We start from the raw sequence: 51936 nt of genomic DNA, 5'->3' as shown, positions 1-51936 counted from the left end.
TCTTCCATTGGACACCTCCGTCCCTGAGACGGTTCCTATATTAGCACCATCTCTTCTTTGTGTCCACTGCTTTGGGGGAATTGTACCTCGTAATACTTTTTTACAAAACTCTATTATTATATTCTTATCAATCTTTTTGAGATTTTCTAATATTTTTCTCTGGACAGTTTTATCATCAGTTATCAAATCCTGCAGCAGTTTTGCAATTTCTTTTTCAGATACCTTTTTGTCGTTTCTTGTTTCCTGCTGCGCCCATACATCAGAATTGAAATCTATTACAGCAAACAAAAAGAACGGTAACGCTATTAAAAACAATCTCGTTTTCTTCATTCTCACCTCAAGTATATAATTACTTTACAGTTTCAAAGCATTCTTTTTCTTTATTGTATTTTACTTTTGTTTTTGCTAAACCGCCGCCTCTTCCGCGATAATCTACTTCAAATTCCCATTCGCCTGGTCTTTTCTGTTTCTCTCTAAATAAGTAGTCCGCCCAGTCTTTGTCGTCTACTTTATAAAAGATAACGTTGTCCTGCTTTTCGGAATAGCCGATACAGCAGGTATATATCCCCATACAAGCTATTTGATCAAACAAACCGAATTCTAATAATTTTCCATCGCCATTATAGTCCTTAAGCCACATGATAGGCGGATTATCCCATTCCTCTTCCGTAAAGGGTTTTTTACTAATTTTGTACCATGCAGACAAATCAGGATTATGATAATTTTCCCAATTATTACCTTTTATTCTATAAGGTAAATCAAATTTATCCTTTCCCCGTCCATTTATTACGTCTAAAGTGTTTATTATTTTCAGTGTTGTAAGATCCAACAAAGATATCCTTAATGGACCGCTGTAGTGATTCCCTCTGGAATACTCCGGACAAGTATATGCATTTTCTGTCATTAATGGTACTTTTTCAGGGTCAATCATCCAGGCAACAAGAGCTCTTGCCTTTGGGGTTTGAGTAAGAATATTTGTCTCAACAATAAAAGCGCTTTTATTCAACTGTTTTAGTATTTCATTTTCCAGCTCTTTTTTTATTGGCGTAACATTGCCATACTTTTTCCCTTCAGGTATTGATTCTTCACTCTTGCTTTTTATGTCATCCTTTTTCTCTAACACTTGGATACCTGAATCATCGCAAATAATTTTAATAGCTTTTCCAGTTTGTTTATCAAATATCACATGGGGAGCTGTTGATGCTGCATGCGGCCCCTCAAAATACCATGTTTCCGTTATATTTTCTTCGGCATGCATACTCATCGGAGTGGCTTTCATTATGCCTCTAACTTGGCTTCTTGTCATACCAACTTTTAACAACCTGCATCTTTCAACATTTTTCCTACCTTCAACCTCACGAGCTAAATCAGAAGCAAAATATATTACAAATAAAAGGCCAAGCAAAACAACAGATACCAGCACAGCAACAATCTTTAGCTTGCTTATATTTTGCTTCTTCATTTGTTCCCTCTTTTCAGGAAGCATTCCTTTTTCATTTCACGCAATAGTATTTTAAAACTGCTTCCGCCGATGGGCTTTCGCTTGGAAACGTCTAAAAATATCTGTTTTGTTATTATTTTCTTTGAGTTCTCAGTTAAATATATTGAATTTCTCAAGGCTCCTTTCAGTATTGTATCAAAGTCTGTAATAACTTTATCAAAATATTTCCGTCCTCGAGTTTTTGCATCTATAAAATCATGAATACTTACTGCCTTTGGACCGCCAGTAGTTATCCAACAGGGCTTTTTACTTAAATAGTAGTTTAGATTTTCATCTAAGCCATCAATATTCACGCTTTTAGTCGCAATTACACATAAAACCCAGGACGCATTCTTCAAAACAACCTTTAAATTCTTATCATTACAATATTGATAATACAATTTTCTTTTATTCAGCATTCCCAGATACATATTACACTCCTGCGCTGTCTATTTACCTTTTTTGCAGCTCTACCGATTTATTGGGCTGTTTGTCTCACTCTCTCTTACATATTTTTAACTGTCACTTACATAAACTATCAATTTACCGCTCACCATATCAATTAGCACTATAGTATATCGTAAAGGATCACTAGATTTAGACTTTTCATACCAATAATACACTTTTGATAAATCTTTTGGCAGTACATATTTACCTGAAAGATACCAATTCAAATTCTCTATCTTGTCTCCAAGTAAATACTCTTTTTTTGTTTTAGCTTCATCAACTATTTTATTCAACTGCTCTTTTTCTAATTGAATTTCAAGGTAAAGGTATCCATTTGAAATCCACCAAAATTCATCGTGTTTAACGACTTTAACATTGTCCGGAACAGATAACTCACTTATCAAGGCTGCTCTTTCGGTTAAAGTTTTTTCTTTCAACAATATTCTTCCAATAATGCAAAAGATTATTATTGCAGCCACAAAAGACGTGATTATTATCTTTCTTTTCTTTTTCATTTTCCTCGTTCCTTCTCCATAAGAAGGTATATTCTTCTTTATTTCCACGATATTTTAGTCTAATTTTTCACAAATGTGCTGCCATTCCAGGTATACTTGGCTTTTTTTAATATTATTTCTTTTTTATCACCCAGCTGTAAATATTTTATACCTTTATCTTCTAAATCTGTTCTTTCGCTGGAAAAAAGCACTTTTATTTCTCCCGTTTCCATACCCAACAATGTTGCATCGTACTTATTTTCACCCCAGCCCACTGTTTCAATCAATAATAATTTATTCTTTCCTGTTTCTATTATACCCAATTCCTTCTCCATGTGTCGTCCGGGCATAAATTCATTCACTTTAAGGCCGATATTTGTATAGGTTACTCCAAAATTCCTGCCACTTTTTATTAGGATTGCTTCTTCCTTGCCATCTAAGCCAAAATCAAAAGGTTTTATAATACAGAACTCACCTTCTTTAAGCTTTAACTTACGGAGCATATCTGCGGCTTTTAAATTGTGAAACTTCTTTGCATAAAGATAAATCAATTCAACAGTACACTCCTCTTCGGGAGTATTTGTTGACCAGCTCATTGTCTCCGCCATCTTTCTGGCCTTTTCAAATAGTTCTATTTTCTCATCAACTTCCTTACTTTCTTTTGCTTTTTTAATTATTGAGTTCAGATCATTTTTAAATTCGGCTTTTATCTTTATATAAAGTAAATCCTCTGGTTTTAAACTAGGCCGGTACTGTTCAAGCCAGTCACCATGCCACTTGTCAAGACACACAATTATCAAAGCTTTGTCATCTTTATTAAAATCTTTTACAATTTTCCCGTTAAAAGCAGTATTCCATTTATATACACTTTTCTTGCCGCTTATTCTTTGCTCTACTGGACAACTAAAGAGACCTTCTATATCCTGATCTTTATTATGCCAGGGGTTCATTTTTTTATCATAGTATTTAGCCAATTTGCTTTTGAGTTCGTCAATATCCTTGGCCGTCGGGATTTTGCCATCGTGTTCAAGGCTATATTTATATAATAATTCTCCAATAACTTTTAAATTGTCCCTGCACCAATCATTGGCATATCCTCCAACAAAATAATTAAACGGAGAGTAAACTATCACAACAAGGATAATAGCGGGGATGTAGATGAATGTATTAATCTTTAAGGAAAATTTAAATGATTCTTTAAACGTCTTTATGATACGTCTTAATAATAATCCGTCAAATATTGAAATAAGCATACATATTATTACATTTACTATAATAAAAGCGGGGTATTTAATTACAGGTTCATATCCTGTTCCGAAACCTGAAGTTAAAGTTATATAAATTCCTGCATATATTAAAACTGTAGAAATTGTAGTAACTAACATTAATACTGTCGAACTAATTAGACTTTTCCTTAAACTGAGTTTTTGATAATGTTTTAAAAATAACGTTTTTGCAATAAACGAAAGGGCTATGAATAATATTCCGACAAAATAATTACCATCTGCGAAAAGAGGCGTGTTAGCATTTACAATAAGCCCGTGTGCAAATAGTACATTTGAAAAAACCATAACAAATAGAATCCCGAATAGAAATCTTTTCATTTGGCCTCGTTTATTTTCTTATCAACTATATCTTTTAACTTTTTCAAATAATTCTTAAAATCCTTATCCGTCGGGCTTTTCATTAAGCCTTTTCTCATTATATATCTTGCTTTCTTAATATCTCCTAATTTATGATAAGATTCTCCAAGTCTATAGTATGCATCTAAATTCTCCGGTTCAAACTTGAGTACTCTAACATAATCGGGTATTGCCTTTCTGAACTGTCCTGCAGCAAAGTAATTAAATGCTCTATTCCAATAATTACCTATATTTTTAGGTTCGAGCGAGATTACTTTATTACAATCGAGTGTTGCTTTTTTGAATTGCTTTATTCTTGTATAGCATACCCCTCTATTATTGTAAGCATTAATTCTGTCCGTATTTCTTTTGCCGGTTTTTATAAGTTTGCTATAATCCTTTATTGCCTTTTCGTATTGTTTCATTGCCAAGTAAACATTTCCTCTATTGTAATATACTCCTGCGTCTTTTTTGTCAAGTTTCGTGACCTCAGTATAATCTTTTATTGCTTTTTTGAAGTTTCGACCCTTTTCATAAGTAACTCCTCGGCAAAGATAGGCATAAGCATATTTTGAATATATATAAATTGACTTATTTAAGGCCGAAATCGCTTTTCTATGATGTCCTGATTTCCCATAGTTCATCCCAAGATAAGAATACGCCTTGTAATCTTTCGGATTAAATCTGACTGCCTGTTCAAAATCACTAATAGCTTTTTTTGTTTGCCCAATGTCTGAGTAGGCCATCCCTCTCAAAACATATGCATCTTTGTTTTTCAGGCTTATTGCTTTATTAAAGAAAGAAACAGCTTTAGCATAATTCCCCTTCTGGACGTACTCTATACCTCTTATAGCATACAGCGACCCCTTATATTTTTGCCTTTTTTTCATTTTTCCTTCGCTTTTTCAATATTAAACAAAAAACCCACGTCTAAAATGAGTGGGTTCGGATGTGTTTTATTTAGTTCCTATCCTGTTAAATCTGTTTAAATTCTTATTCCTTTCCGGGAATCTTCCCATTCGTCCCCCTACATTCGAATGTATTATATTATATATTGTATAATTAAACAGTAAGAAATACAAGCAGTTTAGGAAAGTTGCAGAAATTCCTCGTGAAGGGAAAAGTGCGTGATTTTTCTTGTAGTTGCTCAATTTATTGAGCGTTTTTAAGGCGCCCGATGAATCTGGCAACTACAAAATCAAGAAAATAACCGTCATGAGGAATTTCATTTCCCAATAAACACGAAATTTGAGAAAAGCACTTATTATGTTGAGTTTTTTTATTTTGGAAGGGGAATGACGAAATTGCTTTTAGTTTTCAGTCTAAGACAGTGCATCTGCAAGTTTTGCGAACTCTTCGATGGATACATCTTCAGGCCTTGAATTTTCATTTATCCCGCACGAGTTAAGAATACTTTTTACTTTTTCTTTTTCGGCTCCAAACCTTACAAGAGCGTTTCTTATATTTTTTCTCCGCTGTTGAAAAGCCGTTTTGACAAGTTTTTCAAAGCTGGCCGGATTTTTAACTGAAGCCCGCATAAACTCCCTTGGTTTAACACTTATCACAGCAGAATCAACCTGCGGGGCGGGATAAAAGGCGGCAGCAGGAATAATTTTTAATATTTCTACTTCTGCATACATGCCTACCATTATTGTTAAAACCCCATAATCTTTGCTTCCCGGTGAGGCTCCTAACCGTTCTGCTACTTCTTTTTGTATCGTAAGTACGGCTATTTCTACTTTTTCCTTATTTTCAAGCAGCTTAAAAATAATAGGAGTTGTAATATAATACGGAACATTTCCTATTACTTTTATCTTTTTAACCGGCAGGGCCTTAAAATCAAATGAGAGTATATCCCCCTCTATTATTTCAACATTTTTATTTGTTTCAAACCTTGATCTCAAAAGTTTTACCAGATCACGGTCTATTTCCACGGCAATAACGGGAGCTCTTACTGCGATTATTCCCGTAAGCTCACCCCTTCCCGGCCCGATCTCAAGGACCGTATCGGATTTTACAATAAAAGCGGAGTTAACAATGAACTCCCGCAGTTTCAAATCAGTTAAAAAATTCTGACCAAAACGCTTACGCGGTCTGTGTTTCCCTGTCGAGACCATATCTTTATTTTTCAATTATTATCTCCACTCTTCGGTTTTTCGAACGCCCTTCCTCAGTTTCATTGGGAGCTATGGGCTTGTCTTTGCCTAAGCCCGCAACCGTAAAACTTCCTTCATGCAAATGCCCGTGTTTGACAAAATAATCAACTACAGCTTCAGCTCTTTTCCTGGAAAGTATCTTGTTATAATCCGCTGAACCGACATAGCAGGTGTGTCCTTCTACTCTTATTTTACTGTCAGGATTTAATGCTATATATTTGACTATCTTATTAAGGAGTTTAAAATACAGGGTTTTCACTTCCGCTTTATTATAATCAAAATTTATAGCCCCCTCGGAAAGCCGGATAGCGACTTCGGTTGCTTTATCATCAACTCCGACATTTTTTTCTTTCTTTATATCCGTAATGGAGAGGTCTTTCGCCATTTTTGTAGTTTCATCAATTGCACCTTTTTTCTCCGTTAATATCTTATTCAGATCTGAACCGATGCTGTCAAGATGTTCCCGGGTACTCACGGTTTCACCGCTTTTCACAGAGAGCTCAGGCAAGGCAGGGATATCCCCCTGCATATCATTTTTTGCCGGCTCATTTACTGTTTTGGCCTCAGCTGTTCCTTCCTGCAGTGTATCCTTTGCCGGAGTTTCAACCTGTAATGTTTTCTTTTCGGCAACTTCTGCAGCAACTTCTTTACGCTTTATCGCTTCCATAATCCTGCCCGCAATTTCTCTCCCTACCAGATCCAGTTTTTCTACCAGTTTATCTATCCTATTAATTGCATCCCTGATATCTTCGCCTTTTGAACCGGTCACTTCCTTTTCATTTTTAAAACCCTTCGACACAAAAGCAGCACCGGAAGAACTCCCTGCATTCCCCCTCCCCTCCATGTTTTTTTCTTTAGTCATTTCGGGAATACTTTCAAAATCCGAAGGACCTTGTAAGCCTATCTGAATAACACTTTCCTCTTCCTCCGCAGTTTTAACCGTCATACCTTTTTCCTCAGGTTTTTTAACCTGAGTTTCCGCTTTTACAGTTCTATTTTCCCGAGCTGCATCTTTTTCCGCTAAGTTTTCTTCTGCCTTTGCAACTCCGGACTTACCGGCGATGACATCAGCCCCTGTTTCCGGCTGAACACCCGGAACTTTATTATCTTCAGGTTCCTTCAGGGAATTTGTACTTTCATCAACTCCGGCAATACCGGCGGGAGATTTCGCCTCTTTTTTCGGAAACATAGCAGTTGTAACCGGGATCCTTTTAGCATCATCAACTGCCGCGGAAGTTCCAGAAGCCGGAGGTAAATTTATTTTATCCGCCGTTTTAATATTTTCTTTGTCTTTTTCAGCCTTTTCAACGGAAGACTTTATACTTTCTTCCAGCGCCACCAAACTATTCCTTTTCCTTGTTATTTCCGACCTTTTTATCTCAACATCCTTAAGCTCTTTTTGAAGTTGACCCAAACTGATAACGGCCTCACTTTTCTTGTCAGACGCCGGTTTTTCTTCAAAAGCACTCTTCTTGGCGGCAGCCTCCCGGTATTGCATGGCAACCTGCTTTTCTATTTCTTTTAATTTTTCAGATAATCCGATAATATTACCAGAACTTTTCAGAACCTCTTCAGGATTCAAATATTTATTACCCTGTTTTTCCCGGCTATTCAAAACGTAAATAACGCTTTTTTCTTCAAGTATTTTCTTTCTAACTTCCTCCAGTTTGTTTAACTGTCCTTCCGAAGTATTCACATATATTTCTTTAAGCTCCTTAACTTCTTCCGGGAAGAGTTCCTTTTCTTTTACAACATTTAAAACGGCCGCTCCGGTCTCCGTTATCTTCTTTCTGACTTCCTCGACCTTTTCTACCAGAAGTTCCGCAGTGTCCGAGGCATCCTGTAATTTTGCTTTTGCGCCCTTGACATCAAGGACTTTTCCGGTTTTTTTCGTCAAAGTACTTTCAGACATATCCTTCGAAAAAATAACCTCCTCAAATTCCGGGTACATCTTTGCAACTTTATTTTTCAGTTTTTCAAGATTTTCCTTTTCTTCCTTAATGTCTTTAACTACCGCTTGCACCTGCGTAATCCTTGATTTTGCTTCCTTTAGAAGCTCTTTGGCGTCGGAAACAATCTCTTTCGACTCCGACCGGCTTTTAATATTCATAAGCTCAGCAATCATTTTGGTAACTTCTCTTTCTTTATCAGCAAGTTTCTCGAAATGCTCCGCCAGATTCCCGGCAGATTTCTTTCTTTCATTCTTATTTGCATTTTCCTTATCCGGAGACAAGAGCATCTCCCGGTCCAAAGACAGCTCATCACGGATACTATCAATATCTTTCCGGTCATTTAAAAGTTTACCGTTAATCTCTTTCATTTCTTTTTTCATTTCTTCAATCTTTTTCTTTTTATCTTTTAGTCTTAAAGAAATATCATCAATATTTTCCTTCTCCTTTACGACCCGCCGTTCCTCCATATCCCCGATAATCACATCCGCAATAATAGACACTTCTGCTTCTCCTGTAACCTCTCTTAGCCTTTGTATATTCTCGGAGCCGGTAGTAACTTTTGATATATTTTCGGAAGCAGAAGCTGAGGCTATTATTGAACTATTTTTTTCTTCTATATCGGAGGTGCTCACAGCTCTGACGCCAAATCTGTAACTGATTCCGCTCTTTAAGGGCGGGGTCACAAAAAGATTTGTCTTGTGATCAACGGTAGCAATCGGAATATTATAATCAATAGCCCCGCCGCCGTTATCCGTATATATATTGTAAACACCGACATCGGAAGATGTAGAAAGTGTCCAGGTAAGTCTAATCTTACTGTCTTCCATAGATGAAGCAAGAAGTTCCGTAGGAGATGAAGGCGGTTTAGTCGACCTGAAAGCAGGTAATGCCACTCCCGGCATGGATTGCTGACAAAAAATAAATACAGCTAAAAGCATCAATATCAGCGTTTTAGAAAATATTTTAACCATTTTTTCCGGCATATTTAGATTATATTCCTAAAATTCTGCCCTGTCAACAATTACCAGGAACCCGAAATCCGAAGTAGAAAGTATACCATTATTGGCATTAAGAATATTGATATTTTAGTAGGATTTCGGGTTCGATTCCGCTGATTACAAAGCTTTTGGATTCCACTGATTAAAAAACAACCATATACGCTTTTCTTTACTTTAACTTGAATATTCCTACTTCTTTTTTAGGGAGAAATACCATGCCTGCGATTTCTTCTTATGCGTAATGATTTTTATACTTACATCTTCAGGGCTGATGGCACAGATAAACGAAACGAGATATCACAGATAGAGCAGTATATGAAAACATCTTCCCCGTCGTATTTCTCATTTATATTTTTAATTTTACAAGCAGGATAACGGCAAAAACAGGCAGTATAGATATTATTTTAAAGGCATAGCTTATTGAGCCGCCGTAGTCGGAAAGTAAACCGGTTATAAAAATCAGAACACTTGCAAGGCCCCAGGTAAGTCCGATTATAGAAGCCGCAGCAACTCCTTTATTCTTTGGAAGAAAGACATATGATTGGCTGACAAGCATGGGAAATGAAGAAAGCTGGCATGCCCCGGCAAAGGGAATAAATAAAAGAAAATAAGGCGCGGGAAAAAAAAGCATCAAATATAAAAAAAGTACAGAAAATAACTGGGTTAAGATAATTATAAGCTTTGCATTGTATTTTACAAAATACCTGCCAACTACTATCCCTCCAAGGGATCCCGGAAGGATATAACACATAAAAGACAGACCGGCAACAGTAATATCCATCCCTCTTTGTTTAAGATAAGCAGGCAGGTACATACCGACCGCAGAGGATAGAGATACAATTATAGTGACTATGGAAAAAAGAAGCAGGAATTGCCGGAAATTGTTAACTTCTTTAATATCGCCCGCGGTCGCGAAGTGCACCACCTTTTTTTTCTGCTCCGCCAGTATGTTTTTATTTGTCCATAACACATAGGAAGAAACGAATCCCAGGATCACAGAAAGACCCAGACCCGGCAAACCGAAGAGTTTTATTAAAATTGCCGCAAAAAAACCGCCAACAGCATAGCCGCCCGTGCCTCCGGCAAGAAATATCGACATAGCCAGGCTTCCCTTTTCCTTCTGTGATCTCTTTGCTATGTGCGTAGCCTCGGGATGGAACATTGCAATACCAATTCCGCCTATTATCAGGAATAGAACCATTAAACCATAGGTGGGCATCAAAACGGCGGTACCTACGAACAAAGCAGAAAGCAGAGGTGCCAGAAAAATTAAATATTTGCCAGTTCTATCGTAAATATACCCGAAAAATATCTGTGGAAAATTTGTAGAAAGAGAAAGGATAACTCCTAAAGAACCCGCGAGGGCAACCGAAAAATTGTATTTTTCTATCAGAACGGGAACGGCAAGAGGAATAAAAGCAGCATAAGAATCCGTAACTATATGGGAAAAAGTAATTATTGAAAGCTTGCGTTTATCTAAACTCATTTATGAAGACGTTTCTTTTTCCAAACCTTAACATGTTCTTCCACTTCTAAAAGCTCGGCTTGAATTTTTTTAAGACGGTTCGCCAGTGGATCCGGAAGGTCCGCGTGATTAAAGCTGATATTGGGAACATATTGTCCCTTGATCTTAACCACCCTTCCCGGAACTCCTACCACGGTGGAATGCGGGGGCACATTTTGGAGTACAACTGAGTTCGCCCCGACATAACTTCCATCCCCTATATTAATATTTCCCAATACTTTTGCTCCGGAGCCGACGACTATATTATCGCCAAGAGTAGGATGCCTTTTCCCTTTTTGTTTTCCGGTCCCGCCCAAAGTCACCCCCTGAAAAAGCGTTACATTATCACCAATAATTGTGGTTTCACCGATTACCACGCCCATGCCATGATCAATAAAAAAACCCTTGCCGATCTTTGCCCCCGGGTGTATCTCTATGCCCGTAAGGAATCTGGATATCTGGGAGATAAGCCTCGGGAAAAACGGGATATGAACTCTCCATAGAAAGCCGGCTATCCTGTGAAAAAATATTGAATACAAGCACGGATACAGCACAACATCAAATATGTTGGCCGCCGGATCCTTTTCAAGTATGGCTTTAATATGACTTATCATAGTAGGTATATTCTACTATAAATAGGAGTGTATTTCATCCAAAATCCGTATTGTTAGAAGTTCTTTTTACTACCGCTTTTTCTCTCTTTGTATCTTGACCTTTATAAACAGTTGTTTATTTCCCTTGAGGTCGAAACTTCGGCTTATGCCTCCCCGGTCAAAAGCGTGAGGCAGCATACTTTCCAGTTCGGGATATTTGCCAAAATCTGCTATGCGTTTTTTGCAATTTTTCAGAGCCTCTCTGCATTTTCTTTTAGTAAGGTGGGGAATTCCGTGACCGGGAAGCATTATATCAGGATCAAGTTTTTCAAGAAATTTTACACTTTTCAGCAACTTCTTTTTATCCGAGCCCCATTTTGTATTATACCAGCCCACTACACCTTTCCCGTTTTCCCCTTGATCTCCAATAGCAGTATCTCCGGAAAATAAGACTTTTTTTTCGTTAATTTCCGTTTCCAGACAAAGGGAATCAGGAGTGTGTCCGGGAGTATTATATACTTTTAAGGATATATCCCCGACTTTGATCGTATCACCGGATTTGACATACATATCCGGCTTAAGAAAGAAAAAACTCCCCCGACCGGAATAAACTTTAGCCTTTAATATTTTTTTTAATAACCAGGTATTGGCCGTATGATCCAGATGATCATGCGTAATTATCAGTTTTTTTATTTTTTTAAAATCCAACCCGGCAGCCAGAATATTCCTTTTAAGTTTTACAATATTCAAAGCTTCACCGTTATCAACAAGGGCCAGCTCGCCCCCTCCGTCAATAAGATATATATTGCAGTCAAATTTTGCCGTCATAGGGGAAAGCCCGCCCCAGATACCGCGGCCGACGAGGTAGATTTTATCGCAGATCTTCAGATAGTTCATTTACTCCTTTTAAGTCTTAACTGAACCTATTATTTCAGATTGATAGATTCTTCACAATAATACGGTAAATCCGTCTAAAAGTCCATAATGACTTACACAAATGTATTATTATCTTTTTTTATTAATCTTTCACTTTTACGGACTTTTATAGACTTTTACAGACCTTTATGGACGTTTGCTCTACCGCTCAGCTATTAGCAGTTGACTAAAACCCCTGCTTTGCTATAGAATACTTACATCTTAACTCTTGGAGGAGATATGGCTGACAATAAGATATTTCTAAGTGAAAAGGATATACCGCAGAAGTGGTACAACGTGCAGGCAGATATGAAGAACAAACTTCTGCCGCCACTTAAACCGGACGGAAAACCCGCAGGACCTGAGGATTTTGCCCCAGTATTTCCCATGGAAATAATTAAGCAGGAAATGAGCCAGGAAAGATGGATAGAGATCCCTGATGAAGTAAGAGAGGCTTTTAAAGTATGGCGCCCTTCTCCTTTGCAAAGAGCCGTCAATCTTGAGAAAGCACTTAAAACCCCTGCCAGGATTTATTTTAAAAATGAGAGTGTTTCCCCTGCAGGTTCACACAAGTTAAATACTGCTCTGCCTCAAGCCTACTATAATATGAAGCAAGGTATAAAAAGATTAGTTACAGAGACCGGCGCAGGTCAGTGGGGCAGCGCCATCGCCTTTGCCTCCCAGAAATTTGGTCTGGAATGCGTCGTTTACATGGTTAAGATCTCTTATGAACAGAAACCGTACAGAAGAATACTGATGCAAACCTGGGGAGCGACTATATATGCATCCCCAACCAACCGTACCAATGCCGGAAGAAATGTACTGGCCAAAGACCCGAAATCTCTGGGTTCTCTCGGAATAGCTATTTCTGAAGCAGTTGAAGAAGCAGTCACCGGTAAAGACTCCAGATATTGCCTGGGCAGCGTGCTTAATCACGTTTGCATGCACCAATCTATAATCGGACTGGAAACAGAAATGCAGTTGAAGATTGCAGGAGAAAAGAAACCGGACATCGTCATAGGCTGCGTAGGCGGCGGCAGTAATTTTGCAGGAATTGCCTTCCCTTTTCTTCCCAGAAAAATGAAAGGCGAGGACATTACCCTTCTCGGGGTCGAACCATCAGCCTGTCCTACGCTTACAAGAGGGCCTTACAGGTATGATTTCGGCGACGAAGCAAAATCAATGCCTTTAGTAAAAATGTACACGCTGGGCCATAGTTTCGTACCGTCAGGCATTCACGCAGGAGGATTGCGTTATCACGGTGATTCCCCCCTGCTCAGCCAGTTCGTTAACGAGGGACTTATCCAGGCAGTAGCCTACCCTCAAACTCCGGTCTTTGATTCCGCGGTACTTTTTGCCAGAACCGAAGGAATACTTCCGGCTCCGGAAAGCGCGCACGCCATTAAAGCCGCAATAGATGAAGCAATTAAATGCAGGGAAACCAAAAAAGAAAAATGTATAGTCTTCTGTCTATCCGGTCACGGCCATTTCGATCTGGGCGCTTATGAAGCTTATCTTTCAGGAAAACTGAATGATGTAGAGCTCGAAGAGTGCAAGATAAAAGAAGCACTGAAGGACGTTCCGGTAATAGATTTCAAAGGATAAGTAAAAAGGCCTCCGGAAACGGAGGCCTTTTTAAGTTTATAAGGTCCATAAGGTTTGTAAGGTTTATAAAGTCTTTTTCAAATGTGATATTATTTTATTTTAACAACTCCTATATGTAAATCTTTCTTCACTTTACCCACTTTTTTCACTGTACTTGCTTTCCTTGCTTGTTTTCACTTCCGACAGTACCATTCCCGCAACCATAACCAGTCCCCCCAGCATCGCAATTGGTACAACTTTCTCTCCGCCTAAAGTCCAGGCGAAAACGGCGGCGAATACAGGTTCTGTAGTTATTATGAGTGCTGCTCTTACGGTTGAGAGAAATTTCTGGGTATTAAGTTGAATTAGAAATGATCCCACTGTGGGAAATAATATTATATATCCGAGTCTGACAATATTCCCGTTACTCCCGAGATTAAAGGGAAGTCCGAAACACAAGGACACTATAAATGCGACGACAGAAGTAACGAATAACTGATGAAAACATAATACCAAAAGGTCAATCCCTTCTTCCTTTGTAACTTCAGAGATATAAACAATATGTAAACCGGAAGCTATGGCGGTAATAATAGTAAGGATATCCCCGTTATTAAGACGGCTTAAGCCTCCTGTAAGCATCCATAAGCCGGAAATATTTACAACCACCGCAATTATCTTAATAAAGGAGAATTTTCTTTTATAAAACAGATAAGAAAATACAGGAATAAATACTATGAACATTCCGGTTATAAATCCGGAATTGGAGGCCGTGGTGTATTTTAAACCGGCCGTTTGCGAGATCATTACAATTGATAAAATGGAGCCAAGAATAAGTCCGGCTTTTAAATTCTTTAAGAGGTTCTTCTTAAAATACAAAGCAATAATTGCCAGCAAGAGCGCTGCGGCGCCCATCCTTACGGCTACAAAAGGAAGCGGGCTGATAAAAGCCATCGCATCTTTCATCTGGTAAAATGAGGCACCCCACATCAAAGAAGAAAGGAGCAGCCCGAGAGTCGCAAGCAATGTTATTCTCGAACTCTTCATGACAAGACCTCCGTATTTTTCTTAAAACTGATTTCCGAGATAAATATTCCCAGAATGATAAGAACCCCTCCGGCTCCCGCTATAATATTAAACTTTTCCCCGCCGTAACTCCACGCAAAAAGCGCGGAAAATACTGGTTCTAATGCAATTATAAGCGCGGCCTTCACCGCAGTCATGTATTTCTGAGTAACTACCTGCCCGACCGTCGTAAAGGCATTTCCGATGAGGGCAATTAATATTAAAAATATTATATTATTTGCGCTGCCTATGTTAAAACTATACCCGTTAAAAAGAATAATGAAAAAAACAAGCAACGCTCCGGCAGCAAACTGATAAAATGTCAGCCCGAATGGTTCCATGCCTTTTTCTTTGGACATTTTTGAAACAAAAATTATATGAAGCGCTCCGGCAGCAGCGGCAATTATTATAAATACAGCCCCTTTACTGACAGTGAAAAAACCGCCGGTTAAGAGCCAAAGACCGGCAAAACTAACGCTGACCGCCCACAATTTTTTCTTTGTAAATTTTTCTTTAAACAGCAGCCGGGAAAAAATAGGAACAAAGATCACAAAAGCCCCGACTAAAAAGCCCGCATTTGAAGCAAGAGTGGTTTTAAGACCTACGGTAAGGAATGCAAAATGGCAGGCCAGAAGGATCCCAAGAACTGTACCGTTCTTGGCAGTTTGAAAAGGGATTTTACCCTTTCTCCTGGCAATCACTCCGAGTACGGCAGCGCTCACAGCCATGCGGAAACAAACATTTGCAAGAGGTTCTGAATCTAACAGCGACCATTTTACAACACTGTAAGAAACACCCCAGATAAGAGCAATGAGTACAAGGCTAAAATCAGCGGACTTGCTGCTCTTAATTTCGCCATCCGTGACTATTTTAGAATCAGAGGTTTCTATTCAAACCCCATTTTCTTTAAATTATTAAAACTTGTAGTCACGCATTCAAATGGATCTATGCCGTTGCAGTTATCCTGTTCAACAAAGTAATTTTTAGTTCCCGCTTCTTTTAACGCGCCGAAAATTCTTTTCCAGTTTAAATTGCCTTCACCCACCGGGAGCATCATGTGTGTTTTATTCCCTACCGCACCCATATCCTTCAAGTGTACTACAGAAGTCCGATCTTTAAATCTTAAAATCCATTCTGCAGGATCACCTCCGCCGGATTGTATCCAATAAGTATCAAATTCTGTTCGAAGATACCCGGGATCGCTTTCACTGTAAATAATATCAAGACCCAGTCTGCCGTTAAATTTCTCAAATTCAAAATCATGATTGTGATACGCAAGTGAAATTCCATTTTGCAGCAATTTTTCTCCGGCTTTCGTCAGTTCTTTAGCTACTTTTTTATAACTCTCTTCATTGTTCCTCACTTCAAGATCAAGCCAGGGACAGACCAAAGTCTCATATCCCATAATCTTACATTCTTCAATCGCCTTATCTGTTTCGTTGATAATTCTCCCATAATTCATATGTCCGGAATTTGAAAGAAGCCCGGCCTCATTTATCATTTTTTTAAGTTCTGCGGGTTCTATAGGTCCAATTCCCGAAAACACCTCTACACCCTTGTACCCGATTTCCTTGACTCTTTTCAAGGAAACCGAAATATCTTCCGGAGTCTTAAGAAAATTGCGAAGTGTATAAAGCTGTAATCCTATCATTATTATTCTCCTTTTTAAAATAGATTCCACCTCCGCCAGTTATATTAGGCGGATCCCTCGTCGAGATTACAAAACTTCCGGATTCTCCGTCTTTAGCCCGCCTATTGGCGAGGTCTCGCACAGCATTGTAGCGGACGAGATCTCACTGTAGGTGGACACTAATACAGGCAATTTTTCCAGCTTAATTCAAATTGTCCGGAAACCTTATAACCAACTTAACGTAGTATATCAAAAACAACGACAAATATCAAAAGAACTTCTTTTTCAAATCAAATCGTTTATCTGTGTCATCTTTTTTTTATCGGAGTCATCAGTCCCGAAATCAGCTTCAAACTTCGGGACCAAAAATGCTTTGACTTTTTCCCAGTTTTCCTATAAAATACTAATGTTTAAATCATACCCAAACAGCAGCAAAAGGAGCATTTTAAATGAACCAGGCAACTTTGGTACTTGTAAAACCGGACGGTCTAACAAAGTCCTTAACCGGGAACATCCTTACCCGTCTCTCCGAAACAAAACTTGAGATAGTTGCCGCTAAAATGGCCAGGGTCAGCAGGGAACTGGCGGCAGACCATTACAGACACCTGAAAGACAAACCCTTTTTTGATGATGTGGTAAAATATCTTCAGGGAGAGTTCCATGACAGGCGAAAAGTCATGGCTATGGTTTATTGGGGTAACGATGCAATTAAAAAAGTAAGAGATATAGCGGGGGCAACCAATCCGGAAGAAGCCGATCCCGTCTCCATCCGGGGTTCTTACGGTAGAATTACTACGCATGGTGTTTTTGAGAATGTAATTCATGCTTCCAGCGATGAAAAAGACGCAGAAAGAGAGATTAAACTCTGGTTCAAACCTGAAGATATAATAGTAGATCTTTATCCGACAAAAGAAGAAGTAATAAAAGACCTGAAAACAAAAAGCTGGGCTTAAAACCCTGCTCCAAATCAAAAAACAAATTTCTTAACAGGAGGAACGAAAATGCCTTTAGTATCAAGTAAAGAATGGATGTTGAAAGCACAAAAAGAAAAGTTCGGAATCGGCGCCTTTAACGCAAACAACATGGAGTTTGTTGAAGCGATAATTGAGGTTGCGGAAGAAGAGAAATCCCCGGTAATTATTCAAGTAAGCCAGGGAGCTATAAAATACGCAGGCCTTGAAATGGCGACAGAAATGGTAAAAGCAGCAGCTGCTCTTGCCTCAGTACCGGTAGTACTTCATCTTGACCACGGTACAGATTATCTTCAGAACGTAAGATGCTTAAGAGCAGGATTCACTTCTTTGATGTTTGACGGTTCAGCCCTTAGCTTTGAAGACAATGTTAAAATGACTGCGAAGATAACTGAAATGTCCCATGCCTGCAATATACCGGTGGAAGCAGAACTCGGGAAAGTGCTTCAGATAGGCGATAACAACTCTGCAGAAACAATAGAGAAAGCAATGACCCAATCTGAAGAAGCGGTAAAATTCGTAGCAGCAACAAAAATCGACTCTCTCGCAGTCGCTATCGGTTCCGTCCACGCAATGAAAGACAGAACTGCAAAGCTTGACATCCCGAGATTGAAAAAGATTCGTTCCGTAATTGATATACCTTTAGTTCTTCATGGATCTTCCGGTGTAGATCCGGAGTCCATCAAGGAAGGTATAGCAAACGGACTCTGCAAGATCAACGTAGCCACCCAGCTCTCCGTATCCTTTGTAAAAGCAATAGGCGAAGCATACAACAAGAACCCGAATGAAAAAGACATGAGAAAGATCCTTCTCCCCGGCAAAAATGCCGTAAAAGACAGAGTAAGGGAATACATGGGCTACTTCGGCTGCAAAGGTAAAGGAATAATTACCGGAGCAAAGTCAGGAATACAGTCGTCAGAGATAAAGCATCACGAGTAAGCGAAGCTTATTCGTTAGTTTGTAAGGTTCATAAGGTTTGTAAAGTTTATAAAGTAAAAGCAAAGGGCGGGATAATCTCCCGCCCTTTTTATTTTGTCATACCGGACTGAGATCCGGTATCCAGTGTCTTTAAAACAACAAAATAACTTCATAACAAAAAAGACTCTGGATCCTGCCCTCCTTAAAGATTGGCGGGTGAAAAGAAACCCAGTTCAGGATGACAGAGATTACTTAATAATATCGTCGAAGAGGTCTCGCCAGTATGGGTTTTTTATTTCAATCAGGTCCTTTTTCCACTTTCTATGCCAATTCTTCAGTTGTTTTTCTCTGATTATTGCAGCTTCGACACTGTCCGTTTCTTCATAATATACTAAATCTTTCACTTTATAATCCTTAGTGAATCCTTTTACAAAGCCTTTTTTATGTTCATCCACTCTTCGAATTAAATCATTAGTAATCCCAATGTAGATAGTGCCATTTCTATGACTAGCCATGATGTATACAAAGAATGTATATTCCCGCATTAGATTTCCCCTTAAGTACCAAGAACACCGACACTGGATTCTGAATCCAGTTCAGAATGACAAGAAAAATATTTCAGGCTGATAATATTTTCAACCCTTAAACTTTTATATTGTACGAAATTAGTATTTCCCGTACTTATTGGCCATTTTTAGGTAATGTATCAGGTTTTCTGCGGTTTTTTCGGGGATCGGGGATTCGTATGGCGAGGCGCAGGGAGAAATTATAAATCCTCCCCCCTCTTTTGCGGCGTCCATGCAATCTTTTACCAGTTTTTCAACCTGAGCCAGAGATGCCCGCGCTAAATCATCATACTGGATATTGCCTATCATACAAATCTTCTTGCCAATCTTCTTTTTTGCATCAGCCAAGATAATATCTCCGCTTGGAGGCGGCTCTAAAACATTCAAACCGGAAGGTCCTATCTTTAGAAAACTGTCCAAAAATTTATTTACTTTACCGTGACTGTGAATTATCGTATATTTACCTGCTTTGTTTATCTTTTGTATTATCTCAGTATCATAATCCACTACAAAATCGTTAAAATCCAGAGGAGACATTAAGGGAGGCAACACATATTCCGGCCCGTTAAAATAATAAACAGGTCCCACGTCATTTTTGATCAGATAATCGATTTCATCAAGTATCCGTTTTTTAAATTCATCAAGCATTTTTATTATTAAATCCCTGTTCTCAATTGAGAAGGTGCAAAACATCTCGGGTTTAAACAGATCTCCTACTATACATATAGGATCCGGCAAAGTAACTTGAGCAACCGCCTTATCCTTTAACTCTTTTTTTGTTTTAAAAAACTCATTAAGATCCGGTCTGCAGGGAACATAAGGGATAGACAATACTTTTTCCGCATCTTCAAGCGATTCTATCCAGTGTTTTTCAGTTCCCCCTCCAAATTTATCCTGAATGATCCGGCAAAGCTCTCCTTTAGGTGCATTTATCGACTGCTTGATTTTACCCGAGCCGATATCTTCTGTTTTATAATCTTTAACAACAGCAGTATTAAAATGTCCAAACGGAAAATGCCAGTCATAAACAACATCGGAATACTCTTTTACCGCATCCATCAATTTGGTATAACTTTTATCCTCTGTCGCCCAATTTTTTGTATAAGGATTCAAGAAAAGTGTTACAGGAACTCTATCCGGCTGTTTGCATTTTAAAGCAGTTAAAAAACGCTCTTCTGTATTCATTCTTCCTCCAAAATCCCAAAATTTCGATGTGACAACAATATCCTATCATCTTTATTTGAATAATGCAAATACTTGATATTTGACAATCATGTTCTAAAAATATGTTGGCATTCGGTCATGCATAGTTTCTTTTGAAACCTTATCATTATACTGCCCCAAACATCTACAATCTTTTTGTCTATAGCTCCCAAAAAGCGCTTTATTCCCTGCTTTACAGCCGCCACCACAGAGTTTTTTATAGCTGCAAGGGATACAAGCATCAGGAAGTTTTGTAAACTCGGTAAAAGATTTTGATTTGTTTCTCTTTGCAAACACATCCCAGAAGTTTTCTTTGTACACATTTCCCATTACAATATCGTTTATAAACGGACATGGTGTCATATCTCCGTTCACTTTAACCGAAACGGAGTAGTAGCCTCCAAGGCATTCAGTCCCGCAGAAGGTTATTACTTTTTCAATATATTTGCCATGACTCGGGCTGTCTTCGTACAGCACTTTATGCTTAACCAATGCCCATTTTTCTTTATCTACGGAGAGCTTGTCGTTTATCATCTGCGGTATATATTGAAAGAAAACGGGCTTTATTTTAAGTTTTTCTACTGCAAAATCACGGATCTTTTCATACTCTCCTATATTTTTATTATGAAGCACAACAAAGGCGAAAGTTTCTATTTCCGCTGCTTTAAAGTTTTTAATCCCCGCTAAAGTTTTATCAAAGAAACCGGGGTTTCGAGTAAACGCATCATGTGTTTTTTTATCAGAAGAGGAGAGATTCACCATAATCTTATCAACTCCCGCCATTTTCAGTTCTTCGGCCAGCATTTTATCTGCCACAGTGCCATTTGTGTATATTATGACTTCTTTGAATCCTGCAGTTTTTTTCGCATAGGCGACAATACTTACAATATTTTTATGGAGTAACGGCTCTCCCCCCATGATGTCAAGCCGCATACGCATGCCCTTTACCTGATCCAGCAGTTTTTTTATCTTCTCAAAAGGGACTTCAATATCTTCTTTACTTGAATAGCACATCTTACAATTAATATTGCATTCGGTATTGATATCAAGCTTAATGACATAGGGGACAGGGCCTACAAAGGTTTGAGCGAAGATTCTAATAGTACTTTGGAGCAAAGAACCCGGCTTGGCCTTGCCAATGGTATGCAGAAATATATCCTTACTTTTTATAAACAACCGGGCTTTAATTTTTAGAAACCCTCCTGACATGCTCACTCTTTTACTCCCACATAATATAGATACCTGAATGTAATTTTAAGACCGCCGCATTTATCCGCTTCCTTTGAAATTAGGGAAAATATCTTCTCCCTTTGTTTTTCCTTTAACGCACCTCTGAAACCAGAGGACGGGCCGCCGTTTTTCATCCAGTCAACCAGAGCATCCCCACAGAGAAAGGTATACTCAGCAAATTCTTCATTTAAAACTTTAGTTTTAAGGCCAACTTTTTCCGCACTCTTCTTGAACCAAACCGCACTTTTAGGAACAACAAGCGGCGGAATATTTTTCAGACAAAATACGTTTCTTAAAACTATCGGGGTAACCAGCTTTTGAAGCTCGGAAAGGGTATCTGCAGTATTAACAAGAACAGCTATGCTTCCACCTTTTTTTAGAGTTCGAAAAGCCTCCTTTAAGATTACTTTTGGATCTGAATACTCCAAAGACCAGCAAGAAGCAATAAGATCAAAGCTATCAGCAGGCGTTGCCTTTAAAACCTCTGCCATATCCCCTTTTACAAAGTTAACCCTCGTCAAATAGTTTGCGCACCTCTTTTTAGCAAGAAGCAGCATGTTGTCAGAGACATCACACGCTGTCAGAACCACTCTATTTTCCTTAAACCGGTTAAGAAAAAGTTCCGTAACCTGCCCCGTCCCGCACCCAAGCTCTAATATTTTTGCATTAGAAGGTAATTCCAAGTTTTTAATTTTTTCTTCGCTAATCTTAGCAAGAAGCGGTCTTGTTGCGACTGAATCATATGTCTTCGCACAATCATCAAAGTCATCTTTATAAATATCTTTCCCGGAAAAAGCACCGGATATAAAAGACATTATACTTCTTAGTATTTTAAGCATTTTCCTTTGGTTTTTCCTCTTGCTCTACCTGTTTTGACTCTTCTTCTGATTCCATCCTGACTCCATAAAGGATACTTCCCAAAATAATTCCTAGAATTAAACCGGAAATAGCTCCAACAAGCGGACCTGCCCAAAGGAATATACCTAACATAGAGTTATTGCCTTTCAGAGGGTACAGGAGATTAGGAATATGAACAAGAAATCCAGAGATTGCCCCATAGATCCCGCCAAGATTTGTGGCTTTTGTTATCCGCTCTTTCCAAATTCTTTTAGTTTTATAATAACCATCCAAAAACAGATATCCCGCTATTACTCCGGTAACAACGCCGGTTATTGATCCTGCGACACCTCCTGCTTGGCCAAAAAAAGCACCATTCAATCCAGTACAGGCACATACAAAAAGAACTGCAAAAAAATGATATACGTTTTTAATTTTCATGTTTTTCTCCCTAAGCCGCCGGATTAGATTTAACTTCTTTCTCCATTCTGACTCTAAAAAGAAGACGGCCAAAAATATTTCCAAGAATTGATCCGGTAATCCAACCAATAAATATCCCAGCCATTATAAACATTCCGAGTAATGAGCTGTGAACTAAATCATTTGGTACAAAGAAACTTGGGACATAGACAAGAAAACCTGATATTGCCCCGTAGATTCCACCAAGTTTGGTTGCTTTTGCCAGTCTAACTTTCCAAATTCTATTAGTTTTATAATACCCGTATAAAAATAGATACCCTGCTATCACTCCCGAAATACCACCGGTTATTGCACTTGCATTACCTCCAGCCTGTCCAAAAAACCACCCATTTAAGCCCGTACAGGCACAGACAAAAAGAACCGAAAGAAAATGATATATATTTTTTATCTTCATTTTGCCATTTCCTCCAACATCCAATCTGGTTACCTTAACAAGTTTAGCATACATCAAAGGCATCCTGCCATAATCTAAAGAATTAAGCAAGGTTTTGTTTTTTTCATAATCTTTCAAAGGCAATCCTTTTGAAGGATTCCAATTAGCTTTCTCAGCCACTCCTTTCGAAATGCAATATTCTGAAGGCCTTGGGATGAACTCTCTCATCCTTTTCATAATGTCAGCAAAACTTTCCTTAAGGAGATTTCCCGCAGCAACTTGTACCAGATCACAGGGGGTGACTTCACCTTTTGCGGTAACATGCATATGGTATATTCCTGCACCACATCCGAATATCCCATCAGAAGTAGCATGAGCATAGGCCATAACCTTGGGTAGATTTGGATCCTTGTTAACCTCATACTGAAACTCTCTTATTTTCATTCTGTCTTCCTCGGTAAACTTTTCATACTCCCCGGAAAACAACTTTCCACATGGAGACGGCTCCAAAATCCTAAGTTCATGAACTCCTATCTCTCCTGCAAATTTAAGATATTCATTTTTCTTGTCCGAATAGAGCATATCCTTGGAGATAACCATATTTAATGCCGTGTATATACCCGCTTCTACGGAACATTTTACTGCATTAACGGCATTTTCATAAGCTTTATCATTGCTTTTACTTATGTTTTGCTCTTCTTTAATATGACTGTCCAGACTTACGACTAAAGCTTGCAAACCTGCATTTCTAAGTTCAAATGCTTTCTCCTGTGTAAGACCATAGCCAGTGGTAAAAAGAATCGAGTAAGACCTTGCATCAACGGATTTAATCAGTTCGTTTATATCCTCCCTCTCAAGAGGTTCACCCCCTGAAAAGCCGATGCAGGATACGCCCACAGCTTGAAGTATTTTAATTATTTTTTTCGTTTCTTCTGTGCTAAGGTCTTTCTTATCTGTTTTTCCTCCGTTACTGCAATACCAGCAGTCATAGGGGCATCTGTCGGTAACTGCAAAATACGCCGAAAAAGGAATGAACTCGCCTTTTGACATCTGAACAAAGCGTCTTAGCGCAGAGTTGTAGGATTTTGACGGGAGCGGAGAAAAATTCGTGCTGACTATCGTCTTTCCGTTAAGATGGGTGAGTTTCTCATGTCGCATCTGCCTGAACATAAACCAGACAAAACCGACCGGCAGCTTAAAGATATCAATATTTAAAAGCCCTCTTGCCAGATAAAAGTATTTTCTTAGCCCTGTTATATGTTTCATTTAACCGCCATAAGATCTAAGAGTGAAAAGAGCATAATGATAATAATATTAATCTTTACTCCGCGCATAAAAGCTTTATCGCTCCCGATTATTATACCTGCAAGCAGAGAGGTAACCGCAAGAATAATTCCGGAAAGATAAACTGATCCGCACATACCGAGTATATATGGAAGAGTACAAAACGGAATCCCGAGAATTGCAGATACTACGGCTATAGTCCTAACTTTTTTTCTTCCCATTATGTCAACATAGCTTTTGCTGCCTCCTTCTATATCTCCCTTTACATCTCTCACATCCTGCAGGATGGCGTAAGGCACGCACGTTAAAAACAACCAGATAGGATAGAGAAAAAGAGAGTCACGTCTGGGTGAAGCAATACCTCCCTCTGTCAAAGCAAAGGAAAGAGGATACACAGACACCATGAGCGCCGAGGCAAGAAGAGGTTTTAAAAGGAGCATTTTCTTATTGTAGAAGTTATAGACCACCAAAACAACAACATCCATAAGGATTACCAGAAAATAATAGATATTCACGAAAACACTGATTATTAGCCCAATTATAAAAAGCCCGAGGGCAAGCAGCAATGCCGATTTTTTGCTGATAAGCTTATCTACATATACTCTTTCCGGTCTGTTTACCAGGTCATATTTTATATCCAAAACGTCATTCATGACATACCCCGCGCAAATGACAAGAAAAAGTGAGACTATCCCGAGCAGCAGATCCAAAAGAAAATATGTTTCCTTAAAATAACTGACAGACCCCAGCGCAAAAATAGAAATAGTAATAAGCCCCGCCTGCACCGGCATGGATTTGTCCAACCTAAGTTCTTTTAATATAGAAAAGTACCTGATACACCCCTCCGAAACACCTTTAATTATTTTTACTTTAATATTATTATCTCGTAAAAATATTCTGCTTTTTAAAGATCATTAACAAGTTTCCTTCTCTATTCATTAACATTTTTTGTAGTTGTCTCATTTATGAGGCCAAAGCGCTTGATGCTTCTTTGCCCGCCAATCTTTTTGGAGCGAATCAAGCAACTACAAGTTCAGAAATTTAATTGTGTCTCTTACTTGTCCTCAAGAGGCAGACGGAAGGCTGCCATTTCTTTGGTGTTGCGGAGTAAGAGGACACTGCCGGCAATGGCCGGGTGGTTCCAGGTTTTGCCGGTGATGGCGGAGAAACGCGCGAGTTCTTTGAACCCTTTGGGGTCCGCGGGAACCAGTGCCAACTCTCCTTTTTCCGAGAGAACCAAAAGAAGATCCTGATCGGCCAACAGAATTAGCTCGCCGGAATAGCGTCCGTCTTTCCACTTGCGCTCGCCTTTTTCTATATCTATACACGTGAGGCTCGGGATGTCAAAACCGTAGACATAACCTTTGTGAATAATAATGTCGTTTGAGTTGGGTTTTAACTTGGTTGATGTCCATTTCTCTTCAATAGACCATTTACCGGCCGTGTGCTTAAGTGAAATACGCCGCAGTCCTTTTATCTCACCCATATCTATTAAAATGTCAGTATCGTTAATAAGTGCCGGTTGAATGGTCCGGATACCTTCTTTCACTATCTTCCATAATTCCTTTCCATCGTCAACTGCGTAGCCGGCCACGCCTGCTTTATTCATAAATACTATTTGTCTAACACCGTCTAAAGTCAATAAATGTGCTGAGCTGTAACTTTCTCCGGTATCAGAACCATTCCAGCGCGGCTTTCCGGTAGCAATGTCATAAGCAAGGATTCTACTTGAAATCGCTACTACTACAACGCTGTCAACTACCAAAGGCGAACTCGTATAACCCCAGACCGGGATCTTTACGTCGGTATCTTTTGCCGCATCACGCATCCACACAAGATTGCCGGTACGTTCATCAAGCACGTTCAGTAATCCTGTCGCGCCTAAAGTATAAACACGGCCTTTACTTATGGTAGGTGTCGAACGGGGGCCGGCTCCCGCATGTGAATCCCAGAAACGGACTTTATCGCCATGCTTCCATACAGGTTTGCCGGTATTTAAATTATAACAAGTAACCATCTCGTATTCCCCGCGCTGTTCCTGCGTGAAGATGAAAGAACCGTGTACCGCAAAAGATGAGCAGCCCGGACCAATAGGACTGCGCCACATTTCAACCGGAGGATTTTTAGCCCAATCAGTCCCTATCTTTATACCTTTAGCAATGCTGTCTCTGTCTTTTCCACGAAATCCCGGCCATTCGGCTTCTTTTGCTATGTCTGCCTGAGTCAAAGATGTTGTTGTCAGATTATCACCGATTTCTGAAAGCAACTTCTCTTCGTTTGTCTTTGCCCAACGCCAGTTAAGATACTGCCCGTTTTGTACGGTCATTCCATCCGTACGCAGAAGTAACCAGAAACCGGTGGAAAGTAATATGGTAAGTACCATAGTTATACGTCTGAGTTTATTTCCAAGATTACGGCTTGCCGCCGCCCAGATGACAAAAGCAAGGCTTAGTACCGGAAGAGAGAAGAAGATGAACATGAGTCCCATGTTCGCTGTCGAAATAGACGCATCAAGGAACGGAGTTATCCCGACCAGCACCGCAATCATCAAAACAACACCAGCCCAGCGGTCAAATTTTGCCGCCCTGCTGAAGAACGCCCACCAGATAACAACCGCCAACCATAAAACCACCCCGCCCAATATCCCGACAACAAGCGTATCCGGCCAGATAACAGGCGCAACAAATCTAAGCACCCACTGCAACACCACAATAGCAACCCCCGGCCAAAGCCGAAGCGATTTCTTCAGAACAATTTCATTCGATTCCATTATTATTCTCCTTACATTAATTCTCTTCCCCCTTCTTTTTATAGGGGGAAGGTATGGATGGGGGTAATTTATCCTGTCTTTTTGGCCCTTAAGCCTGGTGGATTTCGCAAAGGATTTACGGTCAACTATTCATACCTTTGCTCAACTTCCCTCTGCTTTAATATTCTTTATCCTCTTCTCATCTACTTTCTATTTCGATTGCTCGATTCTCTGCTTTTCCGGGAAGGTACGGTTGGGGGTAATTTATCTTTACCGTCTGGAAATAGAAAACTACCTCCGGCATAGTAACAGCCCCAAAAACCCTTGCTAGTATAATTTTTCCTTTTCCGAACGACCTTAATCTAATTTAAATATTGTTCGTCCGCCAGTTATTATCGGCGGAGCTTAAAACTATCTAAAAGTAACACACCCTTTTAAAAGCAATTATACAGAATTAATGTATTATACAATATTATTTCATAAAAATATTCTAAATTTTATTGGTTTTGGAAGATTCCAATGTGGAACATTTTTATTGCTTATTAAAAGATATTTTTGTATACTATGGAAGCTCAAGGGAGAATTAAAAATGGAAAATAAAGAAGCTTTGTTTAATCCAATCAGGGAAAAAGTTTTCAAAATAAGAAATCAATATGTAATGCTTGACAGTGATTTAGCCGGATTATATGGAGTAGAAACAAAGGTATTAAATCAGGCTGTAAAAAGGAATATTGAAAGATTCGAAGGCGAAGACTTTATGTTTGAATTAACCCAGATAGAATATGATCATTTGCGGTCACAATTTGTGACCGCAAACAGCCTTAATAAATCGAGGGTTTTACCTTATGCTTTTACGGATAATGGACTTTCAATGCTATCTAGCGTACTAAACAGCCCTTTAGCTATCAGAGTAAACAGACAAATTATGAGGTATTTCAACCATATAAGAATACTAGAGTCGAGAAATGATGATTTCAGGAAATACGTTGAAACAAACTTTAAACTTATAGAACAAAAACTCAAAAAAGGTGATACAAACTTCGAAATTATTTTCTCCCTTTTCGACAGCTTTAAAAAACGTTTTGAACTACCCGCAAAGAGCACCATGAAATACGGATTTATAAAAGCCGAAGAAAAGAAAAACAAGTGAATGCATTAACAGAAATTAATTGTGTTGTCACTAATTTCTGGACTCATTTTTTATTTTTTCGGAAGATATTTTATGTTACCGGGGACAGACACCGAGAAAACACGTTGTCAGTCCCCTACACCGGCCAGTAGCCGCCTGTTTTTTTACTGCCGCGTCTTTCTATGAGTTTTTTCTCGATAAGGAATTTTATTTGATGTTCCAGCGTCTTTATCGAACGACCTTTAAGTGAAACACTAAGTGCTTTTGTCTTCATTCCAGGATTACTTTTTATTGCATTGAGAAGTGTTTTTAATCCCTCATTTAATCCGACAATATTGGAGGGTTTCGGCCTGAAAAATACGGTTGATTTTTGTCTGCTTTTTACAAGAAGCAGTAATAAGGCAAGAGAACAGAAATTCTTTATCTTAGATACTTTTAGTTGTCTCATTTCATGAGGCCAACAATGCTTGATAAATCAAGCAACTACAAGTTCTGATATTGTCAGAGTCAATTTTAATTCTCAAATAGTCTGTAACTTTTTGCTTTCACCAAACATCCAACCTTCAAATCCTCCAACCATCTAATTTTTCGTGCTCGAAAAATTCTACGTTCTCTTCCACCATTCTTTCTTGCGAGTAGTCTTTCAGGGCGGTTTGTCTGGCGTTTTTGCCGAAAGTATCGGCTTCGGACGGATTGTCCATTATTTTAAGGAGGCCTTCGGCGAGGGCTTCGGCGTTGTTTTGTTTTACGAGAATGCCGGCGTTGCCTTTGTTCACGAACTCACGGTAAATACCGGAGTCGGGGAGAACTACAGGGATACCGGAAGCCATAGCTTCAAGTACGGCAAAACCGCGGGATTCGGCAAAGCGGCTCGAAACGGAAAAGACGCTTAAATTTTTGAGAAATTCTGCTTTCTCTTTAAGATTTACAGGCCCAATATATTTAAAGTCTTCCAATAATCCTTTTTCTTTAAGGCGGGCTTTACACTTGTAAAAATATTCCTGCTTTTTGCTTCCGAGTATCGCACCGGCAACAGAAAGCGTTGCTTTTTTATTGTATTTTTTCCTGATGAGGATAAAAGCCTCAACCAGAAGGTCAAAACCTTTGGCGTACATTATCTTTGACAGCCATCCGATACGGAACGGCTCTTTTGTCCTTTCAGTCAAAGGGTTATAATAGGCCGAGTTAATCCCGGAAACTATCGGTACAACCTTGCTTTTTTCGACTGCAAGAAAATATGCCATCTCAGCTGCGTATGTGGGTGAAGGTGCAAGGAATTTTGCTACCGAAGAAGCATGCTTACGCATAAGAGCTTTTGCTTCCTCCGAGTAAGGAGCCGGTAGATTCTCTATAAAATCTTCCTCCCCCATCAGCTGGCAATATACAGGGACATTCAATCTTTCTTTTATCATCGGAGCAATGGAAATAAGCATTGAGTTCGTAATAACTACAAGATCCGGCTTTCCTTTTTTTCCCATCGCAGAGACAAGCCGCAAAACCTCCCTTCTCTGGTAACCCTCCGCGCCCTTTAAAACAGATACCGTAAGCGCCCCGAGCTTTTCCGGTTCAACATCCATGGAAAAAGACATCATAAACCTTAAAAATGAAGGAGACTCTAAAAGATTATCCAGTATCCCGGGATTTAAAGTACGGAATACTTTATATTTTTGTTCCAGGTAAGCTGTAATACCGGAAAAGTAAATCTTTTTTTCTTTTTGCGGAAGTTCAAAGTCGACTTTGACGGGTGTATAGAGAGTAAACACCTCAACCTCATGTCCTTTGTTGATCAAGCCCTGGGCAAGAAGCGCATCATGCATGCAAGCACCGCAGATCATCTCGCCGGCACCCGCTACAATCAGGTTTATTTTCATAAGTAAATAAACCTGTCCATAAAAGTCTTTAAAAGTCCGTAATGGTCCATAAAAGTAAGAGCCTCCGTAAAGAGTTAGAACGTTACATGTTATCCGCCCAGGTGGATTTCGCAAAGGGTTTATGGTCTTATATATACACCTTTGCTCAACTCTCTTCCTTTTAAAAATTCGGCGGGCGCTATTTCCGCCTTCATTAAATTGTCATTTGTCATTAGTACTTTGTCATTTCACCGCACTCAAATTCAAATACTGACCCCGTTTCACTACATCTTCGCCAATGCGCCAGTCGGACACTTTGCAACGCATTCCTCCGCTGTTTTTTCCATTACTTTATCTATTTTCTTATCAAACGGGACGTCTATCCTGGTGTTAAAACCTCTGTAAATATAAGTAAAACCGGATATTTCCTTGTTTTTGTTACTTATTTTAACACATATCCCGCACATTATACACTTTCCTGATTCATAAACAATTCCTGTCTTTTTAACATCCTGACTGAATCCCCGTTTTGCACCTTTATAAGCCTCGGTCTTTGCTCCATATTCTATGGAGTATTTTTTTAAGAGGCAGGTTTTTTCTTTTCTGCACGCGCACTTCAAACAACGCTTGGATTCTTCGAAAGTTTCCCCCCGGAGAAACGGAACTCTTTCTTCACCGGGATTTTCCTTTACAATTACGTTATCAACTATACTTCTCAACAACCTTTTTGACTCCGAAGCACCTTTAGAAAGTATTTCCAGCTCTTCCTTTGACACTTTACCCATTTTAACGGAGAAAGGTCTCTTCTCATATTCCAAAGACAATCCCTTTAAATAATTATTAATTGCTGTTGCCGCAAAATGACCGATTGCGGAAGCTCTCACTGCCAGAGTAGTTTTTTCTCCGGCAAAAACCCCTTTGATATTAGTTTCATGCGTAGCACGGTTTATCTTAGGTCCCGCAGGATCCGCTGCCAGACCCTCTTTCTTGAACATATCAAAAACTTCGTTATTCCAGCCTGATGCAAAAAATACGGCGTCAAAACTCTCAAGCAATTCCTTAAGTCTTATATCCCTGCCAATTTCTGTTTTTACTCTGACCGTGATTCCAATTTTCAAAACCTGCGCTATTTCTTTATCCAGAACTTTCTCACTTAACCGTTCTGCTTTCATTCCATACCTCAAGCCGCCGCCAAGTTTCTCGTTTTTTTCGAATATAGTAACATCATGTCCAAATTGCCTCAAAAAATACGCTGCTGTTAACCCGGCCGCGCCCCCTCCGATAACAGCGGTTTTCTTTCCGGTGCTTTTTTCCACAAACGGCAAATATGGAGCTCCGGAAGCAAGATCCAAATCCGCCGCATATCTTTTTAAGTGACATATCGCGACCGCTGAATCCTTCTCCTTCCGCCTGCAAACCTTCTCACAAATCTCCGGACATACCCTTCCTAAAACCGCAGGTAAAGCAACGCTTTTCTTAATAGTGGTTATTGCTGCTTTATTATCCCCCCTGCGCAACTCCTCAATGAATTTTGGGATATTTATATGCGCAGGACATCCTAAATGACATGGGCCCAGACAATCCCCTGTATGATCCGAAAGCAGAAGCTCCAATGCTTTCTTTCTGGCTTCTTTTACTTTATTTGAATCCGTTACAACGACCATACCGTCTTCTGCTTTTGCCGCGCAGGCAGGAATCAGATTTGTTTTGCCTTCTACTTCAACAACGCAAATAAAGCAGGAGGTGAGAGCCCCTGTTTCCTTCAAAAAGCACATTGTGGGTATAGAAATACCGTTCTCTTTTGCGCACTCAAGGAGCGTACTGCCCTCTTTAAATCCGTATGTTTTTCCGTTTATTTTAAGTTGTGACATCTATCGCCTCTGACGGACATATTGCCTTGCAGGAGTCACACTTGATACACTTCTCCTGATCAACTTCATGCTTCTCAAACGGTCTTGCCGTGATCGCATCCGAAGGGCAAGCCTGAGCGCAAAGTGTACAACCGATACATTTATCATTTACGGAATACTTTATAAGTTCTTTACACTTTTTTGCAGGGCATTTCCGCTTTGTATGGGCAATATACTCTTCCTTAAAGTATTTAATTGCGGTCAACACCGGATTTGGAGCTGTTTTCCCGAGCCCGCATAAACTCCCGATCTTAACATCCCTGCCCAGCTCTTCCAGTCTGTCAATATCGGAAACACTTCCCTCACCCTTGCATAACTTTTCCAGAATTTCCAGCATTCTCTTTGTCCCGACTCTACAGAAAGTACATTTACCGCAGGATTGATTTTGAATGAACTCAAGAAAGAACCTTGCAAAGTCGACCATACAGTCCGTATCATCCAAAACTACCAAACCTCCCGAGCCCATGATCGCTCCGGTACTTGTAATTTCTTCAAAATCTATAGGAAGATCTGCCATAACCTCAGGAACACATCCCCCCGAAGGACCGCCTATCTGAACAGCCTTGAATTTTCTGCCTTTTTTGACGCCACCACCTATCCCCTCAACAACTTCACGGATAGTCGTACCCATCGGCACTTCTATAAGTCCGCCCCGCTCCACCTTGCCGGCAAGCGCGAATACTTTTGTCCCGCTGCTCCTTTTTGTCCCTATTCCCGCATAAGCCGTTCCTCCATTTTTAATGATCCAGGGAACTGAGGCATACGTCTCAACATTATTAATATTCGTAGGACGACCGAACAATCCTTTTTCTGCCGGATAGGGCGGTCTGAAGTTAGGCATCCCTCTTTTACCTTCAATGGAGGCTATTAATGCAGTTTCTTCTCCGCAAACAAAGGCGCCTGCGCCACGGAACGTATGAAGCTTCAGGGAAAAACCTGAACCCAGAATGTTCTCACCCAATACTCCCGCCTTCTCGCACTCAGCAAGAGCTTTTTCAATATTTTCTAAGGCCAGAGGATATTCATCTCTTATGTAAAAATAACCTTCGTCTATCCCAATGGCAAAAGCAGCAATTGTAAGACCTTCAATAACTCTATACGGATAAGATTCGAGGAGCATGCGATCCATAAACGCCCCGGGATCACCTTCGTCACCGTTACAAATAATATATTTCTTTCCGCCAAGAGATTTCGACAGTCTGACGGTCTCCCATTTCACACCGGTCGGAAAACCTGCGCCACCCCGCCCGCGAAGCCCTGATATTTTTACTTGCTCGATCACTTCCCCTGGTTTCATATTCTTTACTGCCTTCTCAAGCGCCTTAAATCCGCCCTTAGCTCTATATTCATTTAAGTCAAGCGGATCAACCTCTCCCGAATTTTCAAGAACTATCCTTTTCTGAGGCTGAAGAAAAGCGCATTCCCCTCCTTCCTCTAATTTTATAGAATCAGCCTGCTCCGGCCTGTCATAATAATTAAAAGAAATACGATCCAGTCCCTTTTTGACAGTGTTTACAAGCCTTTTCATTGGGGTCGAAGATGTTAAATGTTTATCACATATTATTTTCACATCGTCAACGTTCACACCGACATAAAATACCGGCTCATTATTTGATCCTGCAATTTCAACAAAGGGGGTGCTATGACACATTCCGACGCAGCCTACTCTCTTTGTTACTGCCTCCAAACTGTTATCGGCAATATATTTATCAAAAGCATCCTTTACATCCTTGCTTCCCCCAGCAACACAGCAGGAGCCGAGCCCAATTTTAATAATAACCTTTCCTTTAACATAACTTTCTTTCGCTTCGGGTTTGTTTTTCTCAGGGTTTTGCGCCTTTCTCCGTAAAAAAAGGTCTATCATCTCCGGGACAAAGCGGCCTGTTACCTTGCCATAGGTTACTCCGTCTATTTTTACAACCGGAGCCAGGGTGCAGCAGCCAAAGCACGCGGCTTTTTCCACGGTAAACATATTATTTACATCTGTATCCTCTCCGTCTTTCAGCTTTAAATAGCGGCGGACAGCGTCAGTAATATACTCCGCGCCTTTTACATGGCAAGCAGTTCCGTGACAAACACTTATAATGTGCTTTCCCACAATCTTATGCCTGAATTGAGTATAAAAAGTCGCCACTCCTGCAAGCTCCGCCTGCGATATCTCCGTTATCTCGCATATCCGAAGAAGCGCTTCTTCAGGCAAATACTTAAAGTGCTTCTGCACCTTCTGAAGGATCGGCAATAATTTGGATTTATCCTTCCCGGTTTCAGACACTATCCTCTCTACGATAGAAAGGTCTATGTTGTTCTTATTTCCGCTTTGCATTTCTATTTTGACTCTCCACTTATGCAATATAAAAGTTTATCAGTCCGAATGTACATCCTGGAACCTGAAAAAGCCATAGAAGCCGACAGCTTTTCCCCTATTTCGATTGTATTTACAAGCTTTCCGGCAAGATCAAACACATACACCTTTCCTTTTTGCGAAGGTATGTATATATAATTTTCAGTTACAGCGGGTGAAGCCCAAAAATCATCTTCTAATTCATACTTCCAGATAATTTTACCGGTACCTGCATCATGACAAACAATATAACCGTTCATAGCAACTATTACTTTTGACTTTACAGCAACCGGAGCATTTATCGCCTGACTTTCTTCTTCATGCTCCCAAATTATATTTGTTTTGGTTATATCACCCTTTCCCTCCGGATTGATCGCGAAGACAGTTGTTTGAGAACCGACGCTCATTACAAATACTTTTTCATCCGTATAGGCAGGAGAGGTTGAAACTTCCCCCGAAAGGCATTCAGCCCGCCATAGTTCTTTTCCCGTTACAGGATCATAAGCTATTACCATTGAGGTTCCTGTTGTTATCAGTTCTTTTTTTCCTTTATAGTCTATTATTATCGGAGTTCCCCAGGAGGCCCCGTCAGGTCTTTTTGTTTCCCATATTATTTTCCCGCTCTTTTTATTCACGGCATATAGCTTTGACATACCTTCCCCGCTCTGATCCACCTGCAGAAGTATTTTATCTTCAAAAAGCAAGGGTGAAGAAGAAAGCCCGTAGGTATTTTCAGGTTTACCGAAGAATTTTACCCATTGCTGTTTCCCGTCAAAATCAAAACAAACAAGTATGTTAGTTGCGAAATAAGCGTAAACATATTTTCCGTCAGTCACCGGCGTAGGCGAAGCATAACCTGCACCTCCGGCCTCCTCCGACATAACCTCAATATCGTCAGTATTTGTTTTTACCATTACCATTGAAGACCAAACCAGCTTACCTGTTGAAGCGGAAAAAGATAAAACTTTAAGTTTCTTCTCCCCACTCCCTGTAACGAAAAGCCTGTCTTCGAATACTATCGGTGAACTATAAGCTATTACAGGCATATCTATTTTCCAGGAAATATTTTCACCTGTTTTAACATCCCAGGTTACAGGATACTTTCCGGATGTAACAACACCTTGCCCGGTAAACCCGCGAAAACTTGACCATTGCATTGAAAGATCGGCGCTTGTTTTTGTTTCAGCTTTCAACTGCCAGGGGAATCTTTCCTTCCCCCATGTTGAAAATAGAACAAGAAATAGTATCACAACAATAGCGGTAACAGTTGAAGAAAGAAGAGTAATATTATTCCCTTTAATTCTTGCCAAGTTGTATCCAGCGTCACCGTTTTTCTTCACCTCGGGCAACTTCTCACGAAGAAGCGTATATCCCCGGAAAAACAGTAGAGATAATATAAGAAAACCTATACAAATATCTTTTCCGTTTTCAAAAAACTCTGTCTTACCAAAATAGAGTGCTCTTTCCTGAAAATCAATCTCTCTGAAATGTTCCAACAGGGCTTTATTGGCGGGATTTTTTTCTATTTCCTGTTGGGCCTTCCCAACCACCGTAGAATCTTTAATATTCCCGGTCATACCTGTAAAGCAAGCATAAACAAGTACTGCTGCAGCTACGACAGTAATGACCGCGGAAGCGACAGCTGCCTGCTTTAACGTAATTCGGAGTATATCAATTAATCTTTTATTCATTTTTCTTTTTCAATGCTTCTCTATGTATAGGACAATCCATAAAACACCTGCCGCATGAAACACAGCGGGCGCTGTCCGGTTCGTAAATCTCTCTTTTTACTCTTCTTGTCGAATAAGCAACCTGTATTAAAAGAACAAGCAGTATAAAAACACCAAAGAACACCCCTCCTGATTGAAATTTCTGTTTTATTTCCTCCGCGCGTTTAAAAGGAGCCCCTTCCCCCTCCCCCTTCTTAACAAATTCCAAAGCATTTACTGACAGTTCTTTCTCCGCAACAACGCCCTTATCAAAAGCATGTATTTCATAGGCTAATTTAACATCAGAGTTGTAACCCGAAAAATATCCGCCTGCGAAATATCCCAGGAATGCTCCAAAAACAATGGTAATAATAAATGCAGCTATAAAAAAGCCGGGTCTGCTTTTTCTTTTTGGCAGATTTTCCGGTTTATTAATTGCTCCAAAAGGACAGGAGTTCTCACAGAGGTTACAGACAACACACTTATCCGGAGTTACCGTCACTTTATATTTACTAACGATAGCTAAAGGTTTAAGAATTGCAGAATATGGGCAGAAGAATCTACAGTAAGGCCTGCCGATGACTGTAGACAGGAGAACAAACACCCCTCCGGTTACAAACATATAGAAAGGTCCGGTCATACGGAAGAACGGAACGAACGGGTCAAATTTGCAAATAAGGAATACCGTATTATTTACGGCAAAAAGCACCGCTGCCCCGAGATAAATGTAGGCAATCACAGCGAGTGAGCGGTCAAGCCATTTTGGAATACGGATTTCTTTGATAAGCAGAAGATCTTGAAGAGCTCCGTGAGGGCAGGCTCCCCCGCAATACGCACGCCCGAAGAAGAGCGCAGAGATGAGCGGCAGCGCAAATATAATAACCACAGAGACCGGGATATAGTAACCCGGATTAAAAATAGCAGCAGCCACATCCTGTATAGAGCCGATAGGACAGATACATCCTTCTTTATAAAAGCCAAAATAGGCGAGGGAAAATAGTGATATCATCATTATTATATTTCGGGATCTTTTCTTCAGGGACGCCCAGGCGGATAGAAGTACGACTAATGCGAGAACCAAAATATCAATGTAAGCCAGTTCTCCTGACCGGGCTGCCGGCTTTTCCATTACAGGCCTCACATAATTAGTTTCAAACTCCGGTGGCGGAAACTTATACTCAGAAAATACAGCTGCTGCGCCAAGACAGACAAACAATAACGATATGAGAAACACCCGCAGCTTATTTCTCATTGTTCTCCTTGGTTATATATGGAGTATCTGAAGGCACCCTTACAAAAGCATTACTTGGACAGGCTTTTGCGATAGTACATTCATTGCAGTTTTTGCACCTGTCATGCCTTACTTGCAGCTGTAATGAGCCATTTCCAAATGAGGTACAGCCTTTTACGCATTTCCCGCACCCTACACAACGCGCTTCTTTAATAGTATATTCATAATATGGTTCTTCAATGAATTTCCGGCTAATAGCACCCGTCGGACATAGTTGGTTTTCCGCCCCCGTATTTAACTCCCGCTGTCCGGGCGTAAAATATCCAAAACAAAGGTTACAATACCCGCATATCGAAAAATTATGCACGCATTTTACCGCAGATACCCGTAGAACGCACTCAGTAGCGCATTTTTCGCACTGTGTGCACTTTAAAGGGTCAATCTGCCAGACAGCCTCTTTGCGCTTGACCCGACCCAATACCGCTCCGGCAACGCCTCCGAGGGAAAGGAGAAAGGCCCAGCGGACCACTTGACGAAGGAAATCCAGCCTAGAGATCTTATTTGTTTTATCGTTTTTCAATTTCCAACCCTCTTCAGAATTATAATGACTAAGTACTAGTGACTAATGACTATTTAATGTGGTATATAATTTTACAACTCCTTAACATAAACCCAGGACCTTGAACCTATCCTTTATTTTTCCATTTCTTTGTCAGCTCAGTTTTCGTCACAAGTGAACAGTTGCTTTTATCTTTACAGGAAAGGCATCTGTCATAATCGCGGCAGGTTTTGTCACTGAAGATACTTTTAATAGTCAAAAAACCCGCAAGCGAGGCAATTATTCCGGCGAAAGTATAACGGACGGCGCGTTCAATAAGCTCTTTTCTAGTAATCTTAGTGTTCTTTTTCAACTTATAGCTCCTTAGCACTAAAAACGTTAAAACATTCCACGTTATCACGTTACTCACGTTCTACACTATGGTGTTATTTCTTATTATTACACAGACACTGCAGACACTGGATCCCCGATAAGAACACTCGGGGATGACAGAAAGAGAGAGCTTATCTGTCGTACCTTTTATCAGCCTTCCGTCCTCTGTCCTCGATTTTTTGCTGCGCCTCTGCGCCTCCGCTCTTCCGCGCATCCTGCATTATTTCAAGTCTATTGCTGCCAACTCGCCCATATTCCTAATATATAGTATGCCATTTGACATCACCAGCGGTGCCCAAATCTGATCTCCTTCAAATATCTTTGTTTTGTAAAGCTTTTTATATCCTATAGAAGAGGCTTCGATCATAAAGAGTTCTCCGGTTTCATTTAAAACGTATAGTTTATTATCGGCAATGAGATAACTGCCCAGACCAAACTCCTCCTCACCGCTATCCCAGAGTACTTTCCCGTCTAAATTCAGACATTTTAACTTTCCCATAGAGATCCCGAATATATGATTATTATATAGTATTGGAGTATGAACGTGGGAGCCAAAAACTTTCCCTTTCAGCCTGACCTCTTCCTTTAAAAATATCTCTTTACCTTCTTTTCTGAGAGAAAGTATAACACTGCCGGCATTATACCCTCCCGTAAAAAGTACTCTGTTTTTTTCTATTACCAAAGGCGAAGGTACATTTGCCATTTTGACTTTCCAATCTTTATGCGTAAAAAGTAATCTTCCATCATCCGCTGAAATTCCGAAAGCCCCGATCTTTGAACAGCTCAAATACATTTTCACCCCGTCGACGGTTATCTTAGTCAGGGAATTATGAGTCATACCGTACTCTTCCTTACAAGCCGTCTCCCAAACCGGTTTTCCTGTTGTCAGATCAAAAGCCGCAGCCAGTACAGACACCCCATAGACAGCAATAATAACTTTATCCCCGTCAATGTACGGATTTTGCCCCGCATACCATTTTGGTACCGTTGTTTCATACTCCTTGACCAGGTCCTTTTGCCAAACAACCAGCCCCGTAACCCTGTCAAGACAAGTTATTACACATTGGGTCCCGAACGTTACGACATATTTATCCGTTACCGAAGGCATGGTTCTTGCATAATCATACTTTGTTTTTTCCATCTTAGAAGAATACGCAGAACGCCACTCTTCTTTTGCAGTTTTCGAATCTAAACACCGCACCACGTCTTCTTCTTTTGCCAGATCGTAATCAAGAAAATATATTTTATCGCCATAAACCACAGGCGCAGCAAAACCGCTCCCGACCTTTATCCGCCAAAGTTCTTTCAGCCCGTCCGCAGGCCAGACTTTCAATAATTTAGTATCATTAACAATATTATTCCTGTCAGGCCCCATGAATTGGGGGAAATTGGCGGAGAATAATACGGATGTTGATATTGCGAGTAATATTAATACTATTTTCATAGTAAATCCTCCGATTCAGAATTAATGACTAAGTACTAGTGACTAATGACTATTTATGGTAGCTGTAAACAGCGATATTTATTTAAATTTTACCTTCTTTTTTTTATTTTACTTTTTTTAGTATAAGTCCTTTTCATTTTTTTGACAACCTTTTTCTTTCTGCCTACAATATATTCTTTTGACCATTTAACAATTACTGTTATTACCACAATAACTACAGTTAAAAGCAGAAGCGTCAGAGGTAGATCCGTTTTTAATATTTTATACAGTATATTTCCTTTTTTAGAAGAAATAAGTTTATTATCTTTATAGGTTTCTACCGAATACTCTCCATTAGTATCACAATAGTTACTTGTTTCTCCTTCAAGCTTGCCATTTTTATAATATTTTTCTTCCTTTAACTCACCATATTGATCAAAACATTTGCAAACGTCCTCTTTTTTACTATTTCTATATACACCAACCTCATTTAATTTGCCTTTCCAATATGACTCAAATTTACCGTTCTTTTTACCATCCTTGTAGAATCCAACTTCACAAGACTCACCAGTCTTGCCGTATAGCCTATATTTACCTTCTAGTTTACCAGTTTTATAGTTGCACTCTTCGCTTGGCTGTCCATTATCATAATAAAACCTTACAATCCCGTCTAATAGATTATTCTTATAACTACCTTCTTCTACTACTTTGCCATTATTATATATTTTATACGTTTTATTTTCGTCACCATTGATATGAAGCCCATCCTGTTTAAGCGTACCATCTTCATAATATACTTTATATTTTCCAGTTTCAACACCATCCTTATTAGTCCCTTCGACTCTTACCTTGCCGCTTTTATAGTACAGCTTATACACTCCATTTTTCATTCCATTACTATAAGCACACTCCTCAGTCAGTTTACCATCTTCATCGAAAAACCTAATCATCCCTTCATCTTCCTTGCAGGTTCCGTTCTGATTAATCGAACCATTTTCATTATATATCTTATAAGGTCCATCTCTTTTTCCATTTTTATAAAAAAACTCTAATTTTATCTTTCCATTTTCACCATACTCTTTATGCCATCCCTCTCCTTTTCCATCTTTATAAAAAGACTCGCTTTTTGTCTTTCCATTTTCATAATACGTTTTCCCAATTCCATTTAACTTACCATCAAAATATATCGCTTTGCTCTTTAAATTTCCGCTTTCGTAAAGCTCCTTGTACAATCCGCATATTTCGTTATTTTCAAAAGCATATTCACACGCAACCTTTCCATTATTATAATATATTTTGCTAACCCCTTCCCTTTTTCCATTTTTATAACTCCATTCACCTTTCAATTTCCCATTCGGATAATACTCCTTCACTATTCTATCGGATATTTTACCGTTATTTTTGACCAATTTTTCATTTTTATCATATAATTCAGACGCTATTTCTTTCTTATCTACAAAGAAATTAACTTTATAACTACCATCCGAGTTTATAATTGTCTTTCTAGTTATTTCCGTTAGTCCGGACGCGGCTATCACAAAGAATATTGCAAGTACTGTTAATGCTTTTCTCATTTTTCTCCTAAAGTCATACAAAATTACTTAACAGACACTGGATCCCGCCCTCCTTAAAGATTGGCGGGCAAAACAAAAGGTATCTGAGTACGGGATGACAGAAAAATTGTAATTTTTCTGCCATTCAATCTTTATAAATCTATTCGCGGAAGCTTTTTCCCGCGCACATTAAATAGTCAGTAGTCAATAGTCCTTAGTCATTTTCTTTCGAAAATTCTTACTTTCTTTTCCGCCGAATCTAACGCGTAAACTCTATTCTTAGAATCCACTGCAAGTGCCATATTGATGCATTTTTCATTAAAAGATGACGGCGGGGCTACTACGCCTATAAATTTTCCTGTTTTGCCGTATAGCTTTATCCGAGGCAGACCCTTTTCGCTTGTTATGAAACTGCCGTCACTCATGATCGCGAAGTTAGCGGGGTTACAGCAGCCGATAAACTCTTCCAGCTTTGAACCGGCTTTTCCCCAGGTAAATAGAAGCACACCCTGAGGAGAGTATTTTTCCAGACGGAGCATTCCGGTGTTTGCCACCCAGAGGTTTCCATCCTTATCAAAGTCCAGGTCCATATGCGGGCTGGGGATGATAAAACCTTTTATTCCTTTAGCCGCATCTTTTCTGCCAAACTCATAAAGATACTTGCCGTTTAGATCAAACACCGAAACCCTTCTATTCCCGGCATCTGCGATAAATAATCTGCCCCCGTTTATTTTCATAGAGGTGATATATTCGAACTCACCGGGGGCCTTGCCTTTCTTCCCAAAACTTCTATTTACATCCTTATAAACAACATCCTGAAGCGCCGCATATATGATACCAGTTCCCATTACGGCTATTGCTGTAACTTTCTTCACAGTCGGAATCTCCGAAAGCAATTTTCCATTTGCATCAAATGTTTTTACCCCGGTATCCCCGCAAATGTATATCCTGTCTTTTTTGTCAATTACTATTCCTGTTGCCGCATCAAATTCTGTCTTAAAACCCGGCAACTCCTTATGAACCTCTGCGGACTTACGTCCGGAGTTTCGGCGAGTGGAATTCAATTTATTATTCATGCCGCATTCATCCACGGAGTTACCTCCGTGGTTTTCTGCGGCATACTCGCCATAAAGCACAAGCTTTGGGTCAACTTTCTTATACTCCTCAATATTATATTTATATTTCGCGTCTAATTCTCCGGTTTCCAGTCCTGCTTTATCATTCCCCGGAATATAGGGATTATCCGGAACAAGCCAGAATGTTAAGGCGAAGCCCGTTAGCAACCCGATTGCTAGAATGATTAGACTGTATTTGAGCTTTTTAGAGTCCATTTTTCCTTTTTAATCCAACCGTTAAACGTTACACGTTATACAATAATGTATTATTATATAATCAAAAGAAAATCGACACTGGATCCCCGATAAAAACACTCGGGGATGACAAAAATGTATTATAAATTGCTTATCGTTCATTTTTGTCACTTTGTACTTTTATATTTGCCCTTTATCCTCTGTCATCAATCTCTTGCTGCACCTCTGAGCATCTGCGCTTCCGCGCCTCAGGCATTCACCTCAAGTCCACGCACACCATCTCCGTCAAGTCTTTTGCCAGCAGTTTTCCGTTCACGATCACCAGCGGGGCCCAGGCTTCATGGCCGTTTAATATCTTCATACTTCCCAGTTCTTCATATTTTAATGGGTCTGCTTTTACTTCGTAAATGATCCCGGTCATATCGTTAAGAGCAAGTATTACTCCTGCAGGATCGACAAGGATAAAGGGACCAAGGCCAAACTTTCTATCACTCCCGCTCTTCCATAACTGTTTTCCTGTTTCATCAACACAGACAAGCTGTCCGTCAGGGATAACTCCGTAAAAATATCCTTTGTAATAAACCGGAGTTGTCTGCTGTGAAGCAAAAACAGAAGCTTTAACCTTAAATATTTCCTGAAGTTTATATCCTTTCTTGTTTTCCTTTGTCAAACGGAGATATTTACTGCCGGAATCATACCCGCCGGTAAAAAATATTTTTTCATTATCTACGATAACGGGAGTCGGAACATTCGCAATATTTATTCTCCAGGACGGATCCGTCCAGAGTATCTTTCCGTCTTTTGCCGCTACAGAAACAACACCGGAAGAGGCGCAGTAAACATATTGTTTTTCCCCTTTAAAGTTCAAGATCGCGACGGAAGAATGCGTCATTTTATACGCGCCTTCAGGATTTTTAGTGATCCACTTTGCCCTTCCGGTCCTTAGTTCAAGCGCTGTAATCAATACTTCTTTTCCCGCGGGAGCAATTATTGCAAGTTCACCGTCAATTAAAGGACACTGCCCCGCATACCATTCGGGCACCTTTGTTCCATACTCTTTAACAAGATCTTTCTTCCATAGGAGCTCTCCGGTTACAGAATCAAGACAGGTCAGATGCCCCAGAGGCCCCATTGTAACCAGATACTTATCAGTAACGGCAGGCATTGTTCTGGTCATACCGTGATTTCTTTTTATCTTTACAGGATAATTATACTTCCAGATCTCTGCACCGTCTTTAAAGGATAAACACCTTATTGAATCTTCCTTTTTACTCCGGTCATAATCAATAAAGTAAACCCTGCCATTATTTACCACCGGCCCCGCATATCCTTCCCCTGTCTTCACACGCCAAATAATTTTTGCAGGCTCTGACAGGTGTTTAGGAATAATACCTCTTCCCATAGTAACAATATTGGTCTGATCTGAGCCCCGGAATTGCAGCCAACTGCCTTTTTCTTCTGAAGGCAGGCCCGTACCATTGTATAACTTTCCTTTTCCGTCCGAGGGCTTTGTTGCTTTTTCTTCAACACTGTTTTTTAAGCCGTCAACTTTTTGCTCTTTTGGAACTCTATATTCAATATCATTAACAGAGGATTTACCCAGCCATTCAAACAGAATAACACCGCCAATTACAATAATTAAAACCGTAACCGCCGAAGGAATACTTTTATCTGATTTCATTTTTCTTTTTTCCCGGAAAAGCAATAGACTATTCCACCCGAGGTACCAAAGACTATTCTTCCGTCCGAAACAGACAGAGAGCCCGTAATAGCGCTTCCGGTGTCATATTCAAATACTTTTTTTCCGTCCGCGGTTTTCACACCGTACATTTTCCCGTCACTGCTTCCAAAATATACGGTTTCGCCTTCCTTACTTTCTACAACAACCGGGGAAGAGTCAATTCCTTCTTTCGCAGTAAAAGTCCAGAGAAGCTTCCCGTTTTCCTTGTTAAGACAGCGCAAAAAATTGCCGCGGGTACCAAATATTACACGCTCTTTTGTCACTGCCGGAGAGGAGGAACACTGATCATTCTCCTTATTAAAATAGTTCCAAATAATTTTTCTGTCTTTAATATCAGCAGAAAAGAATTTTCCGGTCAAGGAAGAGATAAATACCTGACCGCCGGACACGGCAGGCGAACTCGCGATATTGCTTTCCAGGGAAATATTAAACTCTTCTTTGCCGGAAGGGATATCAATAAACCTGAGGTTACCGTCACAACCTGCTATAATTACGCTGTTCTCAAAAACGGCGGGAGAACCATGGACGGGAGATTCTGTTTCGAATTTCCAAAGAAGCTTACCGTTTTTTCTGTCAAGGAAATACAAGCTGCCGTCATAACTCCCGAACAACACCCCGTTTAAAGCATAATTTGGAGAGGAAATTATCTTGTCTTTTTCTTCAAATCTCCAGATTTCTTTACCGGTGACTTCATCAAGCGCGTAAAAATAACCCATTTCATCCCCGAAAAATACTTTTCCTTCCAGGACCAAAGCCGAAGAAGAGATCTCACCTTTAGAGAAAAATTCCCATTTTTTCTTTCCTGTTAAAATATCAAGAGAGAGAAACTTTTTCCCTTCTGTCCCGATATGAACAGAAGTATTTGTTAGCGCAGGAGTAGAACCTATCTCGGCACCGGTATCATAACTCCATAGTAATTTAAGTGATTTTAAGAGTTTATCCGATGCTACCCCTGTCTGGGCAGTATTTCCCCTGAATTGCGGCCACTCAGCGGTTAAAGATGAGCTTACGAGCAAGACAAATATGATATACATCGGAAAATATGATATTCTTTTCATCTGTAGTTTCCTTGCTTAAGCCTGTTCATAAAGTTTGTAAAGTTAATAAGGTTTATAAGGTTATATAATAATGTGATGTTTATTATTTAAAAACATAATGCAGCACTCTACATATTCTGACTGTCGAGCTCAACCTGCTTTATTATTTTTCTATTCTGACTTTGTATCTCGAACTCGCGCCAATAATTGCTCCGACAATATCTGCGGCCCAATCCAGGATATCCATACTGCGCTCAGGAACAAAACTTTGATGATATTCATCTGTCATTCCGTATAAAGAAGCAATTAATACCGCTGCCAGCACAGCTTTATTTGTCTTTATATTATGAGCCTTTCTAAGGGCAAAGTATATTAATGAAGATAATATAAAGTATTCGGTCATATGCACAAGCTTGTCGGAATTTGGTATAAATTCAAAAAGACCGGCACCCGGGGGATTTGACCGTGATGACATGTAAAAGATACCAAAGGCAAACAGAACAGCCGGCACCCAGGAAGATAACTTTTTAAAGATGGACATTTTATTTCACCTCTACAAGTTCTTTCTCAAATATACTCAAGATATGCAGATCCTTTTTTATTTCACCATCAGCGAAAGCCGCAGCACCGGTAACAAGATCTATCGAAGAAATATTGCTTATTGCGTTTTTTACTTCTTCTTTTGAGCCGGCGCCTCTGCCTATGGCATGAAGCAATATATTTGCAGCATCATAAGCTGCCGCAGAATAATAATCAGGTTCTTCAAAATAAGTATCTTTGTAAGCTTGAATAAAACCGGCAACTTTCGGGATCGCGCTACCCGGATAAAACCCGGCGGTAAAATATAGTTCACTTTCATTTAATTTCATGTTAGATATGAATTTTTTATCATTAAGCCCTGTCCCTCCGAGATAGGGCACCTTTAATTCAAAGAAAACCAGATGCGAAATAATACTTTCCGCATCGTACAAACTCACAGGCATATAAATCACCTCAAGCCCGTTCGGATTGGTTATAAGTTTGTCAGAAACGGAAAAATCAAAAATCACATCAACAACATTTTTGTCATTCATTTTTTCCAAAGTAACCTTTGCGGAATAACTAAGAGGGTTTTTCTCAAAGATCTCGCCGGTAACAACAAGGTCCGCCCCAAAATGCGCAGCTAAAGACTTTTTGTCAAAACCATTTTTTGCAATGTGCGCCTTTACTTCCGCAAGTTTAGACAGTTTCGTATCCTTAAATTTCCCGAGCCCGTAGCTTAACTTTTCGGATATTATCTGTCCGTAATCCGTCTCTTCCGAAAGCTGTTCTTTATCCCTGCCGGAATTTACGAATTTAACAAGCACTAAATTGTTCCTCTTTTTATCCGTAGCCGGCGGCAAGAAAGCACGTACCTGAGTAACCAGTTTGGAAACAATACTTTCAAGATTATTTTTATCTGTGGACATAATATCTTTGATAATATGAGGATCAATCCCGCCGAGTGAAACCATCTGCTCTTTATAATCAAAAGAACCTTCTTCAAACATTTCTTCTTTTGTCACTTCTCCGCCCAGCCTGATTAATTCTTCCTTATAAGCCAGAGCACAAACCTTACCGTAGGGATTATTAGAAGGATATATTATTGCCGCTTTTTTCTTTTTTAAAGTGTTTACAGTAAACTCAGCCATCACTCTGCCTTCATCTTCAGGATAAACCGCATCCGAAAAGAAATACTGATTTCCTTTAACCTTTGAGAGAGCCGCCGCAGTGGGAGAGACGGTAACCAGCCTGTAGTTTTCCGCAAGAGTTTTAACCTTCTGAAGCAAGCTGTTCTGGACAGGCCCGACAATACCCGAAAAGAGCGGATCTTCTGCCGAGACCTTATAAAATTTCTCAAGCAAATCTTCGCCGCCCTCAGTATCCTGATACACGGAAGTAATCTCCGTATTGTTTTGTTTATTAAAAACACTGATTGCAAGCTCTACCCCGTTTTTAGCTTTCAAGCCGTTTCCCGCAGAATCCCCGGCAAGCGGAAGGATAACGCCTATTTTAAGATTTTTACATTTTACATCATACTTAAAGATATCAGTTTTCGGCTTTTCCACAGGAATTACAGTAACAACCTCTTTTTTTTCTTTTCTTAAGGTATTTTCTTTCACCGCACAGGAAAAGAGAAAGAAGGATCCTGCTATTATAAGGCCTATTTTTTTCATTTACACCTGCCAGTTAATGGATTCAAAATCTTTTGTCGGCACATTTACCACAATATTCCCCATAACCGGCCACTTTTCTATTTCGTTCGCACCTTTTTTTACAACAAAAGAAAAAGCTACTGACTCGCCTTCCAGAAGGCAAAGTTTTTCAAAAGGTATTGCAATTTCCACCACCTTTATAGCTTTTATTCTAATACCTGCTGTCTCTTTATTTATCCAATTCTTTTTATCTTCAGTCTGGGAAGCAAAATCATGTAATATATCCCCTCCAAGATTATTCAAGTCAAAACTAATTTTATAAAAATACCTGCAAAATATTATTATCTCAAAATTATAATCCTTGTACTTTTCTACGGATAAAGGCACATTAAAATCCATTCTTAGATACAACTGCGCATTATCAAAACCAAAATACAGCGCTTTTGTAATTGTTTCAGCCCGGTGGATAGCAGCTCCTGCTTTAATAACTTCAAATACTCCGGCCGCGCTCCACTCATAAAAGTTAGTTATCTTCCCGTCTATAACCGGTTTGATAAAACCTGTCACTGCAATTTGAGGAATTACGGCTTTTGCATCATTTATCACCGGAGTTAACAGATACGGAGGCACTTTTTTACCGGCAAACTCGTAAATATTAGAAAGGTGTTTTCTGAAAAGTTTGTCAAACTCTTCATCCTGGACAGAAGAATGATCATCGCCATACCACCAGTTCCAGTCACTCCCTTCAGAAATAAGCATTTCCTCCATTATCTTTTCATATGCGTCAGGATCCCTTGCTTTTATCTCGTCTTTCCAGTTATTAAGGTCTTGCCGCACTCTATTCAGATAATCCCAGGCTTTAATATCTTCTTCATGCCCAATCCAGATATAAAAATCATGATTTATCCAGGAGCCGGGATACAGGTAAGGAAGTGTTTCTTTAGGCGGAAATTTTTCCAGATAATCAGATACAGTTGTCGTTTGTATCCGAGAATCTTTTGAAAGCCTGTCATAAAGCACGTTAAAAAAGTCCAATGCATTGTTCTTATAGTATTCCCAGGCATTTTCCCCGTCTAATATAATGCTTATTAAAGGATTTTGAATGTCGGTAGAATTTGCTATTCCGTATATTTTTTCTATAAAATCATTTACGGCTGCTTCCGCATCCCATTTTGAATACAAAAAGCCAATGGCATCCGCAAGCTCTTTATTCCTGAATATTATATTAACTTCTGAGCCGTTCTTTTTGACGATGTATGGTTTGTAAAGATAATTATTTTTACCGCTGAATATCTTAAGCGAATGCATGAGAATCTCCTCATCCGAAGAGATCCACTTTATACCGTATCCGGAAAGAAGCGGTATTATATCTTCACTTACACTGCCTTCTGCCGGCCAAAGACCTTTTGGTTTAACACCAAAAGTTTTCTCATGGAGAATAACAGCGCGCTTAACCTGTTCCTCCGCATCTTCCGGAGCAGAAAATGTAAAGTTCATATTAAGCCGCGGCAGTGAGACCTTTGCAATTGAAGTATCATAAACAAGAGGAAGAATAGGATGGTAAAAAGGGGTTGTAGTAATCTCTATCTGTCCGCGCTCCATAACTTCTTTATATTTTGGAATAATTCTAGCGAGCAGCTCTTTCTGCTTTGTCATAACCACTTGCTTGTCGGTCTCGGTAAATTTTCTGCCTTTAGCTTTCAAAGCCAGAAGCAAAGGGTCTTTTTCAACGGTAAGAGGATCAAACCAGGAGAGGTTAAACCATACCTGAAGGTCAAGATAGTCCTGCACGGTAAATCTCAAAGCAATCTCAGGAAGCTCTTTCTGCGAAACATAATAACCGCGTTTCTCCAGGAGTTCAAAATACCGAGGGTACGGCTTTATCATATTATCCCAGTTAGCCATAAAGCAATTCCACAATATAAAAGCTTTATCATCCGGATCAAGTTCTGCGGCCTTTTTCTCTGTCAACTCAAATACTGTATCTGTCGCATTATTAAAAACATAATCGTTTAGCTGGGAAATAAGAGAAGGCACAAGGTTAAATGTCTGTTTGATTTTCGGATACTTATCCAGCAGTTCAACCATAAAATGGTAATCTTTGGCACCATGAAGGCGGACCCAGGGCATTTCATACTTTCCCGTAGCCAGATCCTTGTAATAAGGCTGGTGCATGTGCCAGACAAAAGCTATGTAAATGCTGTTATCGCCCATTAAGAAGCTTTACCTTCCAATATTCTGTTTAGCATTATCAACAAAAGGTGAAGTCGGATATTTATTAACAATCTCCTCATATCTTGACTTAGCTTCTTCGGTTTTACCCGAGAGTTTGAGGCACCTTGCCTGACTGGACAGAAGTTCATCACGGCTTGAATAGTCCCTAAACTTCTTCAGCGCTTCCTCATAAACTGCAACCGCTTTTGTATAGTCCTTTAATTCTTCATACGAATAAGCAAGAGAGATATATATTATCGGTTTCATAACTCCCGGAACACTCTTCTTTTTAGCAATTTCAAGTGCTTTTGCCGCAGCATCAAATTTCCCGAGACGGTAATTAGCCTCTCCCAGATAATATAACGCCTCTCCGGTAAAATTAGTATTCGGATAGTCTTTATCTATATCCTGCAGCAAAGGTACGACCCCCGCATAATCCCCGTTATAAAACTTATATACCGCAGGCCCGAGCTTATTCTTAACGGTATTATCACGGTTAACCTGGCAATTTCTCAGCATGAAAAGAGCAACTACAGCAATAACCACGTAAAAAAGAATATCCAGCCACTTCTTGGTATTCGCCGGGTTCCTAAAATACTCCACAACCTTAGCCGTGAAAGAAACCAATTCATCGGTGTGCATCGTCTTTTTAAATTCTTCTTTTTCTTTATTCATTTTAATTTCTCCTCTGCTATATATTTTGTATTTTTTAAAAGTAAAAGCGTCTGGGCATTGCTAAGTCCCGCTCCGAGCGCTATTTTCACTCCTTGCGCAAGTGTAACAATCTCCCCCTGACGATGGCTGTCCGTGCTTAATACCATTTTTGCGCCTGTCTGCAAAGCAAGTTTTGCCACATGCCCGTTCGTCAGTGAATGCCCCTGTTTGGTAGTGATCTCAATGTAAATACCCCGTTTTTTTGCAAGCTCCATCTCTTTCTTCGTGATCAGCCCGGGATGCGCAAGAATATCGATATCGGAGTTTAACGCTTCAAAATTAGTCCCCGGCCTTACCGGTTCGGCAATTGTCTCCCCGTGAACCAACACCAGTTTTGCCCCGAGTCTTCTCGCTTCTTTCGCCAGAAAACATATTTGTTTGGGAGCAACATGGGTCAGCTCAACACCCGGAACCGCCTGTACCGAAGCAAAATACTTATTAATATCTCGGCAAACACGTACTGTCCCCGCCACCAAGCTTTCCAGATTGGACGAATCCGCGTGATCGGTAATCCCAAAATACGAATACCCGTTTATTTCACAATGACGCGCCAATTCCGACGGTATAAGCTCCCCGTCAGAGTGGATAGTGTGGTTGTGTAAGCTGATCATTTTCATAAAGCCTCGCTATACGTCCGTAAAAGTCTTTAAAGGTCTATAAGCATAGCTTTTCTCGCTATGTATGATATCGACCTGTCAACATTCGTTGACAGAGCGAGATAAAAGTCTGTAAAAGTAAAACCTCGTAACATATTATTAAAAGCAAAACACATCTGTCATCCCGTACTAAGATACGGGATCCAGTGTCTTTATAAGGTAACCTCCACCTACATTTTAAAAACCTTATGCATTGAAATTTGCCTTCGGCAAAATGGTGGGCCCGAGAGGAATTGAACCTCCAGCGCGCGGTTTAGGAAACCACTGCTATATCCATTTTAGCTACGGGCCCGTTTTTGCTTCTGCAAAAACAGAGCAATCGAACAATAGAACATTAGAAAACAGACTCCTTATTTCGATTGCAGTCTATTGCTCAATTGTTCTATTTTCAAAACAATCTTTTTTACTTTTTCCAAAAATCATTCAAATCAGTTGATTATATCAGAAATACATGACCATTTCAAAAGGTTTTTACCGGAAAATGCTTGATTTTATTGAGGGTTTTAAGAGAATTTACTTTTTGAAAGTTTTATTTTTGTATGTTTTTGTCTCAATCAATTTGCCATTTTCATCATACTTTTCACTACTTAGAATATTTCCATCTTCATCAATCCTAATCTCATTTAATTTACCATTTATGTATATGTATCTTTTAGTTTTTCCTACAAATTGTAATTTCTCTCCTCTAACACCTTCAAAAACAAGGTGTCCATCCTCATCATATTCCTTATACTCTCCCATTTCCCGTCCATCCGTACATTCCTGTTCAGAATTTATCTTTTTGTGTAAATAATACGTCTTTTTTGTTCCGAACATTTTCCCATTTTCATATGGAGTCTCTGCTAAAATACTACCATCAGGAAGATATTCAATAACAACTCTGCAATTCCCCCGGTTTAGTGGACTACTTGTTAAGTTGGTAATAGTCGCTCTCTGACTGATCGGGACTTTTGTACCCGTTGTAC

43 protein-coding genes, 1 tRNA gene and 2 pseudogenes are annotated in these 51936 nt (G+C 39.7%); 4 read left to right on the top strand and 42 right to left on the bottom strand.

The annotated features are described in order from the left end of the window. The 11 genes and pseudogenes from A2536_04135 to A2536_04085 form a co-directional block, all read right to left on the bottom strand. Positions 1-330: pseudogene (locus A2536_04135) on the bottom strand (hypothetical protein). Positions 331-349: 19 nt separating this feature from the next. Beyond that, positions 350-1462: a hypothetical protein gene (locus tag A2536_04130; GenBank protein ID OGF47817.1), complete on the bottom strand. Its 1113-nt coding sequence runs from the start codon at positions 1460-1462 to the stop codon at positions 350-352. Next, on the bottom strand, positions 1459-1911 hold the full coding sequence (locus A2536_04125; protein ID OGF47816.1) for a hypothetical protein: 453 nt from the start codon (positions 1909-1911) through the stop codon (positions 1459-1461). The genes A2536_04130 and A2536_04125 overlap by 4 nt, the downstream gene beginning before the upstream one ends. An 84-nt stretch (positions 1912-1995) precedes the next feature. After that, positions 1996-2442 carry a hypothetical protein gene (locus A2536_04120; GenBank protein OGF47815.1) on the bottom strand — a complete coding sequence of 149 codons (447 nt, stop codon included), beginning with the start codon at positions 2440-2442 and terminating at the stop codon, positions 1996-1998. 59 nt (positions 2443-2501) lie between these two features. Further along, positions 2502-4025 (bottom strand): hypothetical protein, encoded by a 1524-nt coding sequence (locus A2536_04115; protein ID OGF47814.1) that lies wholly within the window; start codon positions 4023-4025, stop codon positions 2502-2504. Next, positions 4022-4933, bottom strand: coding sequence for a hypothetical protein (locus A2536_04110; GenBank protein OGF47813.1), 912 nt, complete (start codon positions 4931-4933; stop codon positions 4022-4024). The genes A2536_04115 and A2536_04110 overlap by 4 nt, the downstream gene beginning before the upstream one ends. Before the next feature lie 432 nt (positions 4934-5365). Further along, entirely contained in the window at positions 5366-6160 is a 795-nt protein-coding gene (locus tag A2536_04105) for a ribosomal RNA small subunit methyltransferase A (GenBank protein ID OGF47821.1), read from the bottom strand. A 4-nt stretch (positions 6161-6164) separates the two neighbouring features. After that, on the bottom strand, positions 6165-6584 hold the full coding sequence (locus A2536_04100; protein OGF47820.1) for a hypothetical protein: 420 nt from the start codon (positions 6582-6584) through the stop codon (positions 6165-6167). A 2911-nt stretch (positions 6585-9495) separates the two neighbouring features. Continuing rightward, complete coding sequence (locus A2536_04095) at positions 9496-10635, bottom strand: hypothetical protein (protein ID OGF47812.1); 1140 nt, start codon at positions 10633-10635, stop codon at positions 9496-9498. Then, entirely contained in the window at positions 10632-11267 is a 636-nt protein-coding gene (locus A2536_04090) for a serine O-acetyltransferase (protein ID OGF47811.1), read from the bottom strand. The genes A2536_04095 and A2536_04090 overlap by 4 nt, the downstream gene beginning before the upstream one ends. A gap of 69 nt (positions 11268-11336) precedes the next feature. After that, on the bottom strand, positions 11337-12143 hold the full coding sequence (locus A2536_04085) for a hypothetical protein (protein OGF47810.1): 807 nt from the start codon (positions 12141-12143) through the stop codon (positions 11337-11339). Positions 12144-12401: 258 nt separating this feature from the next. Here A2536_04085 and A2536_04080 point away from each other — a divergent pair, with 258 nt between their 5' ends. After that, a complete protein-coding gene (locus A2536_04080) occupies positions 12402-13766 on the top strand; it encodes a TrpB-like pyridoxal-phosphate dependent enzyme (GenBank protein ID OGF47809.1) in 1365 nt (454 codons plus the stop codon). Positions 13767-13898: 132 nt separating this feature from the next. Here the strand turns inward: A2536_04080 and A2536_04075 are convergent, their stop codons facing one another. From A2536_04075 to A2536_04065, 3 genes are all read right to left on the bottom strand, one after another. After that, on the bottom strand, positions 13899-14789 hold the full coding sequence (locus A2536_04075; protein OGF47808.1) for a hypothetical protein: 891 nt from the start codon (positions 14787-14789) through the stop codon (positions 13899-13901). Beyond that, complete coding sequence (locus A2536_04070) at positions 14786-15535, bottom strand: hypothetical protein (protein ID OGF47807.1); 750 nt, start codon at positions 15533-15535, stop codon at positions 14786-14788. Before A2536_04070 ends, A2536_04075 begins: the two co-directional genes overlap by 4 nt. Before the next feature lie 158 nt (positions 15536-15693). Beyond that, on the bottom strand, positions 15694-16458 hold the full coding sequence (locus A2536_04065; GenBank protein ID OGF47806.1) for a hypothetical protein: 765 nt from the start codon (positions 16456-16458) through the stop codon (positions 15694-15696). 428 nt (positions 16459-16886) lie between these two features. Here A2536_04065 and A2536_04060 point away from each other — a divergent pair, with 428 nt between their 5' ends. After that, complete coding sequence (locus A2536_04060; GenBank protein ID OGF47805.1) at positions 16887-17390, top strand: hypothetical protein; 504 nt, start codon at positions 16887-16889, stop codon at positions 17388-17390. A 48-nt stretch (positions 17391-17438) separates the two neighbouring features. After that, positions 17439-18347 (top strand): tagatose-bisphosphate aldolase, encoded by a 909-nt coding sequence (gene kbaY / locus A2536_04055; protein OGF47804.1) that lies wholly within the window; start codon positions 17439-17441, stop codon positions 18345-18347. Positions 18348-18574: 227 nt separating this feature from the next. Here kbaY and A2536_04050 read toward each other — a convergent pair whose 3' ends face one another. From A2536_04050 to A2536_04015, 8 genes are all read right to left on the bottom strand, one after another. After that, on the bottom strand, positions 18575-18871 hold the full coding sequence (locus A2536_04050) for a hypothetical protein (GenBank protein OGF47803.1): 297 nt from the start codon (positions 18869-18871) through the stop codon (positions 18575-18577). Positions 18872-18991: 120 nt separating this feature from the next. Then, positions 18992-20077, bottom strand: a complete 1086-nt coding sequence (locus A2536_04045) for a hypothetical protein (protein OGF47802.1) — start codon at positions 20075-20077, stop codon at positions 18992-18994. A 93-nt stretch (positions 20078-20170) separates the two neighbouring features. Further along, positions 20171-21304 (bottom strand): hypothetical protein, encoded by a 1134-nt coding sequence (locus A2536_04040; protein ID OGF47801.1) that lies wholly within the window; start codon positions 21302-21304, stop codon positions 20171-20173. A 2-nt stretch (positions 21305-21306) separates the two neighbouring features. Beyond that, positions 21307-22164 (bottom strand): hypothetical protein, encoded by an 858-nt coding sequence (locus tag A2536_04035; GenBank protein ID OGF47800.1) that lies wholly within the window; start codon positions 22162-22164, stop codon positions 21307-21309. Beyond that, positions 22157-22603 (bottom strand): hypothetical protein, encoded by a 447-nt coding sequence (locus A2536_04030; protein ID OGF47799.1) that lies wholly within the window; start codon positions 22601-22603, stop codon positions 22157-22159. Before A2536_04030 ends, A2536_04035 begins: the two co-directional genes overlap by 8 nt. 10 nt (positions 22604-22613) lie before the next feature. Further along, entirely contained in the window at positions 22614-24281 is a 1668-nt protein-coding gene (locus A2536_04025; protein OGF47798.1) for a hypothetical protein, read from the bottom strand. After that, positions 24278-25090: a hypothetical protein gene (locus tag A2536_04020; protein OGF47797.1), complete on the bottom strand. Its 813-nt coding sequence runs from the start codon at positions 25088-25090 to the stop codon at positions 24278-24280. The genes A2536_04025 and A2536_04020 overlap by 4 nt, the downstream gene beginning before the upstream one ends. A gap of 263 nt (positions 25091-25353) precedes the next feature. Further along, positions 25354-27069, bottom strand: a complete 1716-nt coding sequence (locus A2536_04015; GenBank protein OGF47796.1) for a hypothetical protein — start codon at positions 27067-27069, stop codon at positions 25354-25356. A 568-nt stretch (positions 27070-27637) separates the two neighbouring features. Here A2536_04015 and A2536_04010 point away from each other — a divergent pair. Next, complete coding sequence (locus A2536_04010) at positions 27638-28198, top strand: hypothetical protein (protein OGF47795.1); 561 nt, start codon at positions 27638-27640, stop codon at positions 28196-28198. Positions 28199-28313: 115 nt separating this feature from the next. Here A2536_04010 and A2536_04005 read toward each other — a convergent pair whose 3' ends face one another. The 20 genes and pseudogenes from A2536_04005 to A2536_03910 form a co-directional block, all read right to left on the bottom strand. Beyond that, entirely contained in the window at positions 28314-28625 is a 312-nt protein-coding gene (locus tag A2536_04005; protein OGF47794.1) for a hypothetical protein, read from the bottom strand. A gap of 115 nt (positions 28626-28740) precedes the next feature. Continuing rightward, on the bottom strand, positions 28741-30048 hold the full coding sequence (locus tag A2536_04000; GenBank protein OGF47793.1) for a hypothetical protein: 1308 nt from the start codon (positions 30046-30048) through the stop codon (positions 28741-28743). A gap of 263 nt (positions 30049-30311) precedes the next feature. Then, positions 30312-31898: a hypothetical protein gene (locus tag A2536_03995; protein OGF47792.1), complete on the bottom strand. Its 1587-nt coding sequence runs from the start codon at positions 31896-31898 to the stop codon at positions 30312-30314. After that, entirely contained in the window at positions 31885-33714 is a 1830-nt protein-coding gene (locus tag A2536_03990; GenBank protein OGF47819.1) for an NADH dehydrogenase, read from the bottom strand. The genes A2536_03995 and A2536_03990 overlap by 14 nt, the downstream gene beginning before the upstream one ends. A gap of 548 nt (positions 33715-34262) precedes the next feature. Beyond that, positions 34263-35969 (bottom strand): hypothetical protein, encoded by a 1707-nt coding sequence (locus tag A2536_03985; GenBank protein ID OGF47791.1) that lies wholly within the window; start codon positions 35967-35969, stop codon positions 34263-34265. Continuing rightward, a complete protein-coding gene (locus tag A2536_03980; protein ID OGF47790.1) occupies positions 35962-37239 on the bottom strand; it encodes a hypothetical protein in 1278 nt (425 codons plus the stop codon). Before A2536_03980 ends, A2536_03985 begins: the two co-directional genes overlap by 8 nt. Continuing rightward, on the bottom strand, positions 37229-37798 hold the full coding sequence (locus A2536_03975; GenBank protein OGF47789.1) for a ferredoxin: 570 nt from the start codon (positions 37796-37798) through the stop codon (positions 37229-37231). The genes A2536_03980 and A2536_03975 overlap by 11 nt, the downstream gene beginning before the upstream one ends. A gap of 106 nt (positions 37799-37904) precedes the next feature. Beyond that, positions 37905-38129, bottom strand: a complete 225-nt coding sequence (locus A2536_03970) for a hypothetical protein (protein ID OGF47788.1) — start codon at positions 38127-38129, stop codon at positions 37905-37907. 240 nt (positions 38130-38369) lie between these two features. Next, complete coding sequence (locus A2536_03965; GenBank protein ID OGF47787.1) at positions 38370-39593, bottom strand: hypothetical protein; 1224 nt, start codon at positions 39591-39593, stop codon at positions 38370-38372. Positions 39594-39682: 89 nt separating this feature from the next. Then, a complete protein-coding gene (locus tag A2536_03960; GenBank protein OGF47786.1) occupies positions 39683-41146 on the bottom strand; it encodes a hypothetical protein in 1464 nt (487 codons plus the stop codon). 197 nt (positions 41147-41343) lie between these two features. Then, positions 41344-42456, bottom strand: a complete 1113-nt coding sequence (locus A2536_03955) for a hypothetical protein (protein ID OGF47785.1) — start codon at positions 42454-42456, stop codon at positions 41344-41346. 235 nt (positions 42457-42691) lie between these two features. After that, positions 42692-44140, bottom strand: coding sequence for a hypothetical protein (locus A2536_03950; protein OGF47784.1), 1449 nt, complete (start codon positions 44138-44140; stop codon positions 42692-42694). Next, positions 44113-45234 (bottom strand): hypothetical protein, encoded by a 1122-nt coding sequence (locus tag A2536_03945; GenBank protein ID OGF47783.1) that lies wholly within the window; start codon positions 45232-45234, stop codon positions 44113-44115. Before A2536_03945 ends, A2536_03950 begins: the two co-directional genes overlap by 28 nt. A 142-nt stretch (positions 45235-45376) precedes the next feature. Then, positions 45377-45754 (bottom strand): hypothetical protein, encoded by a 378-nt coding sequence (locus A2536_03940; GenBank protein OGF47782.1) that lies wholly within the window; start codon positions 45752-45754, stop codon positions 45377-45379. Between the two features lies 1 nt (position 45755). Then, on the bottom strand, positions 45756-47408 hold the full coding sequence (locus tag A2536_03935) for a hypothetical protein (GenBank protein ID OGF47781.1): 1653 nt from the start codon (positions 47406-47408) through the stop codon (positions 45756-45758). Next, positions 47409-49601, bottom strand: coding sequence for a hypothetical protein (locus A2536_03930; GenBank protein OGF47780.1), 2193 nt, complete (start codon positions 49599-49601; stop codon positions 47409-47411). Between the two features lie 9 nt (positions 49602-49610). Beyond that, positions 49611-50276: a hypothetical protein gene (locus A2536_03925; GenBank protein OGF47779.1), complete on the bottom strand. Its 666-nt coding sequence runs from the start codon at positions 50274-50276 to the stop codon at positions 49611-49613. Continuing rightward, a complete protein-coding gene (locus A2536_03920; GenBank protein ID OGF47818.1) occupies positions 50273-50926 on the bottom strand; it encodes a PHP domain-containing protein in 654 nt (217 codons plus the stop codon). Before A2536_03920 ends, A2536_03925 begins: the two co-directional genes overlap by 4 nt. Positions 50927-51186: 260 nt before the next feature. Then, a tRNA-Arg gene (locus tag A2536_03915) sits at positions 51187-51263 on the bottom strand. 221 nt (positions 51264-51484) lie between these two features. Continuing rightward, positions 51485-51936: pseudogene (locus A2536_03910) on the bottom strand (hypothetical protein).

Source organism: Candidatus Firestonebacteria bacterium RIFOXYD2_FULL_39_29 (assembly GCA_001778375.1).
Lineage (GTDB): Bacteria > Oederibacteriota > D2-FULL-39-29 > D2-FULL-39-29 > D2-FULL-39-29 > D2-FULL-39-29.
The sequence above is the reverse complement of the archived record's forward strand: the minus strand, read 5'-3'. Positions and strand labels throughout refer to the sequence as shown.

Coding starts and splice junctions, on each gene's coding strand:
- A2536_04100 (OGF47820.1), bottom strand. CDS start 6,584: ATGGCGAAAGACCTCTCCATTACGGATATAAAGAAAGAAAAAAATGTC.
- A2536_04015 (OGF47796.1), bottom strand. CDS start 27,069: ATGGAATCGAATGAAATTGTTCTGAAGAAATCGCTTCGGCTTTGGCCG.
- A2536_03955 (OGF47785.1), bottom strand. CDS start 42,456: ATGGACTCTAAAAAGCTCAAATACAGTCTAATCATTCTAGCAATCGGG.
- A2536_04110 (OGF47813.1), bottom strand. CDS start 4,933: ATGAAAAAAAGGCAAAAATATAAGGGGTCGCTGTATGCTATAAGAGGT.
- A2536_03985 (OGF47791.1), bottom strand. CDS start 35,969: ATGAATAAAAGATTAATTGATATACTCCGAATTACGTTAAAGCAGGCA.
- A2536_03945 (OGF47783.1), bottom strand. CDS start 45,234: ATGAAAAGAATATCATATTTTCCGATGTATATCATATTTGTCTTGCTC.
- A2536_04000 (OGF47793.1), bottom strand. CDS start 30,048: ATGAAAATAAACCTGATTGTAGCGGGTGCCGGCGAGATGATCTGCGGT.
- A2536_04080 (OGF47809.1), top strand. CDS start 12,402: ATGGCTGACAATAAGATATTTCTAAGTGAAAAGGATATACCGCAGAAG.
- A2536_03995 (OGF47792.1), bottom strand. CDS start 31,898: ATGTCACAACTTAAAATAAACGGAAAAACATACGGATTTAAAGAGGGC.
- A2536_04070 (OGF47807.1), bottom strand. CDS start 15,535: ATGGCTGTGAGCGCTGCCGTACTCGGAGTGATTGCCAGGAGAAAGGGT.
- A2536_04120 (OGF47815.1), bottom strand. CDS start 2,442: ATGAAAAAGAAAAGAAAGATAATAATCACGTCTTTTGTGGCTGCAATA.
- A2536_03930 (OGF47780.1), bottom strand. CDS start 49,601: ATGGGCGATAACAGCATTTACATAGCTTTTGTCTGGCACATGCACCAG.
- A2536_03925 (OGF47779.1), bottom strand. CDS start 50,276: ATGAATAAAGAAAAAGAAGAATTTAAAAAGACGATGCACACCGATGAA.
- A2536_04105 (OGF47821.1), bottom strand. CDS start 6,160: ATGGTCTCGACAGGGAAACACAGACCGCGTAAGCGTTTTGGTCAGAAT.
- A2536_03960 (OGF47786.1), bottom strand. CDS start 41,146: ATGAGAAAAGCATTAACAGTACTTGCAATATTCTTTGTGATAGCCGCG.
- A2536_04075 (OGF47808.1), bottom strand. CDS start 14,789: ATGAAGAGTTCGAGAATAACATTGCTTGCGACTCTCGGGCTGCTCCTT.
- A2536_04045 (OGF47802.1), bottom strand. CDS start 20,077: ATGAATACAGAAGAGCGTTTTTTAACTGCTTTAAAATGCAAACAGCCG.
- A2536_04060 (OGF47805.1), top strand. CDS start 16,887: ATGAACCAGGCAACTTTGGTACTTGTAAAACCGGACGGTCTAACAAAG.
- kbaY (OGF47804.1), top strand. CDS start 17,439: ATGCCTTTAGTATCAAGTAAAGAATGGATGTTGAAAGCACAAAAAGAA.
- A2536_03965 (OGF47787.1), bottom strand. CDS start 39,593: ATGAAAATAGTATTAATATTACTCGCAATATCAACATCCGTATTATTC.
- A2536_04090 (OGF47811.1), bottom strand. CDS start 11,267: ATGATAAGTCATATTAAAGCCATACTTGAAAAGGATCCGGCGGCCAAC.
- A2536_04020 (OGF47797.1), bottom strand. CDS start 25,090: ATGCCGGTGCAGGCGGGGCTTATTACTATTTCTATTTTTGCGCTGGGG.
- A2536_04035 (OGF47800.1), bottom strand. CDS start 22,164: ATGCTTAAAATACTAAGAAGTATAATGTCTTTTATATCCGGTGCTTTT.
- A2536_04050 (OGF47803.1), bottom strand. CDS start 18,871: ATGCGGGAATATACATTCTTTGTATACATCATGGCTAGTCATAGAAAT.
- A2536_04085 (OGF47810.1), bottom strand. CDS start 12,143: ATGAACTATCTGAAGATCTGCGATAAAATCTACCTCGTCGGCCGCGGT.
- A2536_04115 (OGF47814.1), bottom strand. CDS start 4,025: ATGAAAAGATTTCTATTCGGGATTCTATTTGTTATGGTTTTTTCAAAT.
- A2536_03940 (OGF47782.1), bottom strand. CDS start 45,754: ATGTCCATCTTTAAAAAGTTATCTTCCTGGGTGCCGGCTGTTCTGTTT.
- A2536_04130 (OGF47817.1), bottom strand. CDS start 1,462: ATGAAGAAGCAAAATATAAGCAAGCTAAAGATTGTTGCTGTGCTGGTA.
- A2536_04040 (OGF47801.1), bottom strand. CDS start 21,304: ATGTCAGGAGGGTTTCTAAAAATTAAAGCCCGGTTGTTTATAAAAAGT.
- A2536_03920 (OGF47818.1), bottom strand. CDS start 50,926: ATGATCAGCTTACACAACCACACTATCCACTCTGACGGGGAGCTTATA.
- A2536_04030 (OGF47799.1), bottom strand. CDS start 22,603: ATGAAAATTAAAAACGTATATCATTTTTTTGCAGTTCTTTTTGTATGT.
- A2536_03935 (OGF47781.1), bottom strand. CDS start 47,408: ATGAAAAAAATAGGCCTTATAATAGCAGGATCCTTCTTTCTCTTTTCC.
- A2536_04025 (OGF47798.1), bottom strand. CDS start 24,281: ATGAAACATATAACAGGGCTAAGAAAATACTTTTATCTGGCAAGAGGG.
- A2536_04010 (OGF47795.1), top strand. CDS start 27,638: ATGGAAAATAAAGAAGCTTTGTTTAATCCAATCAGGGAAAAAGTTTTC.
- A2536_04095 (OGF47812.1), bottom strand. CDS start 10,635: ATGAGTTTAGATAAACGCAAGCTTTCAATAATTACTTTTTCCCATATA.
- A2536_04005 (OGF47794.1), bottom strand. CDS start 28,625: ATGAGACAACTAAAAGTATCTAAGATAAAGAATTTCTGTTCTCTTGCC.
- A2536_03980 (OGF47790.1), bottom strand. CDS start 37,239: ATGAGAAATAAGCTGCGGGTGTTTCTCATATCGTTATTGTTTGTCTGT.
- A2536_04125 (OGF47816.1), bottom strand. CDS start 1,911: ATGTATCTGGGAATGCTGAATAAAAGAAAATTGTATTATCAATATTGT.
- A2536_04065 (OGF47806.1), bottom strand. CDS start 16,458: ATGATAGGATTACAGCTTTATACACTTCGCAATTTTCTTAAGACTCCG.